Genomic DNA, 57,671 nt, shown 5'->3' on the forward strand with positions numbered 1-57,671 from the left:
AAAAGTCGTCTCAGTTCGGATTGTTCTCTGCAACTCGAGAGCATGAAGGCGGAATCGCTAGTAATCGCGGATCAGCATGCCGCGGTGAATACGTTCCCAGGCCTTGTACACACCGCCCGTCACACCATGGGAGTTGGGTTCACCCGAAGGCGTTGCGCTAACTCGCAAGAGAGGCAGGCGACCACGGTGGGCTTAGCGACTGGGGTGAAGTCGTAACAAGGTAGCCGTAGGGGAACCTGCGGCTGGATCACCTCCTTTCTAAGGATAGCGGCGGAAAGCGCCGGGTCTACGGATCCGGAAGAGCTTCCTCCCATTCCAAAGAACATAGCCGCCGTCCTCATGTCCCTTCATCACTGGATCAGCCCGCGAGAGCATTCTCGTCGGGCTGGATGCCTGAGCTGGCTCACGCCCCTCGCGGCCGCGCCGTTCTCTTTCGAGAATGGAAGTTGGCGCAGGTGTGGCGATGGGTCTGTAGCTCAGTTGGTTAGAGCACACCCCTGATAAGGGTGAGGCCAGTGGTTCGAATCCACTCAGACCCACCATCGCTTTTCAATGGGGCCTTAGCTCAGCTGGGAGAGCGGTTGCTTTGCAAGCATCAGGTCATCGGTTCGATCCCGATAGGCTCCACCATTTTTGCGAATGGGCGTGACATCGACATCCAGTGATGAGGATCATCAGATCCGCTGCGTCATAGCAGCGGTAGCGCGACCATTTCGGTGGTCGCTTGCGTTTTTGACATTGTGAATGGGTTTTTCAAATCGATGCCGTGAGGCGTTGATGGCTTGGCAGACGCTGCCTTGCTTATCGACGTCGAACATCAAGGCTGAGATTAACAACCACACCAAAACAGCCACGCTGCTCTGCTCTGCCGAGTTTCGTGCTGGCGTTAGCCAGCCCAGAGTTGTCGTTGGTGGTGTGGACTCTCAAGCGTGAGGTAAGGGCGTTTGGTGGATGCCTTGGCATGTACAGGCGATGAAGGACGTGGCACGCTGCGATAAGCGTCGGTGAGTTGTGAGCAAACTTTGACCCGACGATTTCCGAATGGGGAAACCCACCTATCCCGATTATTCTTACGATGGTTCGCCATGGTGAGAGTAATTGGGAAACAGGTATCACTTAGCTGAATAAAATAGGCTTCGTGAAGCGAACCCGGAGAACTGAAACATCTCAGTACCCGGAGGAAAAGACATCAACCGAGATTCCGTTAGTAGTGGCGAGCGAACGCGGACCAGGCCAGTGCCTTCATTTCAACTAGCAGAACACTCTGGAAAGTGTGACCATAGCGGGTGACAGTCCCGTATGCGAAAGTGATGATGAAGGACTTGAGTAGGGCGGGGCACGTGAAACCCTGTCTGAACATCGGGGGACCACCCTCGAAGCCTAAATACTCGTACATGACCGATAGCGAACTAGTACCGTGAGGGAAAGGTGAAAAGCACCCCGATGAGGGGAGTGAAACAGTACCTGAAACCGAACGCCTACAAGCAGTGGGAGCATCTTTAGGGTGTGACCGCGTACCTCTTGCATAATGGGTCTGTGACTTAGTGTATCAAGCAAGCTTAAGCCGTTAGGTGTAGGCGCAGCGAAAGCGAGTCTGAATAGGGCGATTGAGTTTGATGCATTAGACCCGAAACCCGGCGATCTAGGCATGACCAGGTTGAAGGTGGGGTAACACTCACTGGAGGACCGAACCGTTTAATGTTGAAAAATTATCGGATGAGTTGTGTTTAGGGGTGAAAGGCCAATCAAGCCGGGAAATAGCTGGTTCTCCGCGAAATCTATTGAGGTAGAGCCTTGGACGAATACCCTAGGGGGTAGAGCACTGGATGGTTGCGGGCGGCGCGAGCTGTACCAATACTAACCAAACTCCGAATACCTAGGAGTACTATCCAGGAGACAGACGGCGGGTGCTAAGGTCCGTCGTCAAAAGGGAAACAGCCCTGACCTACAGCTAAGGTCCCCAAGTCATCACTAAGTGGGAAAGCATGTGGGAATCCCAAAACAGCCAGGAGGTTGGCTTAGAAGCAGCCATCCTTTAAAGAAAGCGTAACAGCTCACTGGTCTAAATAAGGGTTCCTGCGGCGAAAATGTAACGGGGCTAAAGTGATGCACCGAAGCTTAGGGTGTGATCGTTTACGATCACGCGGTAGCGGAGCGTTCCGTAAGCCTGCGAAGCCGAAGGGTAACCGACGGTGGAGGTATCGGAAGTGCGAATGCAGACATGAGTAGCGATAAAGAGGGTGAGATGCCCTCTCGCCGAAAGACCAAGGGTTCCTGCTTAAAGCTAATCTGAGCAGGGTGAGCCGGCCCCTAAGACGAGCCCGAAGGGGGTAGTCGATGGGAACCACGTTAATATTCGTGGGCCTGGTGGTAGTGACGGATGGCGTGTGTTGTATGCTCTTATCGGATTGAGCATGCTTCGAAGTTGTCCCAGGAAATAGCTCCACCGTATAGACCGTACCCGAAACCGACACAGGTGGTCAGGTAGAGTATACCAAGGCGCTTGAGAGAAGTGTCCTGAAGGAACTCGGCAAATTGCCTCCGTACCTTCGGAAGAAGGAGGCCCTGTTATTGCGCAAGCAGTAGCAGGGGGCACAGGCCAGGGGGTAGCGACTGTTTAGCAAAAACACAGGGCTCTGCTAAGTCGGCTTCAAGACGACGTATAGGGCCTGACGCCTGCCCGGTGCCTGAAGGTTAAGTGGAGGAGTGCAAGCTCCGAAACGAAGCCCAGGTAAACGGCGGCCGTAACTATAACGGTCCTAAGGTAGCGAAATTCCTTGTCGGGTAAGTTCCGACCTGCACGAATGGCGTAACGACTTCCCCACTGTCTCCAGGACATGCTCAGCGAAATTGAATTCTCCGTGAAGATGCGGAGTACCCGCGGTTAGACGGAAAGACCCCGTGCACCTTTACTGCAGCTTCAGAGTGGCATTAGGAATTAATTGTGTAGCATAGGTGGGAGGCTTTGAAGCACTGGCGCCAGCTGGTGTGGAGCCTACGGTGAAATACCACCCTGTTGATTTCTGATGTCTAACCTCGTTCCGTTAGCCGGAACAGGGACCCTCTGTGGCGGGTAGTTTGACTGGGGCGGTCGCCTCCTAAAGAGTAACGGAGGCGTGCGAAGGTTGGCTCAGATCGGTTGGAAACCGATCGTTAGAGTGCAATGGCATAAGCCAGCCTGACTGCGAGACTGACGAGTCGAGCAGAGACGAAAGTCGGTCATAGTGATCCGGTGGTCCCTCGTGGAAGGGCCATCGCTCAACGGATAAAAGGTACGCCGGGGATAACAGGCTGATGATTCCCAAGAGCTCATATCGACGGAATCGTTTGGCACCTCGATGTCGGCTCATCACATCCTGGGGCTGGAGCAGGTCCCAAGGGTTTGGCTGTTCGCCAATTAAAGTGGTACGTGAGCTGGGTTCAGAACGTCGCGAGACAGTTTGGTCCCTATCTGCCGTGGGCGTCGAAATTTGAGAGGAGTTGACCCTAGTACGAGAGGACCGGGTTGAACATACCTCTGGTGTACCTGTCGTCGTGCCAACGGCGCAGCAGGGTAGCTATGTATGGACGGGATAACCGCTGAAAGCATCTAAGCGGGAAGCCTCCCTCAAGATAAGATTTCTTAGGACGGTGGTAGACCACCACCTTGATAGACTGGATGTGGAAGCGCGGTAACGTGTGGAGCTAACCAGTACTAATTGTCCTATTCGCGCTTGATGAGTCCCACCATCAATGACAGCTTTGGCTGCTCATTGCGGTTGTAACCTCAAGCCTTGGTGCACATCGATTTGAAACCCCACTTACACCTGCTTCATTGCTTGGTGACCATAGCGTCAGTGACCCACCCGATCCCATCCCGAACTCGGCCGTGAAACCTGACTGCGCCGATGGTACTATTGCTCAAGCACTGGAAGAGTAGGTCGTCGCCAGGCATTGCAGCCGGTGTAAGTGGAAAACCCATTCACAATGTCAGAAACGCAGCACGCGTCGCGCTAACCGGCGCGGCGCGTTTTTGCTTTTGGGGCCTTGCGCCCCGTGATGGCGCGGGGTGGAGCAGCCCGGTAGCTCGTCAGGCTCATAACCTGAAGGTCGTTGGTTCAAATCCAACCCCCGCAACCATCCACATCACGCAAAATGGCCGCCTTTGGGCGGCTTTTTTGTGTCCAGCGTAGATCGCCATCCGTCCCGGCTGTGCCGCACCGATGACTGGGCCACGCTGGTTGGATGATCATTCCGCGTCGCACCTTGTTGATCGCAGAATGGTGCGCCGTGTGCATCGACTAGCTTAGTCACCCGTCCTAAAGCCGCGTGATGCGCCACGACGACAATCTCACAACCGAACGCCCGACATTCGTCACCCATCTCGAATGCGGGATGACGGGGGAGCGCTACGACGCTGACCAGATCCACGGCTTGTCCCGTGTCGGGCGACCGCTGCTGGTCCGCTACGATCTGAAAGCGTTGGGTGCCGCGGTGACTCCCGCCGATCTCGCGCAGCGCCCCGCCGACCTGTGGCGCTATCGTGAGCTGCTTCCGGTACGGCGCGCCGAAAACATCGTCAGCCTGGGTGAGAGCACCACGCCGATCGTTGCGCTGCGGAAGGTCGGTGCAGGAGAGGGCGCGAGGAACCTGCTCGTCAAGGACGAGGGTCGGCTACCCACGGGATCGTTCAAGGCGCGCGGGTTGGTCATGGCGATCAGCATGGCAAAAGAATTGGGCGTCACGACGATCGCGATGCCAACCAACGGCAATGCCGGTGCCGCCGCGGCCGCCTATGCCGCGCAGGCGGGGATCGATGCGGTGATCTTCTGCCCCGACGATACGCCGGAGATCAACGTGCGCGAGATCGCGGCGCAGGGCGCGCGCGTATATCGTGTCAATGGCCTGATCGACGATTGCGGCAAGCTCGTCGCTGCCGGCAAGGAGGCCAATGGCTGGTTCGATCTGTCCACGCTCAAGGAGCCATACCGGATCGAGGGCAAGAAGACGATGGGCCTGGAACTGGCCGAGGAGCTCGGCTGGGAGCTCCCCGACGTGATCTTCTACCCCACCGGCGGCGGTACCGGGCTGATCGGCATGTGGAAGGCGTTTGCCGAGCTGGAGGCGCTGGGTTGGATCGGATCGAAGCGGCCGCGCATGGTGGCGGTGCAGGCCGAGGGGTGCGCGCCGATCGTACGCGCCTGGGAGCAGGGCGAGCGCCATGCCACGCGTTGGGAGGATGCGCACACTGTCGCTGCGGGGATACGTGTGCCGCAGGCGGTGGGGGATTTTTTGATACTCGACGCGGTACGGGACTCTAATGGCTTTGCGATCGCGGTAAGCGACGCGGCGATCTTGGAGGCGGTCGAGGATGCGGCGCGGCTCGACGGGTTGTTGCTGTGCCCCGAGGGTGGCGCCACGCTCGCCGCATGGCGCGCGGCGATTGCGGACGGGCGGGTGTCGCCCGATGAGACCGTACTGCTGTTCAACTGCGCGACCGGCCTCAAATATCCGATGGAGGATCGCTCTGCCACGCTCGACCGGCATGGCCCGATCGATTTCTCGGCGCTCTAGCTCTCGTTCACCCGCATCATGGCCACGGCCGCGATGCACAGCGTTCCGGCGGCGAACGCCATCGTCCAGATCGGCTGCCCGGGGAAGAACGCTTTCATGATCGACCCCATCACCGTCGCGACCAGCAACTGGGGCACGACGACGAAGACGTTGAACAGGCCCATGAAGATCCCGAGCTTCGCTTGCGGCAGGTTCGACGCCAGGATCGCGTAGGGCATGGCGAGGATCGAGGCCCAGGCAATGCCGATCCCGATTTCGCTGGCGATCAGCCAGTGCGGATCGCGGATGACGAAGAAGCTGGCAAAGCCGGCCGCGCCGCACAGCAGGCCGATGATGTGCGTGCGCACCTTGCCGAAGCGCGATGCGAGCAGCGGGAGCAGGGTCAATGCGGCGATCGCCGCGACACCGTTATAGACGGTGAACAACACCCCGACCCAGTTCGCGCCTTCCTGATAGCCCGGATCGGCGGCGTCGGGCGCGCCGTAGAACGCGCCCGCGACCACCGGAGTGGTGTTGATCCACATAATGAACAGGGCCGACCAGCTGAAGAACTGCACCACCGCGAGCCGCTTCATGAGCGCCGGCATCCCCGCGAAATCGCCGACGATACTGGCCAGCATGTTGGTGCCGCGCCCTGCCCTGGCGAGCCGGGCCGCGATCAGGCTGGCGATGCCATAGGCGGCGAGCAGCGCGCCGAGCAGATAGACCTCCTTTTCGAGATCGAACCAGCCGACCGCCAGTGCGACGATGGCGCCGGCGGCGATCCAGACGATGCTGGCAAGCGGACCACGGGCCGCGAGCGCGTGCACGGCATCATCGGCGGCTTCGGCACGTGCGCCCTCGAACGCGGCCAGTTGCTGCGGGCTGAACTCGCGCGTGGTCAGCACCGTCCAGAGCACCGCCAGGAACAGTGCGCCGCCCCCGAACCAGAAGGCATAGGTCACGGTGTCGGGAATGCTGCCGAGCGGCGCATCGTTCGAGACGCCGAGATGCTCGAGCGCCCAGGGGAAGATCGATCCGGCCACCGCTCCCGCGCCGATAAAGGCGGTCTGTACGGCATAGCCCGCGCTGTGCTGATCCTTGCGCAGCATATCGCCGACGAACGCGCGAAACGGCTCCATCGAGATGTTGAGCGACGCGTCGAGCACCCACAGCATCACCGCGGCAGCCAGCAGCGCCGGCGCCAGCGGCATGAAGAACAGCGACAGCGCGGCTAGGATCGCGCCGGTGAGGAAATAGGGCCGCCGCCGGCCGAGGCGACCGAGCCAGGTGCGGTCGCTCAGATGGCCGATGATCGGCTGCACCAGCAGTCCGGTAAGCGGCGCCGCGATCCATAAGGCGGGCAGATTGTCGATCTCTGCGCCCAGCGACTGAAAGACGCGGCTCATATTCGCATTCTGCAGCGCGAAGCCGATCTGGATCCCGAAGAATCCGAACGAGATGTTCCACAGGCCCCAAAAGCCCTGGCGCGGTTTTTCCATCATGAATCCTTGAAGCGGGTCAGGCCGGTGCACCGCACGAGCGGCGAACGACGAGTTTGGCGGGGAGCAGGACGTCATGGACGCGATCGTCGCGGATACAGCCGAGCAGCGTTTCGACCAGCATCCGCCCGGCGGCGCGGGTATCCTGCATGACGGTGGTGAGTGGCGGGTTGGTGAAGCTCGCCGCCGCGATATCGTCGAAACCGACCACCGCGACATCCTCGGGGACGCGCAGGCCATGCTCGCCCAGCGTACGCATGGCGCCGATCGCGATCAGGTCGCTCGCGGTGAGGATGGCGTCGAAGGGCGTGCCGCGCGAAAGCAACGCCTCCGCCGCCGCCGCGCCCGCTTCCTCTGATGTCAGGGCATCGACCTGCAACTCCGGGCGCGGAACCAGCCCGGCCTCCCGCAACGCCGCGGCATAGCCGCGGTAGCGATCATGGAACTCGGGATAGTGGCTCGATGCCGTGCCGAGAAAGGCGATCTCCCGTCGCCCCAGATCGATCAGATGCCGCGTCGCCGCGCGTCCGCCGCCGTGATTGTCGCATCCGACGGTCAGCCCCGCGCCGCCGCCCTCGACCGAACCCCAGCGCACGAAATGCGTCCCCTGCGCGATCAGCTCGCTCAGCTTGGTCCGATACAGTTCATAGTCGCCATAGCCGAGCAGGATCAGCCCGTCGGCGCGGCGCGAATCCTCGAAATCCTGATGCCAGTCGCTGCCCAGCTGCTGGAACGAGACGAGCATGTCCTGCCCATGGTCGGCGCAGGCGCGCATGATCGATCCCAGCATGGAGAGGAAGAAGGGATTGATCGCGCTGTCGTCCGCGCTCTCGTCCTGGAAGATCAGCACGGCCAGTGTTTCGGCATGGCGGCTGCGCAGGTTCGACGCGGCCTTGTCGACGCGATAGTTCAGCCGCTGCGCGATCGCCTCGATCCGCTTGCGGGTCGCCTCGTTGACGCCGCGGCTGCCGCGCAGCGCGCGCGAGACGGTCGGCTGCGACACGCCCGCGAGGTGCGCGATGTCGAACGATGTCGGCTTGCGTTGCATAGGCCCGGCACGCTTCCCCTAAGCATCCACGGATGTGCCCTCCGTGTGATGCGGTGACGTTGGGCGCCTTTCTCGGAGCCGTCAATGTTGCGCAGCGGCCACGCAGCACGATCCCCTATGCTGAATACGTATGCCACGCTCTGGCATGATGCGCGGGTTGAGCAGACAAGGCGATCCAACGCACCGGACGGGTGTGGCCCGGCCAGTCGAAGGCCGGTTTAGGGGAGGAATTCATGCGCAATCTCGCAGGCGGCCGCGTGGCTGCTCGACTTTCCATCGGTACCAGCGGAAGCGCGATCGCCGCCGCGCTGCTCGTCGCGGGTCTGTCCGCGCCAGCCTATGCCCAGGACGCGGCGCCCGCCGAACCGACGGGCGAGGAAATCGTCATCACCGGCTTCAAGGCGGCGCTGGAAAGCGCGGTCGCAGCGAAGAAGGATTCCGAGCAGATCGTCGAATCGGTCTCGGCCGAAGACATCGGCAAGCTGCCCGACGCCTCGATCGCGGAATCGATCGCGCGCCTGCCGGGCCTGACGTCGCAGCGCATCTCGGGCCGCAGCTCGTTCATCTCGATCCGTGGCTTCGGCCCCGATTTCTCGTCGACCCTGCTCAACGGGCGCCCGCAGACCTCGACCAACGACAATCGCGGCATCGAGTTCGACCAATATCCCTCCGAGGTCGTCAGCGCGGTCAACGTCTACAAGACGCCGAACGCGTCGCTGACCAGCCAGGGCCTGGTCGGCACGGTCGACATCCGCACGATCCGTCCGCTGGACTATGGCAAGGAAGTCTTCGCGGTCGGCGCGCGCGGCATCTATACCGACATGGGCAAGCTCAACAGCGGGTCGAAGGAATGGGGCTACCGCCTCAACGCGACCTATGTCGGCAAGTTCATGGACGACCGGCTCGGCATCGCGCTCGCCGCGGCCTATGTCGACGAACCCTATCAGATCGAGGAATTCGAGGCGTGGGGCTACGCGACCGACCCCAGCGGCGACAATGTCGTCGGCGGTGTCAAGCCGTTCGTCACCACCTCGCAGCTCAAGCGGCTGGGCATTTCGGGCTCGATCCAGGCCGATTTCGGCAGCAACTGGATGCTGACGCTCGACGGCTTCTATTCGAATTTCGACGATACCCAGATCAAGCGCGGGATCGAACTGCCGCTGGCGTGGAGCGGGGCGGTGCTGTCGCCGACCGGGCGCGAGGTTCAGGACGGGGTGATCACCGCCGGCACCTTCTCGAACGTCGAGGGGGTGGTGAACAACCACAATTATCTGCGTCAGGCCGATCTCTATTCGGGCGGCATCAACCTCAACCACAAGGGCGATGACGGCTGGAACGTCAATTTCGACTTCGGCTGGTCGCGCACCGATCGCCGCGAGCTGACCCTCGAATCGAATGCCGGCACCGGCCCGGGCGGCGGCGTCGGCGCGGTCGACACGCTGAGCTTCCGCACCACGCCGCAGGGCACCTATTTCACCTCGCACCAGCTCGACTACAGCGATCCGAACCTGATCGTGCTGACCGATCCGCTCGGTTGGGGTGGTGGCGCGCCGGGCGGGCGCCAGCATGGCTATTACAACGACCGCATCGTCGACGACGAGCTGTTCAGCTACCTCGCCGAGATCGAGCGTGAATTCGACGGCGGGTTCATCAAGAGCGTGAAGCTCGGCGCCAACTATGTCGATCGCGAGAAGTCGCTGGTTCCGGACGAATATTATCTTCAACTGGCTGGCGGCGCGCTGCAGGCCCAGGTGCCCGCGGAATATCGGCTGGAGCCCACCAACCTCGACTATCTCGGCCTCGGTCCGATGCTGAGCTACAACCCGCTCGATCTGCTCAATGGCGGGGTCTACACCCTCGTAGCCAACAATGGGCAGGACGTGCTGTTCAAGAGCTTCAGCGTCGAGGAAGAGGTGTTGAGCGCCTATGCCATGGCCAACATCTCCGCCGAATTCGGCGGTGCGCGGCTGACCGGCAATTTCGGCGTGCTGGCGCAGAGCACCAACCAGAACTCGACCGGCTATATCATGACCCCGACCGGCCCGCAGCTGCGCACGCTGGGCGACGATTACTGGGACGTGCTGCCGAGCATGAGCCTGTCGCTGCGCTTCGACAGCGACTTCGTGATCCGCTTCGGCGCGGCCCGCGAAATCCAGCGGCCCCGGCTCGACGACATGCGCGTCAACATCTCCTATGGCCCGAACCTGGCCGAGGGGATCGTGACGGGCGAGGGCGGCAACCCGTTGTTGCGCCCGTATCGGGCGACCGCGTTCGACCTGACGTTCGAGAAATATTTCGGGCGCAGCGGCTATGTCGCGCTGCAGCTGTTTCACAAGACGCTGCACAACTACATCTACACCGCCGAACGCCCCTTCGATTTCTCGAGCTTCCCGGTCGTCCAGCCGACGCCGCCCGTCGACACGCAAGGCCGCATCAAACAGCCGTTCAACGGCGACGGCGGCAAGATCTATGGCGTCGAATTCGCCGGGACCGTTCCGTTCGAGACGTTCACGTCGGCGCTGTCCGGCTTCGGCGTGACCGGTGGCGTATCCTATACCAAGTCGGAGATCGTGCCCGATCCGACCGATCCCAATTCCACGCCGCAGAACATCCCCGGCTATTCGGACTGGGTCGCGAACGGCACCGCCTATTTCGAGAAATGGGGCTTCAATATCCGCGGCAGCGTTCGCTATCGCTCGACCTTCCTGGGCGACTTCTCGGGGCTGGGCGCAAACCGCACCCGTCGCCGTGCGCTGGACGAGACGATCGTCGACGCGCAGGTCGGTTACGATTTCCAGCCGGGCAGCGCGCTCGAAGGGCTGTCGCTGTTCCTCCAGGGGTCGAACCTGACCGACGAGCCCTTCGTCGCGATCAACCCCGGTCGCCCGCTCGAGGTGCTGAACCATCAGCGCTTCGGCCGGCGGTTCCAGGCGGGCTTCACCTACAAGTTCTGATCTCTACCGTGTCCCCCGGCGGGTCCCGCCGGGGGGAAAGGCGATACGATGTCTGAAATGGTGCGCAGCATCGTCATCGTGGGCGGCGGCACCGCGGGCTGGATGACCGCGGCGGCGCTGGCGCGCTTCTGCGGCAAGGGCTGGCGGATCACGCTGGTCGAATCCGACGAGATCGGCACCGTCGGGGTGGGCGAGGCGACCATCCCGATGATCCGCAATTTCAACCAGGCGCTCGGCATCGACGAGGCCGATTTCCTGCGCGCGACGCAGGGGACGTACAAGCTCGGCATCGAATTCGCCGGATGGGGCGGGCGCGACGATCGCTACATGCATGCGTTCGGGCTGGTCGGTCGCGGGCTGGGGCTGCTGCCCTTCCACCATTACTGGCTGCGCGCGCGGGCGGCGGGCAAGGCGGGGCCGCTCGGCGACTATGTGCTCAACAACGTTGCGGCGTATCGCAATCGCTTCGCGCATGTGCAGCGCGCGGCGGACAGCATGCTGCCGCCCTTGCCCTATGCCTTTCATTTCGATGCGGGGCTCTATGCCGCCTATTTGCGGCGCTATGCGGAAGCGCGCGGCGTGGTGCGGGTCGAGGGGCGCGTCGTCGATGTCGAGCGGGATGGCGGGAGCGGCGATGTCGCGGCGCTGACGCTGGCGGACGGCGAGCGGATCGCGGGCGACCTGTTCGTCGACTGCTCGGGCTTTCGCGGGCTGTTGATCGAGGGCGCGCTGGCGACGGGGTATGAGGACTGGAGCCACTGGTTGCCGTGCGACCGCGCTGTTGCAGTGCCGTGCGCGAGCGTGCGGCCGCTCACGCCCTACACCCGCGCGACCGCGCGCAAGGCAGGCTGGCAATGGCGCATCCCGCTCCAGCACCGCACCGGCAACGGCCATGTGTTTTCCTCCGCGCATATGAGCGAGGACGCGGCGACCGCTACCCTGCTCGGCAATCTCGACGGCGAGGCGCTGGCGGAACCACGCATGCTGCGCTTCACGACCGGCAGGCGGACGCGCGCATGGAACCGCAATGTGGTCGCGATCGGCCTGTCGGCGGGGTTCATCGAGCCGCTTGAATCGACGAGCATCCACCTGATCCAGACCGGCATCAACCGGCTGCTCGACTTCCTGCCGAACGGCTCGGTGGCGGATGCCGATCGAGACGCGTTCAACCGGCTGACCGCCTTCGAGATCGAGCGCATCCGCGACTTCGTGATCCTCCATTATGCCGCGAACGGCCGCACCGGCGAACCGTTCTGGGATGCGCTGCGGACGATGGAGCTGCCGGAGCCGCTGGCGAACCGCATCGCGATGTTCCGCGCCAATGGCCGGATCGTGCGCGAGCATGACGAGCTGTTCGATGTCGCGGGGTGGGTGCAGGTGATGGTCGGGCAGAATATCCTGCCCGAACGCTGGCACCCGCTCGCCGACCAGATCGACGATGCGCAGCTCGACCAGTTTCTCACCACCGTCGCCACCGCCTTTGCCCGCGATGCGGAGCGGATGCCCGACCATGATGCCTTTGTCGCGCGCTGCGTCGCGACGCCCCAACCCCAGGAAGTGACCCGCCTATGAAGCTGCTCCCGCTGATCCTCGCCACCGCGATCGCCGGCCCGGCGCTGGCGCAGACCGCGCCGTCGCTGCGCGACCGCGCAGCGGAGCAGGAGGTGCTCTACTTCATGCTCCCCGACCGGTTCGAAAATGGCGACCCCGGCAACGACCGGGGCGGGATCAAGGGCGATCGGCTGACGCACGGCTTCGATCCCAGCCACAAGGGCTTCTTCCATGGCGGCGACCTGAGGGGGCTGATCGCGCGGCTCGACTATATCCAGGGGCTGGGCGCGACCGCGATCTGGTTGGGGCCGATCTACAAGAACAAGCCGGTGCAGGGCGGGCCGGGGCAGGAGAGCGCGGGCTATCACGGCTATTGGATCACCGACTTCACTAGGGTCGATCCGCATTTCGGCACCAATGAAGAGATGAAGGCGTTCGTCGATGCGGCGCATGCGCGCGGGATCAAGGTCTATCTCGACATCATCACCAATCACACCGCCGACGTGATCCAGTATCGCGAGTGTCCGGAAAGCGCGTGCGAGTATCGCAACCGCGCCGACTATCCCTATCAGCGCAAGGGCGGCGTGACGGGCGCGGCGATCAACCCCGGCTTCATGGGCGATTCCGTCCAGACCGCGGAGAATTTCGCGAAACTGACCGACCCGAACTACGCCTACACCCCGTTCGTGCCCGAGGCGGAGAAATCGGTGAAGGTCCCGGCATGGCTCAACGACCCGATCTTCTACCATAATCGCGGCAACACGACCTTCCGCAACGAAAGCTCGACCATGGGCGATTTCGTAGGGCTCGACGATCTGATGACCGAGAATCCGCGTGTGGTTCAGGGATTCATCGATATTTATGGCGGCTGGATCGACCAGTTCGGGATCGACGGCTTCCGTATCGATACCGCGCGGCACGTGAATCCGGAGTTCTGGCAGGTGTTCGCGAAAGCGATGCAGGAGCGCGCCGCGGCCAAAGGCATCCCGAACTTCCACATCTTCGGTGAAGTCGCGAACGAAGGCGATGCTGGCGATCTCGCGCTGCACACCCGCGTCCACCAGCTGCCGAGCGTGCTCGACTTCGGCTTCCGCGCTGCGGTGCAGGCGACGGTTGCCGGAACAAAGGGGACCGACACGCTGGCGGCGCTGTTCGACCGCGACGCGCTTTACGAGGGCGGCGCGGCGACCGCGCTCAAGCTGCCGACCTTCATCTCCAACCACGATCACGGCCGCTTCTCGACCGATGTGCGCACGGCGTTCCCGAAGGCGGACGATGCCGAGCTGCTGGCGCGCGTAAGGCTCGGCCATGCGATGCTGTTGCTGTTGCGCGGCGTGCCGACCGTCTATTCGGGCGACGAGCAGGGGTTCATCGGCGACGGCAACGACCAGGATGCGCGCGAGGACATGTTTGCGAGCAAGGTCGCCGTCTACAACGACAACAGGCTGATCGGGACGACCCGGACGACAGCGGAATCGAACTTCGACACCGCGCATCCGCTCTATGCCGAGATCGCGAAACTTTCCGCCGTGCGGCGGGCGAACCCCGCGCTCGCGCAGGGGCGGCAGGTCACCCGCAACTATGACGACACCCCGGGGTTGTTCGCGGTATCGCGGATCGACCCGGTGTCCGGCACCGAAGTGGTAGTCGCGTTCAACACCAGCGGCACGCCGATCACCCGGCAGGTGGAGGTCGGCGTCGGATCGAGCCGCTTCACGTCGCTGGTCGGCACCTGCGCCGCCACCGTCGCCGCGCCGGGCAGCCTGACCGTCAGCCTGCCTGCCTTCGGCTATGTCGCCTGCGCCGCGGCCGGAGAGGCCAAGTGAACCAGCACGCGGCAATGCCCCTCACAAGAACCGATGGCGACTGGTGGCGCGGCGCGGTCATCTACCAGATTTATCCGCGCAGCTTTGCCGATAGCAACGGCGACGGGATCGGCGACCTGCCGGGCGTGACCGCGCATCTCGATCATGTCGCGGCGCTCGGCGCCGACGCGATCTGGCTTTCGCCCTTCTTCACCTCGCCGATGCGCGATTTCGGCTATGACATCTCCGATTATTGCGGCGTCGATCCGATCTTCGGCACGCTGGCCGATTTCGATGCGCTGATCGCCCGCGCGCATGCGCTGGGGCTCAAGGTCATCATCGATCAGGTCTATTCGCACACCTCCGACCAGCATGAATGGTTCAAGGAAAGCCGGTCGAGCCGGGACAACCCGCGGGCCGACTGGTATGTCTGGGCCGACGCCAAGGCGGATGGGTCACCGCCGACCAACTGGCAGTCGGTCTTCGGCGGTCCGGCCTGGACCTGGGACGCGCGACGCGGCCAATATTATCTGCACAATTTCCTCAGCTCACAGCCCGATCTCAACCTGCACAATCCGCAGGTACAGGATGCCGCGCTGACAGCAGCGGAATTCTGGCTGAAGCGCGGCGTCGACGGATTTCGCGTCGATGCGATCAACTTCGCGATGCACGATCCCCAACTGCGCGATAATCCGCCCGCGCCGAACGACGGCAGTCCGCGCACCCGCCCGTTCGATTTTCAGCAGCATATCTACAACCAGAGCCATCCCGATATCGTGCGCTTTCTCGAACGGCATCGCGCGCTGACCGATGCCTATGGCGGCGCATTCACCGTTGCCGAAGTCGGCGGACCGACGCCCCAGGCAGAGATGCACGCCTTCACCGCCGGGACCACGCGGCTCAACAGCGCCTATGGCTTCGACTTCCTCTATGCCTCCGCGCTCACCCCCGCGCTGGTCAAACAGGCGGTGGAAACCTGGCCCGATACGCCGGGAACCGGCTGGCCGAGCTGGGCATTCGAAAATCACGACGCGCCCCGCGCGATCTCGCGCTGGGTCGAGCCGGAGCATCGCGACGCCTTTGCCGCGATGAAGATGCTGCTGCTGCTGTGCCTGCGCGGCAACGCGATCCTGTTCCAGGGCGAGGAGCTGGGGCTGACCCAGGTCGATATCCCGTTCGAGAAGCTGCAGGACCCGGAAGCGATCGCCAACTGGCCGATGACATTGAGCCGCGACGGCGTGCGCACGCCGATGCCGTGGCAGGCGGAGGCATGCAATCTCGGCTTCGGCGAGGGCGAGCCCTGGCTTCCCGTCGGCGCGGACCATGCGACGATGGCGGTGGATCGCCAGACGCGCGACAACGGCTCGCTGCTCAACCTCACACGCGGGCTGATCGCGACCCGTGCGGCCAGCCCGGCGCTGCGGCAGGGCGCGATGCAGGTGATCGAGGCCGGCGACGCGCTGCTCGTGTTTACCCGCAGCCATGGCGATCAGCGGCTGACCTGCGCGTTCAATCTGGGCAAGGAGGCGCTGACATGGCATCCTGCGGGTCCGGATCGCGTTCGGGTGCTGACGGCCGTCAACGGCGCGCAGCCCGGCAGCCTGCCCCCCTATTCGGGCATGGTCCTCGAGACGATAGACTGACGCCCGTGAGGCGCCAACGACAGGAGAGTATGATGCGTGGACTAATGGCTCTGACAGCGTTGACGCTTGCGAGCGCGGCGCCGGCGTTTGCGCAGGACGTGGCACAGGGGACCGCACAGCGCGACGGCGGCATCTCCGTCGCCTCGCCCGACGGGACGCTTCGGGTCACCGTCACCGTCGATGGCGACGGGCGGCCGCATTATGCGGTGACGCGCGGTGGCAAGCCGCTGGTCGAGCCCTCCAGGCTCGGCTTCCTGCTGACCGACGCGCCCAAGCTCGAGCGCAATTTCGCGATTGCGAGCCATACGACCTCCAGCGCGGACACGACCTGGCAGCAGCCGTGGGGCGAATGGCAGACGGTGCGCGACCGGCACACCGAGCTGCGCGTGCAGCTCAAGGAAACCACCGCGCTCGCGCGCGTGATGGACGTGGTGTTCCGCGTGTTCGATGACGGGTTCGGCTTCCGCTACGAATTTCCGGGGCAGGACAATCTCAAGACGCTCAACATCGCCGACGAACTGACCGAGTTCGCGCTGGCGAGTGACGGCACCGCCTGGTGGACCCCGGCGGGCGAGTGGAACCGCTACGAATATCTCTACAACAAGACGCCGGTGAGCGCGGTGACGCAGGCGCATACCCCGGTCACGATGAAGCTGGCCGACGGCACGCATCTGGCGTTCCACGAAGCGGCGCTGGTCGACTTCGCCGGCATGTGGCTGCGCCGGGTGGAGGGAACGCGGTTCCGCGCGACGCTGTCTCCATCGTCGCAGGCCGCGCGCGTTTCGCGCGACGCGCCCTTTACCACGCCGTGGCGCACCGTGCGCGTCGCCGACAGCGCACCGCAGCTCTACATGTCGCAGCTCGAGCTCAACCTCAACGAACCCAACAAGCTGGGCGATGTCAGCTGGTTCACCCCCAGCAAATATGTCGGCGTGTGGTGGGAGATGCACCTCGACAAGGCGACCTGGGCGACCGGTGACAAGCTCGGCGCCAAGACCGCGAACGTGAAGCGCTATATCGATTTCGCGGCGAAAAACGGCTTCCGCGGCGTGCTGGTCGAGGGGTGGAATGTCGGCTGGGACGGCGGCTGGTTCGACAATGGCGACGCGTTCGACTTCGACAAGCCGGTCGCGCAGTTCGATATGGCCGCGCTGTCGGCCTATGCGAAGAAGAAGGGCGTCCACCTGATCGGTCACCACGAGACCGCCGGCGGCGCGAGCCAGTATGAGGCGCAGCTCGACGACGCCTATCGTTTTGCTGCGGCGAACGGGATCGAGGTGGTGAAGACCGGCTATGTCACCGATGCCGGACAGGTCGACCGCGACTGGCCCGACGGCAAGCGAACGCAGGAATGGCACGACGGCCAGTTCATGGCGCGCCATCACCTGAAGGTCGTCGAAACCGCCGCGAAGTACAAGATCGCCGTCAATCCGCACGAGCCGATCAAGGACACGGGCCTGCGCCGCACCTATCCCAACTGGGTAAGCCGCGAGGGCGCGCGCGGACAGGAATACAACGCCTGGGGCGTGCCCAAGAACCCGCCCGAGCATGAGGCGAACCTGTTCTTCACCCGCATGCTGGCGGGGCCGTTCGACTTCACGCCCGGCGTGCTGAGCCTTGAGGGCAAGAATGGCGAGCCGATCCACTCGACGCTCGCCAAACAGCTCGCGCAATATATCGTGCTCTATTCGCCGATCCAGATGGCGGCCGACCTGCCCGAAAATTACGCGAAATATCCGGGCGCGTTCCAGTTCATCAAGGATGTCGCGGTCGACTGGACCGACACGCGCGTGCTCAACGGCGAGGTCGGCGATTATGTCACCGTGGTCCGCAAGGCGAAGGGCAGCGGTGAGTGGTTCCTGGGCGCGGTCACCGACGAGGAGGCGCGGACGGTCGAGGTGAAGCTCGATTTCCTTGAGCCCGGCAAGACGTTCGAGGCGCAGATCTATCGCGATGGCGAGGGCGCGGATTATCGCACTGCCAAGCGCCACGCGATCGTGATCGAGAAGAAAACCGTGAAGCGCGGCGACACGCTGCCGCTGTGGATGGGGCCGGGCGGCGGCGCGGCGATTCGCTTCGTGGCGCGGTGATGCGAACGGCGGGGGCGGGGGTGTGCAGCGTGATCGCTTTATCGCAGCGCCGTCCCGTCCCCCGTTGACGGCGCGCGCGTCCCGTCGCACCCCTTGGCGACAAGACAGGGGGACTTCATGGGCAATGGACTGTTTCGGACGCGCGCGGTCAAGGACGTGGCGGATCATGCGCCCGAGCATCGGCTCGCCGCGACGCTGAGCTGGCCGCATCTGATCGCGCTCGGCGTCGGCGCGATCGTCGGCACGGGGATCTTGACGCTGATCGGCGTGGGCGCGGGCAAGGCGGGACCGGCCGTCATCCTGTCCTTCGTGATCGCGGGCGGCATCTGCGCCTGCGCGGCGCTCGCCTATGCCGAGATGTCGACGATGATGCCCGCCTCGGGCAGCGCCTATACTTATAGCTATGCGGTGCTCGGCGAAATCATCGCCTGGGCGGTCGGCTGGTCGCTTATCCTCGAATATTCGCTCGTCGTCAGCGCGGTGGCGGTCGGCTGGTCGGGCTATGCCGCCCCGCTGCTCGGCGCTTGGCTCGGCATGCCGATGGAGTTCATGCAGGGGCCACATGCCGGCGGGATCGTCAACATCCCCGCCATTGCGATCATCGCGGTGGTCGCGGCGCTGCTGTCCTTCGGCACGCGGGAAAGCGCAACGCTCAATGCCGGGCTGGTGATCGTCAAGATCGTGGCACTCGCCGTCTTCGTGTCGGTCGCGCTGCCCTATCTCGACGCGGCGAATTTCGAACCCTTCGTACCTTACGGCTTTGCCAAGAGCGTGTCGCCCGACGGCGTCGAGCGCGGGGTGATGGCGGCGGCGGCGATCATCTTCTTCGCATTCTACGGCTTCGACGCGATCTCGACCGCGGCGGAGGAGACCAAGAATCCCGGCCGCGATCTTGCCATCGGCATCGTCGGATCGATGATCGCCTGTGTCGCCATCTACATGCTCGTCGCGGTCGCGGCGGTCGGCGCGGCGTCCTATACCAGCTTCGCTAACAGCCCCGAACCGCTCGCGCTGATCCTGCGCGAACTGGGTCAGCCGGGCTTCGCGACCTTCCTCGCCGTATCGGCGGTCATCGCGCTGCCCACGGTGCTGCTCGGCTTCCTGTTCGGGCAGAGCCGCATCTTCTTCACCATGGCGCGCGACGGCATGCTGCCGATCGCGCTCGCCAAGGTGTCGCGGCGCGGCGCCCCGGTGCGCATCACCATCTTCACCGCGATCATCGTCTCGATCATCGCCGGGCTGCTGCCGATCGACGAGATCGCGGCGCTCGCCAATGCCGGGACGCTCGTGGCGTTCGCCGCGGTCGCGATCTGCATGATGGTCCTGCGCCGCCGCGCGCCCGATGCGCCGCGCACCTTCCGCACGCCGCTGTGGTGGCTGGTCGGCGCAATCGCCGTGCTCGGCTGCGCCTATCTGTTCATCAGCCTGCCCGCCAAGACGCAGCTCTATTTCCTGCTCTGGAACCTCCTCGGCGTTGTCATCTATTTCACCTATGCCCGGCCGAAAGTGAGCAGACAGGGCATGGCATGAGCGGCTGGCATATCGGGATCATCGGCGGGTCGGGGCTGTATGATGTCGAGGGGATCGAGGACGGGAAGTGGATCGCGGTCGCTTCACCCTGGGGCGATTCGTCCGACGCGATCTTCACCGGGCGGCTGGGCGATGTGCGGGTCTCGTTCCTCCCGCGCCACGGTCGCGGCCATCGCGTCAGCCCGTCGGAGCTGAACAGTCGCGCCAATATCGATTGTCTCAAGCGGCTGGGTGTGACCGATATCCTGTCGGTCTCGTCGGTCGGCGGACTGCAGGAGGAGCGCGCGCCGGGCACCTTCACGATCGTCGATCAGTTCATCGACCGGACCAAGGGTCGCCCGTCGAGCTTCTTCGGCACCGGCATGGTCGCGCATATCTCGATGGCCGATCCGGTCTGCCCGCGCTTGTCCGCGCTGGCCGCCGATGCGGCGGCGGCGGCGGGCGCGGAGGTCCATCGCGGCGGCACCTGTCTGGTGATGGAAGGGCCGCAATTCTCGACCCGCGCCGAAAGCCATCTCTATCGCAGTTGGGGGTGCCACGTGATCGGCATGACCGCGATGCCGGAAGCCAAGCTTGCGCGCGAGGCCGAACTTCCCTTCGCGATGGTCGGGATGGTCACCGACTATGATTGCTGGCGCGAGGAAGAAGCTGCGGTCGATGTCGCGCAGGTGATCGCGCAACTGTCCGACAATGCTCAAAAGGCGCGCGCGATGGTGCTGGGCCTGCTCCGCGCGCTGCCTGCGGAGCGCATGCCCTCGCCGATCGACACCTGCCTCGACACCGCGCTGATCACCGCGCCCGCTGCCCGCGACCCCGCGCTGCTGGCGAAGCTCGACGCGGTGGCCGGGCGGGCTTTGCGCGGTTAGCTGAGCATTTCTGCCAGCGCGCGTGCGATATTCTCTATCGTATAGGGCTTTTGCACCACGGTTCGCCCGCGATGCTGGTCCGGGAATTGCGCCTGCTCGCCATAACCGGTCGCGAACAGATACGGGATGTTGCGCTCGAGCAGCGCGTCGGCGATCGCGAAGCTGGTCGTGCTGCCAAGGTTGATGTCGAGGATCGCGATCGTCGGCGGGCCGGCGGCAATCAGGTCCAGCGCCGCATCGACCGATGCCGCCGTAATCACTTCCGATGCGCCCAGCCGCGTGGCGATATCCTCCGCGTCGAGCGCGATGATGAGGCTGTCCTCGACCAGCAACAGGCGTTGGCCGGTCAGCAGATCCGTGGGTGGCTCCTCGCGATGACCGTGCGCGGTGCGCGGAAAGCGGATTGTCGGCGCCCCACCCGGGCGCGGCTTGGATACGTGGCGTCCAGGAATGCAGAAATCGGCTTCGAACCCGCTTTCGGCGTAGCGCATCTCGGCTTCGCCTCCCAGGTCATAGGGCACCGAACGCTCGATGATCGTCGTTCCGAATCCTTTGCGCGACGGCGCAGTCACCGGAGGGCCGCCCTGCTCGCGCCACCGCAACAGCAAGTCGCCCTGCTCCGAACATTCCCAGCTCATCGTGACGGTCCCGCCATCGACAGACAGGGCGCCATATTTATTGGAGTTGGTAACCAGTTCGTGCACCACCAGTGCCAGCGTCGAGAACGCCTGGGGATTGAGCAGGACCGGCTCCCCTTCGCTCAGGATACGGTCTTCAGCCTCGACAAAGGCGGCCGCTTCGGCGTCGATTAGCGCCTGAAGCGGCGCGGGCCCCCAATGATCCTCGGTAATCTGGTTGTGCGCGCGCGCCAGCGCGTGAATGCGACCGTCGACCACCTTTACGAAGCCGCGCACCGCCTCGTCGTCGGGCTGCGCCTGACGGATCAGCCCGCGAATAAGGCCCAGAATGTTGCGCACGCGGTGATTGAGTTCGGCAATCAACAGCTCCTGCCGCGCGCCGGCGCGCTGGCGCTCGGCCGAGGCCTCGTCCGCCAGCCGCAGCACCACCTCGATCAGCGTCGCGCGCAGCGTTTCGGCGACGCGCAGCTCCGATGCAGTGAAGGGGCGTGAGCGGCCGCTCACCAGTTCCTTCCATTCGTCGAAACTGGCGCGCGGGGTCAGGCGTGGCCCGTTGGGGCCGTATTCGACCGGCTTGTGCGGATCGCCCGCCCAGCGGATCGAGCGAACCATTTCCGCCCTGAACAGTACGACGTAATCGCGCGGCGACCGCGAGATCGGAATGGCGAGCAGGCCGGCGGCCAGGCTCGTGAAAGCTTCCGCCCCGGTGACGAGCGAGCCGATATGATCGGTCGCGAACACCTTGCCCGCGGCGGTCGCGTTGAGCGCGCGGACGATCCGCCGGAAATCGTCGGTCGGCGGCGTCACGCCCGAAAAGGCATAGCTTCCGCCGAGCCAGACTCCGACGCCATCGGCAGGAATAGCGTTGGTGAGGATATCCGCGAGCCAGTCGGGATCGCGCAACAGCGTTTCGTCCGACGCGACCGCTCCCAGCAGTTGATCGGAGATGTCGCGCGCGCGGCGTTCGAACTCCACCGTCTGCTGCCGCTCACGGCTTTCGAGCCGCATGGAGAACATCTGCGCGAACAGCTCGGAAATCGAGCGGCGCTCGAAGCTGGGGTGGCGGGGCGAATAATGGTGGCAGGCGAACAGGCCCCATAATTTGCCGTCGACCAGGATCGAGATCGACATGGAGGCATCGACCCCCATATTCTTGAGATACTCGATATGAATCGGCGATACCGAGCGCAGCAGCGAAAGCGAGAGGTCGAGCGGTTCGCCGCGCTCGTCCAGCTCGGGCACAATCGCCACCGGCTTCGCGTTCACGTCCGCGATTACGCGCAACAGATTGCGGGTGTAAAGGACGCGCGCCTGAACCGGGATGTCGCTGGCAGGATAATGGAGACCGAGGAAGCGGCCGATTCCGGGCTTGCACGCTTCGGCGACGACCTCGCCCGATCCGTCGGCCGCGAAGCGATAGACCATCACCCGGTCATAGCCGGTCAACGCCTTTACCTGGCGCGCACCCTCGCGAAAGAAGGAGGTGGTGTCGCCGCACTGGTCCAGGCGTGCGATCATCGACCGCACCATGCCGGTCACGTCGCCGACTTCGCCGGTCGAACGCTCGCCCTCGATCACGATCTGCCCGCCCGACATATGGATGGCGAGGTCGAACCGGTCGCTTCCGGGAACCAGGTCGATCCCGAACAGCCGTTCGACCGCATCGGGGCCGCGCAGCATCGCGGTACGGTTGCGCAGCTCATGCATCGCATGCGACGGGAGGACATCGGCCAGCGGCTGGCCGATCAGGCGGCCGGTCTCGGTCTGCAGATAATCCTGAAGATTGGCCGAGGTGCGCGCGACGATCCAGTCGGCGGTCAGCGCGATCAGGAAACCGATCGGCTGGATCGTGCCGAGGATATGGATGGGTTCACGATCGCAATTGGTGAGATCGACCGGATTGGGATCATTCAACGTCGTGCGTCCTTCTTTCTCGTTCCGCGCTGTCGGCGAACAGGGCGAACACCTCGCGTGCGGCGCTCACCGCCATCTCGCGCTGGCACGCCGTCATCAGATATACGTCCAGCAGTCCCACCAGGTCGCGCCAACGTTTCGGCGCGGGCGCAGAACGGATGAACCGGCCCGGCAGGTCCTCCGGTACCGACCGCGCCAGCATCGCGCCACCCAGCCGCGACCCTTCCAGCACATAGATCGCGCCGAGCGCGCGCTCGTGGGTGCTGATGCTCATGTCGGCGAGATCGGGTTCGGGGTCGCCAAGCTCGGCCAGATCCGCGCGCAACAGGCCCCCGCGCCGCCGTTCGGGCCAGTCGCCGACCACTGCGGAGGGATCGAACCGGTCGATCGCGGCCTCGACTGTCAGGAACGGCTCGGCCTGCGCGCGCAGAAAGGCGCGGTATCCGCCGCGGCTTCGCAGATCGAAGGTGGCATAGGCGCGGTCGACACGGTCATGATCGGCCGCGGTCTGCAGTCGCAATGCATGCCGGGCCGAGGAGGGGACGATCATCGTTCAGAACCTTGGCCGAGGGCGATGATCACCACAAGTGATTGTTTCCCGCCCGGAATGTGTTTGCACCGGCTAATCGGCCGCGATCCGCGCGAGAATCGCGCGGCGCCGCTCGTCACTGGCGGTCGACCATTCTGCGATTTCGTCCAGCGTGCGGCGGCACCCCTCGCACACATCGTCCGCGCCGATGCGGCAGACGTTGATGCATGGGCTCGCCACCGCCGGGATGGAGGTGAAGGCGAGGAAGTCGTCCTCGTCTTCCTTCATGGTCAGGCGGGAATGGTGAAATTCAGGAAATCGGGGACCGGGCCGTTCCAGCCGCCATCATCCTTGCCGTCCGGACCCTCGTCCTGCGCCTCGAACCGGCGATCGCGGCGGGCAGGGCGCTCGTCGCGCCGCCGGTCGTCGCGCGGCCGCTCCTGGCGGGCACGCTCTTCACGCGGCGGGGCAGGACGCGCCGCTTCCCCGCGCGGGGTGTCGGCGACGGCCGCCGCCTCGGGCTTTTCGGCCTTCGGCTTGCGGCCGCGGCCCTTCTTCTCGGCGGGCGCGGTCTCGTTGGTCTCGCCGCCCGGAACCTCGCCCAGCCGCTCGATCTTCTGGCCCTGCAGCTTCTCGATATTCTCGATCGCCTCGGCGTCCGCGGACGTCACCAGCGTATAGGCGGTGCCGGTCGCGCCTGCGCGGCCGGTGCGGCCGATGCGATGGACATAATCGTCGGGATGCCAAGGCGCGTCGAAGTTGAACACATGGCTGACGCCCTTGATGTCCAGCCCGCGCGCCGCGACGTCCGAGGCGACCAGGATATTGACGTCGCCCGCCTTGAACCGGTCGAGCTCGGCAATGCGCGACGACTGGTCCATGTCGCCATGGATCTCGGCCGAGCGGAAGCCGTGTTTCTTCAGGCTCTTGTTGAGCTCGCGCACGGTCGTCTTGCGGTTGCAGAAGATGATCGCAGTGCGCACGTCCTCGGCATTGAGCAGGCGGCGCAGCAGATCGCGCTTGGCGAACGCGCTCGACGGCGCCGGGACCAGCCGCTGGGTGATGTTGAGGTTGGTCGACGCGGGACGTGCGACCTCGATCGTCTTGGGGTTCGACAGGAACTTGTCGGCCAGCTTCTTGATCGGCGGCGGCATCGTCGCGGAAAACAGCAGCGTCTGGCGGTTCGGCGGCAGCTTGGTGCAGATATTCTCGATATCGGGGATGAACCCCATGTCGAGCATGCGGTCCGCCTCATCGATCACCAGCAGGTTGCAGCCGGTGAGCAGGATCTTGCCGCGTTCGAACAGGTCCATCAGTCGGCCGGGCGTCGCGATCAGGACGTCGACGCCCTTTTCCAGCGCCTTGACCTGGTCGCCCATCTGCACGCCGCCGATCAGCAGCGCCATGCTAAGCTTGTGGTTCTTGCCGTATTTCTCGAAATTCTCCGCGACCTGCGCGGCGAGTTCGCGCGTCGGCTCGAGGATCAGGCTGCGCGGCATCCGCGCGCGGCTGCGCCCTTCGGCCAGGATATCGATCATCGGCAGCACGAAGCTGGCGGTCTTGCCGGTGCCGGTCTGGGCGATGCCGATCAGGTCGCGCATCATCAGCACCGACGGAATCGCCTGCTTCTGAATCGGAGTCGGATCGGTATAGCCCGCCGCCTCGACGGTCTTCAGCAATTCGTCAGAGAGGCCGAGTTCGGCAAAGCTCATTCAGATGTCCGGAAAAACGGGGCGCGCCCCTGTAAGTAAGCTCACGGGCGCTTTGAGGAAATGGTACGAAAAGTCAAGGTAAACGCGGTTCAGCGCCCCGGTATCAATGCGCGGAAAGCCTTGATCCGGCATTCCCCGCCGGCGCGCGAGCGAAACGAGTCGCGCTTGGCGCACACTTTTCCGTCCTTGTTCGGCTTGACGTAGAAGCCAGAATAGAAATCGAGCGCGGGGCACTCATTGCCCAGTTTGGCGCGCACGCGACGCCCGCCGGACAGGACCAGATCGACACTGTCCGACCGGATGATGGCCGCGCCTGACAGCGAATCGGTGCTGACGCAATCGTCGGCGCGCTTCTCGACCCAGTCGATCGGCGGCAGCGGCGCGGGCATCGGCGCCGACATGCGCCGGACCGGATCGGGGCGCGGCACGCGGATCACGATATGCTGCTGGATTCGCACTTGCGCCAGGCGGGTGGGGCCGCGCGGCACGGACGCGCCAGCCTTGCCCTCTACGGGGACACCCGCGGGCAGCAGCAGCGCGGCAGTGGCGGCAAGCAGCAGATTCACCATGACACTGTGCCTCATAACCGGGCGGGTTGAACAGCCGATGAATTGCCCGCTGCTGTCCCATCGTGATAGCGGCAGGGCATGACCGCATCACCCTCCCACGACCCCGTTCAGTCGCTTGCCCGACAGGCGCTCGCCCGCTTCGGGCCGAAGGTCGCGATCACCGATGGCGACGCGATCGCGCCCTGGCTGACCGACTGGCGCGGGCGGTATCACGGCGCCGCGTCGCTGCTGCTCCAGCCCGGCACGACGGCAGAGGTCGCCGAACTGGTGACGCTGGCGGCCGCGCTGCGCGTTCCGCTGGTGCCGCAGGGCGGCAATACCTCGATGGTCGGCGGCGCCACGCCGCCTGCGGACGGCCGCGCGGCGATCCTGTCGCTGCGGCGAATGAACCGGGTGCGCACGATCGATCCCGCGGCGGGAATCGCGGTGGCCGAAGCCGGGGTGATCCTGTCGGACCTGCACGATGCCGCGCTGGCACGGGGGCGGCGCTTTCCGCTGACGCTGGGGGCGAAGGGGAGCGCGACGCTGGGCGGGCTGGTCTCGACCAATGCCGGCGGCACGCAGGTGCTGCGCTTCGGCACGATGCGCGGGCTGGTGCTGGGGCTGGAGGCGGTTCTGCCGGACGGCAGCGTCCATGACGGGCTCGCGCCACTCAAGAAGGACAATCGCGGCTATGACCTCAATCAACTGCTGATCGGTGCGGAGGGGACGCTCGGCATCGTCACCGCCGCGACGCTGCGGCTGGTTCCCGCCTTGTACAGCCGCGCCGTCGCCTGGGTCGGGGTCGAGTCGCCGCATGCCGCGCTCGCATTGCTGCGCCTGTTCGAAGCCGCCACTGATCGCGTCGAGAGCTTCGAGATCGTGCCCGCCCATTCGCTGGGACTGGTGCTGGAGCACATTCCCGAGACGCGCGCGCCGCTGTCGGGGGCGCATCCCTGGCATGTGCTGATCGAGGCAGGGGCGAGCGACGCCGATCAGGAAGCCCCCGCCGCGCTGATCGAGCGTCTGCTGGCGAGCGGCCTCGAACAGGGCCTGGTGGGCGACGCGACGATCGCGGCGAGCGAGACCCAGGCCGAGGCCTTCTGGAAGCTGCGCGATTCGATCTCGGAGGCGGAGCGGGCGAGCGGCCCGGCGCTCCAGCACGACATTTCGGTGCCGGTCGCGGCGATGCCGGACTTCATGATCGACGGCGCGCGCGCGGTGGAGGCGGCGTTTCCCGGAACCAGTGCGGGGGCGTTCGGCCATCTCGGCGACGGCAACGTCCATTTTCACGTCCGCGCGCCCGCTCGAGCGGGTGCCGACTGGGCGGTCGCGCAGTCGGCGATCATCAGCCCGTTCGTCCATGACCTCGTCGTCGCGGCGGGGGGATCGATTTCAGCCGAGCATGGCATCGGACAGATGAAGCGCGACGAACTGGCGCGCCTTTCCGCTCCCGCGCGGCTGCATGCGCTCGCCGCGATCAAAAGGGGACTGGATCCCCATAATCTGCTCAATCCCGGGAAACTTGTTACCCTTGCGCCCGAGCGCGCGGATCAATAGACCGCGCACACCAAAATCCCAGGAGAATTTCATGGCCAGCGCGCCGCAAGCACAGGGTCTTCCGCTCTTCTACAACGATCTGCAGCCGCTTTCGAGCGATCTGCACGGCAATTACCGCGTCCGCGCCGCTGAAACTGCGCCCTTCCTTGCGCGCACCCATGCCGTGCCGGTCACGGTCGAGGAGTTTCCGCTGATCCAGCGCCATATGCCGATCGTGTTCTCGGCGGGGGACGAGCCGGTGCCGCTCGCGCTGATGGGCCTGAACGAAGGCGTCAACGTGTTCTTCGATGCGGACGGCAAGCTGCTCGGGAGCGAGCCGGTCTACATCCCCGCCTATATCCGCCGCTATCCCTATCTGCTCGCGCGCCTGCGCCCGGATTCGGAAGAGCTCTCGCTGTGCTTCGATCCGACGTCGGATACGATCGGCGCGTTCGACGAGGGCCAGGCCCTGTTCGCCGACGGCAAGCCGACCGAGCTGGTCCAGCAGATCCTGAAGTTCAACGAGGAATTCGAGGTCGCCGGACAGCGCACCGGTGCGTTCGTCAAGGAACTGGCCGAGATGAACCTGCTGATGGACGGTGAAGTCGCGATCCAGCCGGATGGCGCGGAGCAGCCCTATATCTATCGCGGCTTCCGCATGGTCGATGAGGCGAAGCTCAACGAACTGCGCGGCGACCAGCTGCGCAAGATGCAGCAGAGCGGCATGCTGCCGCTCGTCTATGCGCATCTCTTCTCGCTCAGCCTGATGCGCGAGATTTTCTCGCGTCAGATGCAGCAGGGCAACGTCGTCGCGCAGCCCGCGCCGGCCGCCTGAACCTCGATCCCGCGGCGCATTCGTGCCGCGGGACCCGACCGCACGGCGCATGGCGGGATCGATTGAGCGGACGACTTTGCTCCGTTCGTCGCATTTCCGATTGTGACCTTGAAGCCACGGTCAAGCATAACTATACTGTTTTTAGCGCGGTTTCGTGTCCCCCCTTTCGCGGACCCGCGCGGCACGCCCTCGGGCGTGTCTCCTCCCTGAACCTTGGCCGCCCGGTGGCAACACCGGGCGGTTTTTTTGTGCGCGCCGGGGCTGTGATGTGCGGGGGCGGGCGGCGCGACGTCGCCATGCCCGCGCGAAGGCTACTGGGCAGCATCCGCGAGCGGCAACGCCTCGTCCGAGACCGCGTCGATCATCTGGCGGAGCAGCGTGGCGGCCGCCTCGAGTCCCGGGCCGGTGCCATCGCGGCGTCGGTCGAGATACAGGCTGCGGTCGAACTCGATCTGGATCGCGTGGATGTTCAGCGCGGGATCGCCGTGGCGGTCGAGGACATGGCCGCCCGCATAGGGGGTGTTCACGGCGCTGCGGATGTGCGCGGCATGCACGACCCCCTCGATTCGGGAGACGAATCGTGCGGCGCTCGATCGGCCGAAGCGGTCGCCGATCACCACCCGCGCGGCGCCCGGCGCAAGCGGCGGCATCGAGTGGATGTCGAGCAAGACCGCCACGCCGAACCGCGCGCGCGCGGCGGCCAGCGCGGTCGCCAGTGCGGCATGATAGGGGCGGTGGTCCTGCACGATGCGCGCGCGCACCTCCTCCGCGGCAAAGCGGCGGCGCCACAGGTCGATCCCGCCTGCGCGACGGGGCACCAGGCCAAGGCCGCTGCGCAATTTCAGGGACTGCGCGCTTTCGGGCATCGATTGCGCGCCCTCGTCGATGCGGGGATCGCGCTCATGCTCGGCGCGGTTGAGGTCGATCCAGGCGCGCGGGCGGGTGGCGACGAAGAGCGTTTCGATCCCCCGGGCCGCCAGCGCCAGCGTATCGGCATGGCGATCCTCCAGTGCGATCAGGCTGCTCGCCGGGGCGCGCAGCGCCGCGCGCAGCGGCAAAGGATAGTCGCGTCCGGCATGCGGGACCGACAAGACCACCGGCGAGGCGGGGGATTCGGGACCGTGAAGGTCGAAGGGCGGCGTCGCGCGCACAGGACCAGTTTATGCAGGACAGGGGCGCTCTGCAACGGACCAGCGCGGTTCGCCCTGTCGCGCGTAGTCCGGATCGCGCATGGGCTGGAAAATCTTAAGCCCTTTGCGCATAACGTCCGCATCCGCGACGGCGCGGTGCCGGAGCGGCGGGCGAGGGGCGAATGACCAGAATATTGTTGGCCGAAGACGATCAGGTGATGCGCGAATATCTGACGCGTGCGCTCGAAAAGTCCGGCTATGCGGTCGTCGCGGTCGACCGCGGAACCGCCGCGCTCCCGCTGATCGAGGCCGAGCGCTTCGATCTGCTGCTCAGCGATATCGTGATGCCGGAGATGGACGGGATCGAGCTCGCCCAGCGCGCGAGCGAGATCGCCCCCGATATGCGCATCATGTTCATCACCGGCTTCGCGGCCGTCACGCTGAAGGCGGGGAAGCAGGTACCGCAGGCGCGGGTGCTGTCTAAGCCGTTCCATCTGCGCGACCTGGTGCTCGAAGTGGACCGTCTGTTCGAGATGGAGCAGGTCCCCAGCCGGAATTGACATCGGGCGCTTGCAAGGGGCACCCGCCCCCGCTAAAGCGCCGCTTCCCGAGATTCGCCGCAAGGCGAGTGGGCGTGTAGCTCAGTGGTAGAGCACTGTGTTGACATCGCAGGGGTCGCAAGTTCAATCCTTGCCACGCCCACCATGATTAAGCCCGCCAGCTCGACGAGCTGGCGGGCTTTTCAATAGGCCTTCCGGCATTCGAGCTTTTTTTGCGGTTCCTCGCTCCTCGCGCGTCTAGTCGGTGAACAGTCGTGAGAACCGCGATCAGCTATGCGAGACCGATCGACCCCGATTGAGACGAATGCGGCGCGGCGGTCGGTCGAAAGCCTGTCGATACGCTATGGAAGCGTGCTGCTGCGCTATTTCACGCGGCGCGGCATCTCGGCGCCGGATGCACAGGATCTCGTTCAGGAGGTGTTCGCACGGCTGCTGCAAAAGGATGATCTCGATCATGTCCAGAGTGCCGATCGCTACCTGTTCGTCACCGCCGCCAATCTTGCCCGCGATTATTTCCGCTATCAGAAGGTTCGCGTCGCGCATCCCGTCACCGGGTTCGCGGATGAACTCCATCGCATGGACGATTTCGACCCCGAGCGCATCCTGGGCGGGCGCCAGGAACTGGACATTCTGATCGCCGCATTGAACGAGATGCCCGAGCGCATGCGAAACATCTTCATCCTGGCCAGGCTCGAAAACCTGTCGCGACTCGAGATCGCCCAGCGTCTGGGCGTCTCGAAGCGGACGGTAGAGGCACAGATCACGCTCGCCACCGCCTGCCTTGCCGAACGTCGGAGGCGCGTGACGTGAGCCCGTACCCGACATCCCCATTGCGCGCGCCCTGGCAGCCCGACGCAGTGCATCAGAGTGCTGCGGCATGGGCCCTGCGGCAGGAGCAGGGCGACCTGACCGAAGGCGAGCAGCAACGTTTCGCGCAATGGCTGGCCGAAGACGATGCGCATGCCGATGCCTATGCCGATGCGGTCTGGGCGCTCAACGCAACCGCGCGACATGCCGGCGACCCCGCCCTGCTCGAGCTGCGGCGGTCGGCGCTGGGCGCGCGGGCCAGCCGCAAGCGGTTGTGGAGCTGGACCGGCGCGGCCGTCGCGGCGGCGGCCGCGCTGGTCACGGCGATGATCTGGACGACCGGCCCGGAGCGCACGCTGGTACCGACGGTCCAGCCGCCTTCGCTGGCCGGCGCCGCGGGAGAACCCGCGACACAGCGCTATCGGACCGGGGTGGGGGAGCGCGCGGCGATCGACCTGCCCGACGGTTCGGTCGCGACGCTCGATACCGATAGCCAGATCCGCGTGGACTATTCGCAGGGCGAACGGGCGGTGCACCTGATCAAGGGGCAGGCACTGTTCGAAGTCGCGCACGGCCAGCCGCGGCCGTTCCGCGTCTATGCGCGGGGGCAAGAGATCACTGCGGTCGGCACCATATTCAACGTGCGGCTAGAGGGCGAACGCGTCCGCATCGCGATGGTCCAGGGCGTGGTCAAGGTGCGTGCTGCACCGCGCGCGGGAGCCACAGCGGGCGCTCCCCGGCGCGAGATTACGCTGACGGCGGGCGACGGCGCCATTGCCGCGCCGGCAGCGCCGCTTGAGGTCAGGCCGGTCGAGCCGCGCGACGTGACGGCCTGGCGCGGTGGACAAATCGTGTTCAACGACGTGCCGCTGGCAGAGGCGGTGGCAGAGATTAATCGCTACACCGTGCGTCCGATCGCGCTGGCCGATGCCGCAGTGGGCAGATATCGCGTCAGCGGGGTGTTCAAGGCGAACGATCCCGAAGCCTTTGCGCGCGCGGCGACCGAAGTCCTGCCGGTGCGCATCACGCAGGCGGGTGAGGGCCCGCTGACCCTCCGCGCCCAGGGCGACTGACGCTTTTGTGAAAGTTTTTTTGCGGACCCGTCGCTTCGGCCCGTCTTCAAAGTCGATCGACATATCGACACGGGGGGATTGGAACGATGGGGATGGGAAACCGGACATGGATGCGCGCAGCGGTGATGGCAGCGTCGACGGCGCTCGTCGCCGTGCCGAACATGGCGTCGGCGCAGGACATGACGCGCCGCTACGATATCGCGGCACAGGGTCTGGGCACCGCGCTCACCGAGCTCGCGCGCCAGAGCAACCGGCAACTCCATTTCTCGCCTGATCTCACGCGCGGCAAGCGCGCGCCCCGTCTGACCGGACGCATGAGTTTCGAGCAGGCGCTCGAGCGGTTGCTGCAGGGGTCCGGACTGCGCGCGCGCCAGACTGCGAGCGGCGCGATGGTGATCGAGCGCGCGCTGCAAACGACGTCCGAGGCCGATGGCGCGCCGACGGACGAACCGGGTGCCGGGCGGTCGGAAATCCTCATCATCGGCAACCGGTCGCTCAATGCCGACATCCGTCGTAGCGAGGATGACGACCAGCCCTATGTGGTATTCGGAAAGGAAGAGATCCGCGCGTCTCAGGCTGCGTCGGTCGAGGAGTTTCTAAGCAGCCGGCTGCCACAGAATGCCCGGTTTTCCGGATCGAATGCGCAGGCCGCCGGGGGCGTGGGCTCGCCCTATTCCACGTTCAATCTTCGCGGACTCGGTTCGAACCAGACGCTGATCCTCGTGAACGGCCGGCGCGTTGCGGACCGTTCGGCCGCCAATGGCGGCCCGGCCCAGCCCGATCTCAACGGCGTTCCGGTCGGCGCGATCGAACGCATCGAAGTGCTCCCGTCGTCGGCGGGCGGCATCTATGGCGGGAATGCAGTCGGCGGCGTGATCAACATCGTGCTGCGCAGCGACTATCGCGGGGTCGATGTGACCCTCAGCCACAATTCGACCTTCGATTTTCACGCACCGACGACCCGGCTCGATATCGCCGGCGGGTTCGCGCTGGAAGGCGGGCGGACCACCGTCGCCTTCAGCGGCGCGGTGAGCGATTCAGGCACGCTGCTGGTCAAGGATCGTCGGCGCCTTGTCCAGCAGGGGATCGATCGCGGCTTTGCCAATCAGTCGCCCTATCTCGGAAATGCCACGCCACCGATCGGCAACGGCATCAACATTCGCAGCACGACCGGCGCGAACCTGGTGCTCGACAATGGCGTCGCGCTCAATTCCAATCTCGCCACCGTGCCGCTGGGCTATGCCGGCTATGCGAGCGACGGTGGCGCGGCCTTCGTTGCAGGGGCGGGCCAGCTCAATCTCGACATGCCGGAGGATCTGAACGGCTCCGAACGTGCGCTGGTCACATCGTCGGAGCTCCGGTCGTTCAACGTCAACGTCCGGCGCAAGTTCAACAGCTGGCTCGACCTGTTCGGCGACTATTCGCACTTCGTGAACAAGGGCAACAGCGTCGGCGTCACCCAGCTTCCCAACACGGCGACGCTGGCGGCCAATGCGCCGACCAATCCGTTTCAGCAGCAGGTGACGGTCTCGTTCCCGGTTCCGGACTATGCCTTCCCCTATGAGTTCGAATCGACCAGCCGGCGCCTCAGCACCGGCGCGATCGTGCGCCTTCCGGGCAAATGGGGCGTCAATGTCGAGTTCAACCGGAGTTGGTCCTCGGCCCGTTCGACGGGCTATGTCTATGTGACCGAACTGGCCGCCACGACCTGCGGGCTCAATGCGTCGACCTCGGCCTCCTGCGCCGGACGCCCCCTGCTCAATCCGTTCCAGGGGCCGATCGACTTCGGATCCTATCTGTTCGACGAGCCGACAGCGGTCACCGGACCCTATAAGTCCACCTTCGACAACCCGGTCATCCGTGCGTCCGGACCGCTGTTCAAGTTGCCCGGTGGTTCGGCCACGCTGACCGCAGCCCTGCAGCGCGAAGCGCGGACGATCGAGAGCACGCGGGACGTGACGTTCAATCAGTCGACCCGCTCGCGCACCTACACCTTCTATTCCCCCCGCTTCCAGCGGACCAATTCGGCCTATGCCGAAGTGACGCTCCCGCTCGTCTCTTCGGCGCGCGACATCCCGATGCTGCGCGAATTCGAATTGCGCGGCGCAGTCCGGCACGACGATTATCTGACGCGCTCGGCGCCGCTGAGCGCCTATCAGCTGGTGACCACCGATCCGGATGCGCCGTTCCCGGATTACACGCCGCTCGAGGCGCGGATCGACAGCACCAACTACACGCTTGCCGGGCGGTATTCGCCGTTCGAAGGCCTCGTTCTGCGGGCAAGCTTCGCCACCGGCTTCCTGCCGCCCAGCGTGATCCAGCTGGCCAACACCACGCTCACGATCCCGCAGTTCAATCCCGATCCCTTTCGCGGCAATCGGGCCGAGGGTTATAGCTACAGCCTGATCACCGGGCTCGGGAACACCGAGCTTCAGCCCGAACGGTCGAAGAGCCTGTCGCTGGGCGCGATTCTGACGCCGTTCCGGGGGCTGCGCTTCTCCGCAGACTATACCCGCATCAAGAAGGATAGCGAGATCGGCGGTGTCCCGATCCCCTATCTGCTGGCAAATCCGGAACAGTTTCCAGGCCGGGTGGTGCGGGAAGACGCGCCGCGGCCGGGCGATCCTGCCGGCTATCTCGGTCGCATCGTCTCGATCGATGCCTCGCCGGTCAATTTCTTCCGGGCGATCTATCAGTCGGTCGACTTCCAGCTCGACTATCTCTGGGAAGACGACGCGCTCGGCAAGGTTCGGCTGTATGCGATCGGCACCTGGCATCCCGACAGCATCCGGCAAACCACGGCGCAGGGGGCCTCGCTCAACTATGCCGGCAATCGCGACGGGCCGTTGCACTGGCAAGGCAATGCCGGGTTCGACTGGCAGGTTGGCAAGCTGAACGTCCAGTGGAATACGCAGGTCTACAGCAGCTACAACATCTACAACACGGCGGACCCGAGCACGACGAGCGGCGCGGCCGCGATCGCCAGTGCGATCGCGCTCCAGGGTGAGCGCAAGGTGCCGGTTCAGTCCTATAGCGATCTGTTCGTCGCCTATGACTTCGGGGATCAGGCTGGCGTCCTGAATGGGCTGCGGCTGTCCGCCGGCATCCAGAATATCTTCGACAAGACCCCGCCGGTCATCGCGATCACCACGTATCGCGCGTCGGGCTACAGTAGCTATGGCGACGCCCGCCTGCGTCGCTTCACGATCAGCCTGCGCAAGTCCTTCGGCAAATAGCCGTGCACGATCGGTGCTCCTGGACCGTGGGGCGGCGCTCCACGGTCTTCCTCCCGCGTATCTGGAGAACGTCATGAAGGTTCGGTCCTCTTCCGCCATTCCCCTTGCCCTGCTGCTCGGGTGGGTCGCCATGGCGGGGGCGTCTGCGCAGCAGAAGACGCCGCGCAAGCCCGCTGCGGTGGTGAAACAGGCGACATCCGCGGCCCCCGAGATGAAGCCGATCCCGATCTCGTTCGAGCGGTTCGTGCTTCCCAACGGCCTGACGGTGATCGTGCATGAGGATCACAAGACCCCGATCGTGGCGGTCGGCGTATGGTATCATGTCGGCAGCGCGAACGAGACGCCCGGACGCACCGGGTTCGCGCATCTGTTCGAGCATCTGATGTTCAACGGCTCGCAGCACGCCGATACCGACTGGTTCGAACAAATGAACGAGGTCGGCGCCAGCGCGAACGGCACGACCGATTTCGACACGACCAAATATTATCAGGTCGTGCCGAGCGTAGCGCTTGATCGCGTCCTGTGGCTCGAGTCCGACCGGATGGCGAACCTGCTTCCGGCGGTTGACCAGGCCAAGCTCGACGAGCAGCGCAAGGTCGTCCAGAACGAAAAGCGCCAGCGCGAGAACCAGCCGCTCGCCAGGATGGGCGAAGTCCTGACGCGGGGCAGCTATCCCGCCGGACACCCCTATAGCTGGGAGCCGATCGGGTCGATGGACGACCTCAACGCCGCGACCCTCGACGATGTCCGCGCGTTCTTCAACACCTGGTACCGTCCCAACAACGCGGTGCTGGTGCTCTCGGGCGACGTCACCGTTGCGCAGGCGCGGGAAAAAGTCGCGCGCTATTTCGGGAACATCCCCGCGGGCCCGCCGATCAACCGGGTCAAGGACTGGCCCGCCAGGCGGACGGGGGACACGCGCGTGCAGATGGATGTGCAGATCGCCAACCCGATCCTGTTCAAATTCTGGAACGTTCCGGGTCGCAACGATCCGCAGATACCGATGCTGAAGATCGCCGCGGAAACGATGGGCGAGGGCCAGAGCAGTTTCCTTCACCGGCGTCTCGTGCTCGAGCGCAAGCTCGCGAGCGAAGTTCGGGCGGGGGTGTCGTCCATGGCGCTCGGTTCGATCTTTCAGGTCAATGCTACCGCCAGGCCGGGTGTCGGCCTCGATCGGCTCGAAGCGGCGCTCGACGAAGAGATCGCCGCCTATCTGCGAACCGGGCCGACCGCCGAAGCGGTGGAGCGCTACAAGCGCAGCCGTTACGCGGGCACGGTACGCGCGCAGGCAGGGGTGCTCGGCCTCGCGTCGCGGCTTGCGGAAAGCGAGCTGTTTGCCGGAGACCCGGGCGACGATGCGGCGCGCCAGCAGCGCACCCTCGCCGTCACGCCCGCTCAGGCGGTTGCGGCCGCGCGCCAGTGGATTTCCGAGGGCGCCCTGATCGTCGAGGCCCGGGCGGTGCCGAAATATGCCGTATCCGGCGCAGCAGTGGATCGCGCGACCAAGCCGGCGATCGGCACGATGGCCGATTTCGCCCTGCCTGCGCTTCAGCGCGCCACCCTGTCCAATGGGCTGAAGATCGCCCTGGCCGAGCGTCACGACGTGCCGACCGTCTCGATGACGATGTATTTCGACGGCGGCGCACTGCCCGACCGCAACCCCGCCTCGGTCGGCCTGTCGGAAGGGTTCTCGCTGACGATCGCAGGCACTGCGACGCGCTCGCGCGACGACATTGCGACCGCGCTCGAACGGCTGGGGGGAAGCGTCTACTGGACGGTCGCGCAGGAGGATACGCGCTATTCGATGGAGGCGCTCAAGGCGAATCTCGACGAGACGCTCGATCTCTACGCCGATGTCCTGCTCAATCCCACCTTCCCGCAGGACGAATGGACGCGCAAGCAGGAGCGGTTCGTCCGCGGCTATGAGGAAAGCAGCCTCACACCCACCGGCAAATTCCGCCGCCTCGCCCCGCGCTATGTCGTGGGCGAGGACCATCCCTATGCCGCGCGCCTGACGCCCGAAACGATCCAGAAGCTGACCACCGCCGACTTGCGTGGCTTCTATGAACGCTGGGTGCGTCCCGACAATGCGACGCTGCTCGTCGTCGGCGACACCACGCTTGCGGAACTCGTTCCCGAGCTGGAGCGCCGACTGCGGGAGTGGAAGGCGCCGTCTGCACCGCTGCCCACGAAGCCGGCACTGGCGCCGCCCGAACGCCCTGCCGGCCCGCGCGTCGTCCTGATCGATCAGCCCGGAGCGAAGTCCAGCATCATCAAGGTCCTGCAGGCCGGTGGCCCGCGCACCGATCCCGATTTCGAAGTGCGCAGGGTGGCGAACACCGTGCTGGGCGGTCACTTCCTATCGCGGCTCAATATGAACCTGCGCGAGCAAAAGGGGTGGTCCTATGGCGCGTCGTCGAGCATCGAGTCCGCCCCACTGATCGGAATGATCGAGGCGGGCGGCTCGGTGCAAGCCGACAAGACCGTCGACGCGATGCGCGAGATCGATCGTGAGATCCGCGAGATCGCGACCACGCGCCCGCCCACCGACGAAGAGATCGCCGCCGCCAAGAATTCGCTTTTGCTGGGGCTGCCCGCGCAACTCGAAGGACCTGGCGGGATGAAGGGCTTCTACGCCGACAGCTTCGAATATGGTCTGCCCGACGACTATTGGAACGGCTATGTCGGCCGGGTGCAGGCGTTGACGCCCGATCAGGTCCGGTCGGCCGCGCGCGGCCTGTTCCGACCGAAGGAACTGACCTGGATCGTGATCGGCGACCTGTCGACGATCGAGGCGGATATCCGAAAGCTCGGACTGGGGGAGGTCGAGGTGGTCGACGCTTATGGAAAGCGCCTGCGCTAACGGATATCAGTCCGCGCGCTCCGGCTTGCGGGGCTATTCGGGGTGACGACAGCGATGACTCTCCACGGCGAAACCACGCGTCCCTCCGCACGCCCGGGCGCGCGCACGGCGCTCGGGCCCTCGCAGCGGGCATGGCGGATGGAGGCGATCCGGCGCATCGAGGCGGACTATCACCGGTCCGCCGACACGCACCTGATCCGAGTCGATTTGCCGCGCCATCCCGGGATCACGCTGTATCTCAAGGACGAAAGCAGCCACCCGACCGGCAGCCTCAAGCACCGCCTGGCGCGTTCGCTGTTCCTCTATGCGCTCTGCAACGGCTGGATCGGGCCGGACACGTGCGTGATCGAATCCTCGTCGGGCTCGACCGCCGTCAGCGAAGCTTATTTCGCGAAAATGCTGGGCCTGCGCTTCATCGCCGTCGTTCCGGCGAGCACCGCGGCGCCGAAGCTCGATGCGATCCGCTTTCACGGCGGCGAGATCCATGCCGTCGAGGACCCGCGCACGCTCGACACCGTCGCGCATCGGCTCGCCCGTGATACCGGGGGGCATTATCTCGACCAGTTCACCTATGCCGAGCGGGCGACGGACTGGCGCGGAAACAACAACATCGCCGAGAGCATCTTTACCCAGATGGCGACGGAAGAAGCGCCGGTGCCGGCGTGGATCGTATGCGGCGCGGGGACCGGCGGTACTTCGGCCACGATCGGCCGCTATATCGGATATCAGCGTCACGCGACGCGGCTGTGCGTCGCCGATCCGATCGGGTCGGTGTTTCACCGCCATTATGCCGAGCCGGACGTGCTCGAGCTGTCGGACGGCTGCACGAGCTGCATCGAAGGCATCGGGCGCGCGCGGGTGGAGCCAAGTTTCATGCCGTGCGTGATCGATCGCATGGTCGCGGTGGAGGACGCGGACAGCATCGGCGCCATGCGCGCGCTGTCCGAACATCTCGGGCGGCGCGTCGGCGGATCGACCGGCACCAACATGGTGGCGTGCGCAACGTTGATCGAGGAGATGGCCGCGGCTGGCGAACGCGGGTCGGTCGTCACGCTGCTGTGCGACAGCGGCGAACGCTATGGCTGCACCTATTATGACGATGCGTGGCTCGCCGCGCGCGATCTGGACTGGGCACCATCCGCAGCCCGGATCCGGCAGACCTTGCAAAGCCGCTGAGGCTTCGACACCGGCGCGTGCGGCGCAGTCGCCGGGCTGCAACGGCGCACCGGTACCGATTCAGCGCGCAACCGGCTCGCCGCGTCGGCTTGGGTGGGTGCCAGGCGTCCGCGCCGGTGTCGCGCGTTCATATGTCGAGTACTGAAGTGACGGGTTCGCGCCAAATTCGACAGGCCCAGCTCCGGCCCGGCACTCAAGCCAGAAGCGAGCGGTAGCTTCCCACCTGGCGGCGGCGGGCGAAGCACTTCAGCGTCTCCTCGATACTGGACAAGATCGAAGCCTTGGTGACGTCGCCCGGATGCACGGCGACACGCACGCTGCGCAGCGGATGCAACGCCTGACGGGCGAGCGCCGCGACGGCGAGCGAGGCTGCCGTTCTGGCGGTCGACCTGCTGGCCCAGGTGATCACCGGCCCGCGTGCGAGCACCTCGCCGGTCTGCGGTATCCACACCTTCATATGATCCTCGGCAAGATCGAAGCTGCTGTCACGCAAGGCGGCCATCGCTCCCGATCCATACAGCCAGGCCGGCGCGATGAACCCGCAAGCCTTGCGACCGATGATATCCTCGACCAGCGCGCGCCCGTCTTCCATTCTGCGGGCTGCCTCGTCGCGCGACAGGCCGAGAAACTCGCCCTCGCTCGCCGTCATGTATCTGGCCTTCAGACGCGCTAGGCCCCGATGCTCCGCCATATCCTTGTGATACCAACCGTGGACGAACATCTCGATCCCGCTGTCGGACCATGTTCTGAGGCGGTTCGCGAACGCAGTGCCCGAACGGATCGGGTATCCCGCCCAGTGGTCGGGTACGACAAGCATGGCAAATCGCGCGCCGTCGAGCGCGTCCGTGAGCAGTCCGGCCAGCCGGTCCACCTGGCGTTCCGCTCCCGGACCCACGTCGTGAATGGATGCGAGCAGCGAGCGCGCGTCAGAAGCCGGCATTGATCCCGATCCTTACCGTTCTGGGCCTCAGCGGGGTGCGTTGGTTCCCTTCGGCGACCGAGAAGGGATTGCCGTAGGAAAAGCGGTTGGCCCGGCTGTCCATCAGGTTCTCGACGTCCACGGAAAGGCCCCAGCGCCCGAAGTCGGCCCGTGCTCCGATCGCGGCGTCCAGATAGTCTCCCTGCGCAAGGTCGAACGGAGCCCTCACGCCCAGATACGATGTGCCGGTATACCCCACTGACCCCTCGAGGGTGAGTTTCCGGTTGGCGATCCAGGGTTCGAAACGCGCGGTCAGTCGTCCACCGCTATCGGCGACATTGGGCAGATTGCCTTCGGCGTCGGCCTGATCTTCACCGATGGACCGGTCGAGCTTGCTGGTCGTGTTGAACGCGGAGAGCTCGAGGCTGAAGTTCGATGCTGCCAGCCAGACGAGATTGGCGGACACATAGTGGATCTGCGCCGTACCCAGATTGGCGACATAGGGGAATCCGGCATCCGTTACGAGATCTGCCTGCACCCGGTCCCATCGCGAATAGGCATATGACAGGCCGCCCGACAGGCGCGCGTTGGCGGCGTTGCCGAAGCGCATGCCAATCTCCGCCGTGCGGACGCCGTCCGGCCGGAAGCTGGTCACCTCGGTCTGATCGCCGCTTCCGGTCAGTTGCTGCGCCCCCGGCCGGAAGCCTTCCTGATAACGGAGATAGCCGATCATGCCCTTGCGGGGTTTGAACGACAGCGCGGCGGTGGGCAGGAACCGTATCAGCGGGCGGGCCGGTTCCGCTGCAGCTTCGCCCCGTGCGGTCGCGAAATCGTCGAATCGCTCGAACAGGGACAGCCGCCCCCCGCCGGTGATCGAAACCGTATGCCAGAGCGGCAGCGTTGCTTCGCCGAACACCGCCGCGTCCAGCGTTTCCGACCGGACCTTGGAGATCGCGGCGAGCGCATCTACCGGGCCGAGAACGCGGTCTATGCGCGTGACATTATGGGCGATCGAGAGGCCCGACACCCAGTTCGAGATCCAGCGCGTCGATCCGGAAATTCGCGTTTCGTGCGACAGCAGCCGCACTTCCATATCCTCATGAAACAGGATCGGAACCGGCGCGGTCGCGGGTGTCGCATCGAAAACCGTATTGATCGAATGATAGATATAGCTCGTGTTCGACACGAGCTTGCCGAATCCGAGATCGGACCGGACGGTTGCGAAGCCCAGGCGATAGTCATTGTCGAATGGCTGCGCGAGCGCGGATCGACGGGTGAGGGCTGAGGCATGCGGGGCGTCGGTATATTGGCCGTCGCTGCTGCCGGTGTCCTGCGACACGATCCCCGCCTCGATGCTCAGCCCATCGCTGAACGCCATCCGAACGGTCGTCCGCACGCCGACCACGCTCGTGCGATTGACGTCGGAGAGGCCACGTTCGGCATCGTCGATATAGCCGGGCCGGATGATGCGATATCCGACTATTCGGGCGGCGGCGCGCGCGCCGATCGGGATATTGGCGACGAGCGCGGCGTCTCCGCCCCATTTTCCGTCGGTCACTGCAAGCGCGGCCGTTCCCCGGGCCTGAAACGCGCCAAGTACGGGCGCCCGGGGCACGATATGGATGACGCCGCCCAGCGATCCTGCGCCATAGAGCGTCCCTTGCGGACCTTCGACGACCTCGACCTTTCTGATGTCGTACAGCGCCAGGTCAGGATCGGGAGCGCTGTAGGTGAGCCGGCTCTCCCCGAAATACTGGCTGATTGTGGACTGCAGCTGGCCGTTGAAACTGCTGTCGGCAATGCCCCGGACGAAGATCTTGTTACGCCCCGATCCGAGATTGGTCGAAGCGAGGTTCGGAAGGTCGCGCAGCAAGAGTTCACTGCCCCGGCTGCCCGAATGAAGGCTCTCGGCCTCATCGAACGGCGCCGAATGAAACGCCCCGGGATAGTCCTCGCGTGTGATGTCCTGCTTGCTTGCCGTGACGATGACCTCCTCGGGTGGGAGCTCGGCCTGGGGGGGAAGCGCCTCAGGCTGCGGAGGCTTGCGCCGGCCCGGCGTCGCGCGTCGGGCGGGCTCGCGAAACAGTTTCACGACATCCCCGCGCGAAATCCGAAAGCCGAACCCGGTTCCCCGCAACAGTCGGCGCAACCCTTCGCGCACCGTGAACCGTCCCCGCAGCCCGCTCGACTGGACCGTCCTCAATGCGGGGTCGCTGGTATCGACGGAGACGCCCGCCTGGACGGCGAACGACACCAGCGCCACGTTCAACGGCCCTGGACGGACGTCCAACGCGATCTTCTGGGCAGCCTGCGCCGGGACGACGGCAGCCGCGCAGACGATCGGCGCACCGACCAAAGACAATCGGCCGATCACCGCGCTTCGACGGACCAGCGCGTTCCGTCGGCGACGATGGTCTCGCCCATCAGCTCTTCCAGCCTGTCGCGCAGCGCTTCCCGCTTTCCGCCGATGTGAATCACCCCGGAAAAGCGCCTGGCACGCATCGCCTGCGGAAGCTCGAGCGAGATGCCGACCGACCGCGACAGGTCGTCCGCGACCTCACCCAGCGGGGCCTGGTCATAAACCAGCTTTCCGTCTGCCCAGCTGCCGATCGCCGCAATCGGCTTTTGTGAGACCTCGACCTTTCCGAGGCCGTCCGTCGCAAGGCTATCCCCGGGCCGGAGATCGACCGATCGGACCGCGCCTTCGTACCGCACCGCGCCTTCCGATACCGCGACGCGAAGCTGTCGATCGGTGCGGATCACGTTGAACACGGTTCCCAGATCGATCAGACGCTGTTCGCCCGCGACCACCACGAACGGATCGGACTCGTCGTGTCTCACGATCAGTCGCACCTCGCCATGGGCGAGCTCCACCGATCGGGCATCCTTCCTGTCGAGCACGATCCGGGTGCCGCCGTTGAGCTGGATTTCGCTCCCGTCTGCAAGGGACAGGCGGCGCGTCTCGCCAGCCGGAGTCTCGACGGCATAGCGCCTGTCCTCCTCGGACAGCATCTGAACGCCGAACAGGCCGGCAACCGCTATCGATGCGGCCACCGCACCCCAGCGCCATCCGGATCGACGAACCGAAGCGTCGCCGCCTTCCTCGAACAATGCGTCGGCGCTGCCGACTGGCCCGCCCTGGTCGTGGCCGGTGGGAAAGCTTGCGCGCGCGAGCAGCCCGGACACGCGCGCATCGTCGTCAACCACCGCTTCATATGCCTGATTGTGCGCCGGATCCGCTTCCAGCCACTCCGTGAATTCGATCCAGGCGTCCGCGTCGCCGTCCTGCAGGCGCAGGTGCCAGGCGATTGCCTGCTCGATCACGGCACGATCAAGACGCGCTGACATCGTCGGCCTCCTTCCGCGGCGCCTGCGTCTGAAACCCGTCGTCCAGTTCCCCGCGCACGAGGATAAGCTTGTGATATGCGCGCTGCAGATGCTTCTCGACGGCGCTCAGGCTCAGGTTCAGGCTGGTGGCGATGGCTTTTTGGGACATCCCGTCGAGCCGATACATCTTCAGAATCTGCGCCGTCCGATCCGGCATCGATGCGATGGCGGCGTTCACCCGCGCGAGTTCGTCGCGCGCGATCGCACGCTGTTCGGGTGAAGGCGTCTGGTCGGTCTCGAGATCCTGGCCGATCCGGCTGCGCGTCCAGTGATCCTCTCGTTCCTGCTGCCGACGTCGTCCGCGGCGATGGTCGTGGAGCAGGTTGTTCGCCATCCGATAGAGATAGGCCCGCGGATGGCCAATCGGGCCGGTCCGCGCGCCGGTCACCTTGACGTACAGCTCCTGCAACAGATCGTCGACTTCGGCCGGCTCGCATTGGCGCGCGACCAGGAAGCGCGACAAGTCGGCGCGAATCTCGCCCAGCAATTGCGCAAGGCCCGTATCGGTCGCGAAAGAAGATTCGTCACGACGTGACATAGCACTCCCATAAAGCCCCCCCCGCCACCCGGGCAACGGGGATGTCGCGGTCGAAGACAGGATGCATTGCGACACTGCCATTCTCACGCCGCAGCCACATGACTGCGCTGGAGCATGCCCTTGTAGATCTCGAACAGCGCCGAAAAATGATCGTCCATCACGCGCACCGTGCGATCGCCGGAATGTGGAGCGAAGCGGTCCGGCAGGGTCAGGATCGCGCGCATCAGCGCGTCGTGATCCGCCGCTCGGTACGATCGCCCCATATCGGCCTTGGCAAAATCTGCGGCACCGCCGCGATCGGGAACGATTACAGGGACCCCGCTGGCGCGGGCCTCCGCTGCGGTCATGCAAAATGTTTCCGCTTCACAGCCATGCAGAAGCGCATCGGCGCTTGCCAGGATACGGGCAAATTTTTCTCGATCCCGTTCGGGGTGAAACAGCCGCACATGAGGATTGCCGCCGATCGACCGCAGAATATTTGTCTTGTCCCGGCCTTCGCCGAAGATCGCGAGGCCGAACGGACGCTGCCGACCTGCGATCGTCACCGCCTCCACCAGCATTGGCACACGCTTTTCCGGGGCGAGTCGGCCAGCCGCGACGAGCAGTGTCGCGTCGGGGCCGAGATCGCATTGTGCGAGAAGTCGCGCGCGCAGGTTCTCGTCTCGCTTGCGTGCCGAGAAACGGTGCGGCTCGACCCCCATCGGCACCGTGACGACATTGGCGACACCGCCCGCCTTCATGCGCGAAGCCAAATCCTCACTCGCGCAGACGACGGCATCGTACAGGCGCCCGAGACGACGCAGATGATGCCAATAGCGCGCGAACCGCCGGTCGATCGTCTCGCGACTGACGAGCGGTTCCAGCCATCGATATGCATAGGCCGACAGCGGGTCGGCATGCAGGATGAGCGCCTTGGGGATATCTGGCCGCCAGGTCGCTGCCAGGAGCGGGCTTCGCCATGGCGAGGACGCTTCGACGAAATCCGGCGCCAGGCGGTCCAGCGCTGCATGGAGAGTTCGTTCCGCGTTGAAGTACCAATATTTCCGATCGAGCGGGAAACGTGGGGAGGCGATTGTCTGGATACGGGCATGCGGACCGAACTCCACCACCGTGTCTTCGTCGGCGGGCGCCAGGATCGTGATGTCCTGTCCCAGGCGTTCCGCGACGGACAGCTTCTGGCTGACATAAGTCTTAACGCCTCCACCACGGGGGGAGTAGAACGCGCAGACATCAACGATTTTCATCGACAGTCTCCGGTCCTTTTATCGGGCGCATGCCGAAGCCGCGCTGATAGTTCATCACGATCTCGATGCGTGTCGGGCCGCTGAGCGCGTCGGCGCTGGCCTGGACAGCATCAGGCTTGCTCCATCCGAGCCTTGGATTGCCCGCAAACCCTATTCCATCGACACGCCAGCCGAATTTCCGGTTGCTGTCCCGGTCGTGCAGCAGGCTAACCGCATAACGTCCCGCGGAGGGGACGCGGACACAAAGCCGCACCGGTCCCGAAGCAGGTGTCGGCAGTTCGACCCTGCGGAATGTCTTGCCCGCCGAGACCAGGATATTGTCGTCAGCCAGGAAATCGGCATCGTTTTCCGGATAGACTTCCAGCTTCAACCTGCCGCGACGATCCCTGAGGCCGATCACGTCGACCAGAAATGACGGACCGAATTCATGGGGACGGCATTTGCCTTCCGCTGTCCCGAGGTCCGGCGATGAGGGGACGGGGGTATCAGCCGGTAAGCTGGCGATGAGGCTAGCGAGCAGCCAAGTCATTGCGGCTCCCCTTCGAAAGCAGATCTGCCACCACGAAACCCGTCCCGACCAGCACATGTGCGGAGAGGACGAGAACCGCCATGAGTGCCATTAACGCGGAAATCTCCACGTCACCGCCGAGCACAAGCACCGCTAGTCCGGCGAACGCGACTTCCTTGTTTGGCACGAAGGGAAGCCGAAAGACCAAGAGTCGCGCCGTCGACAAGATGAGCCACCAGCCCAGCGCGACGTCGGGGAGTACGAGGTGCCACAGAACCGCGGACAGGAAGGTGGCGGTCAGGATCCGAATGAGATGGACGGATAGCACGGACTTGAGCTCTTCCCGGCTGAGCGAGAAGAGCGAGCGGCGCAGCAGCATGACCGCGAGCGACGTGCCGACTGCAAAGGCGAGAGACCAGCCGAGGGCGGTGGCATGATCGTGGATCGGCAACAGCCTTAGGAAGGGAAAGGTGAGGCAGAGGAAGAATAGCGTTGCGACATTGCCCGCGACGGCGGAGAGGAGGGCGACATCCTTGACTGCCCCGAAGGGCGCCGTCGCGAATCTGAGGTTACGCCGCGCCCACCCATAGAAATAGACTTCTCCCAAGTAGTTGAGGAGCAGCTCGTTGTAGAGCAGCTTGCGGATCAGAGCGCCCAGGGCGTCGGCGCCAACGCCCCAAAGGCGTCGAAATATCAGCCAGTCCGCTGCCGGACCGAGCAGATAGCTGATAACGAACAGGCTCCAGAAGACCGGCGATGTCGGCACCAGCCCGGATATCTGCGCAAGGTCGAAATCACGCGCCTGGTAGATGGCCGCGCTCACGATCATTGCGGTCAGGATTGTGCCGAAAACGCCCGCCCAGGCCGGCATCGCTGCGCGATCCTGTGGTTCGAATGAACATGGTCCGGGGGGTGCCAGCGAAAGCGTCTGATCGGTCATTCCGGGGCCTTGTCGGTTGCTAAGACCCTTTAGACGCCGCCGTCATATGGTACCCGCACATCGCTGCGCGTCTTCGGCTGCCCGCCCTTGCATCGATGAACGAAGGGGCGCCGGCATGGACGACCGAAATCGTGCGGCACCGCCGACCCTAGCCTTCATCTTTTGTCGCTCGACGGTCAGCGCTAGCAGCACGCCTCTAACCCCCGGGCGGCCATCAGGCCCAGCGCAGCGGCGCCAGTATCGCCGATGCTGACGATCGTTGCAGACACGAAAGGGGCGGCCGCTGTCGCCCCCTTTTTGGGGGAAGGGCGGCGCCTTTTGGAATTCCGTGCGTTGGGCGGGCATGGAGCGATTGTGGTTTATCACCAACCCCGGATCGGGATCGGCCACCGCGGCGAAATGCACGGCGCTGGAAGCCGTGTTCGACGAACGCGGGCTGCATCTCGCCGGTCGGACGGCTTTTCCCGAGGAGCCCATCCCGGATGGCGCGACGCTCGCTGCCGAAGGTGTCGACACCGTGGTCCTATTCGCGGGTGACGGGACGATCAACGCTGCACTGTGCGCGCTGGCGGATTGGGACGGGGCCTTCCTGATCCTGCCGGGCGGCACGATGAACCTTCTCGCCAAGGCCCTGCATGACGAGGCCGATCCCGCGGCGATCGTCCATGCCGCGCACGAACGGGCACGCCGCGTCGCGATGAACTTTGTCGAGGCAGGCCCGCACCGCGCCTTTGTCGGGCTGATCCTCGGTCCGGCCGCGCAATGGGGCAGGGCACGCGAAGCGGCACGCGCCGGCCGCCTTTCGCGGACCTGGGGCGCGACTCGCAACGCGTGGCGGCGCAGCTTTGGCCGCGGGATCGGTGTGCGCGGGGTTCCCGGGATGGATGATCGCTATCAGGCGGTGTTCGTCGCGCCGGCGGCGGAGGGGCTGCAGGTCGATGCGATCGATGCGCGCGACTGGTCGACAATTGCCGAGCTCGGCTGGAACTGGCTGACTGGCGACTGGATCGCGGCACGCGCCGTGACGCATCGTCGGGCGGCGCGGCTGGAACCAGTGAGCGGGCGCCCGGTGCTCGCGCTGTTCGACGGCGAGCCGGTGACGCTCGATCCGGGCGTCGCCGTCACCGGCGGAACGACCGCGCCCATGTTTCTGTCAACGCGGAGCGATGCGCGATGAAGCGACTCTTTCATGTCAGCGACATTCATTTCGGTGCCGAGGACCGCGCGGCGCTCGACTGGTTCGCCGGACGCGTGGCGGCAGAGCAGCCCGACGCGGTGATCGTGACCGGCGACCTGACGATGCGCGCGCGTGCCGCCGAGTTCGCCGCGGCCCAGGCGTGGCTGGAGGGGCTGGAGCGGCCGATAACCGTGGAGGTCGGTAATCACGACCTGCCCTATTTCAATCTCTGGGCTCGCTTCGTCACGCCCTATCGCCGGTACCGCGCGCTCGAACGGATGATCGAGCGCCCGCTCGACCTGCCGGGCCTGTCGATCGTCCCGCTCAAGACCACGGCACGGTTCCAGATGCGGCTGAACTGGTCGAAGGGCAATGTGACGCGGCGCGCGCTATCCGCGACGCTGGCGCAAGTGGAGGCCTCGCCGGACGGGCACCGGGTCCTCATCGCCTGCCACCATCCACTGGTCGACACGGGGACGCGCAGCACGTCGCGCACGCGCGGCGGCCGGCGCGCGCTTGAGGCGCTTGCCGCGGCGGGCGCGCATGCCGTGCTGACCGGGCATGTCCACGACCCGTTCGATATCATGCATCCGACCACTGCCGGCCCGGTTCGCCTGATCGGGGCCGGAACGCTGTCGGAGCGGGTGCGGGACACGCGGCCGTCGTTCAACGAGATCCGCCTGGTCGACGAGGCCATCGACATTCGGGTGCGCGAGATGGGGGCCGACTGAGCGCATGGAAAAGGCCGCCCCCGCTAGGGGACGACCTCTCCTCGTTGCAATCGCGGGTCAGAAGCGGAAGGTGACCGATCCGCGATAGGTCTGTGCCGACAGATCGTCGCGCGCGATCGTCGTATCCGCCGAGACCGACAGATCCACCGCACCGGTGCGGAAGCTCAGTCCGCCCGACACCTCGGCCCAATCCTTGTCCTGACCGTTGAGCGCGAAGGCGACGCCATTGCCCAGTCCGCCGACCAGATTGGCGTTCACGCTGGTCGCGCGGTCGTTGAATTCATGGACATAGGTGGCGGTGACGAACGGCCGGACCGTCTCCGACTTCGCGGCGAAAGTGACCCCGGCGCGTGCCTGATAGCTCTCATAGCTGTCGCGCTGATAGTCGAGCGCCATCGGGCCGCCTTCCTCCAGCGCGCTGCCGAAGCCGATATGGGTGACGCGGCCGGCGATGCGCGGCGCGACCTCGAACGAGTCGGTGCCGAGATCGAAGCCGAGCCCCAGTTCGCCACCGACGATCAGCGCGCTGTCCTTGGCCCGCAGGGTGTAGGGCGTGCCGAGGAACGACACGGCGCGCTTCGTGGTGGTGCCGAGTGCACCGGCGGTGACCTGCGCGTCCAGCGTCGCGCCGCCGGCGTTCAGCTTGCCGTAGAGCGTGCCCTGCACCGCCTCACCCTTTGCCGACTGGCCTGCGAAGGATGCGGTGCCGTCGGTATCGGTGTAGGTCAGCGCGAATCCGATCATCGCGCTGTCGTTGACGGCAGCTTCGATACCGCCCCCGATATACCAGCCATCGAACTGGTCGCGCCCGCCCATGCCGCTCATCGGGCGACCGTCGCCGTTGAGATAGCCGCCGGACACGAATGCGCTCATCGTCTCGGGAAGCGCGCCCTCCTGGACCTGCATCGGCGCTGCTGCATCGCTGCGGACCGGATTTGCGCCCATCGGATTGATGTTGAGCGCCGCGACCTGCACCGGCTGGCCGTAGCGCGCCAGCGTGCCGCCCAGATTGGCCGGGTCGAGGCCGGTCAGGCGGTTGCGGATGAAGGTCGCGTTGGTGTCCGTGCTGACGATCCCGAGCGTCAGCGCGGTCGTCTCGCTGGCGGGGGCGAGGCTGCTGAGCGTGCCGACGATCGTCGTCGCATCCTGAAGATCGAGCGGGCCGTAGAAGCCGTCATAGCGTTCCGCCTGGCTGCGATTGGCATCGAGCAGCTGGGCATAGGCATAGGCGACCGAATTGGACGGCGCGACCACATCGGTATACGCGCCCGCCTCGATCGACAGCTCGACCGAAGTGTCGGTGTAGCTGAGCGTCGGGGTCAGGATCGCGCTGATTGCCGACGGATCGGCAAAGGCGCCGGTCACCCCGCCCTCCGCGGTCAGGATCGTGTAGGTCTGGCTGGCGCGCAGCGCCTCGGTGAAGCGCAGCGACAGCGATCCACCGACATTCGCGATACCGTTCTCACCATCGACCTGGTTGACCGCGATCAGATCCGATCCACCATTGGCGAGGTTGACGATATAGCTGGTGCCCGACGCCAGGATCAGGTTGCCGTTGAACGTCAGCGTGCCGACGGTCGTGGCGGTGCCGGGCGCGATCACGCCGGCGACGCTGGTCGTGAACGGCGCGTTGATCTGACCGGTGCCCGACAGGCCGCCGGTCATGATCAGGAAGTCGCTCGGCGCGCTGAGCACGCCGTCGACGTTCAGCGTGCCGATCATCTGCGTCACGTCCATCAGCGACGTGAGCGATCCGGTCGAGGTGATGTTCAGCCCCGCCTGCACGCCTGCGAGGGTGAAGCGGTCGACGGTCACTGCGGTGTTCAGCGTCGTGGTGCCGGCCGCCGCCAGCGTCACGTCGAAATAGCGCGGCAGGACACCGTTTTCGCGATCGCCGTCGCTGTTGTTCGGCACGAAATCGGTCGCGCCGGGCAGGCCGTTGTCGATCGTCGCCGCCGGAGTCGGCAGCGCGTCCGCCTGAGGAGCGGGGTCGGTCCCGTCGATAAAGCCGGTGGCGGACCCGTCGCGCAGGTCGGCGATCGTCGCGGAACCGGCGCCATTGCTCAGCCGTCCGGCATCGCCGGTACCGATCGGGCGGAAATCGAGCGTGTAGGTGTCGGTCGCGTAGTTATAGCATTCGCTGACGCCCCCGGATTCGAAGCATGCTTCGCCGAAGCTGCCATCCGTCCCGCTATTTTGTTCGCCGGTCAGACCCGGAACGCCGTTGATCAGCTCGCCATTGGGCCCGATGATCTGGTAATTCGGATCGACGGTAGAAACCCAGTTGGCGCTGTCGGTCCAGTTACGGTCGCCCGCGATGTTGGTGACGTAGCGATAGGGATTGTTCGCCGCGATCCAGTCCCAATAGAGATAGAGCGGCTGGTAAAAGCTGGCGGTGCCGTAGCCGTTGGCGGGCGCGCCGTTGAAGAAGCGGGTATAGCCGCCCGACAGGACGCCGATCACGACCTGGCGCGCGAACGTGTTGTCGAGGATCAGCGGGCCGCCCGAATCGCCGCTCGCGGTGATGCCTTCGTTCGGGGTCGCATTGTCGCGCCAGGCGTTGAAATCGCGCGGGTCGGCATCGGCGGTGCCGCGGCGGGGATCGTCGAAATCGATCCAGTAGAGATTTTGCGGGAGCGTGCCCGACGCGCCGCCGAAGATGAACCCTTCGAAATCGTCGATCGATGCGAGCGCGCCGAGCATGTTCTCCGCCGCGCGGCGACGATAATCGCTGCCGATCGAACCGGTGTCGCCGGTGCCGTTGCGGCCATAGCCGGTGATATCGACATGATAGCCGGTGCCCTCGGCCCCGCCCGGCGTCGCGGGAAGCGGGGAGAAGAGCAGCGCCCAGGTCGGAATACCCTCGGCCGGAGTATCGAGCGAGGCGATCGCCACATCGCCATAGAGGAAGCTGTTCGCCTCGGGCTCGAGCGAGAGCGGATTATAGGCGACCGCGTTGGCGTTGTAGAAGGCCTGCGCGGTGTTGGTCTGGTACCGGCCTGCGCCGCCCGGGCCGCCGAGCAGCCAGCGCACCAGCTCGTCGGTCTCACCCGGTGCGTTGGCGCGGGTATTGGCTTCGAATCCGAAGCCGATCGCGATGCCGCCCGAATTCGCACCATAATCGGTCGCGGCAGCGTCGTTGACGCAGTGCGCCGCGAAGATCACCGCACGCGGGTTGATCAGCGTCGCGGTGCACAGGCCGATGAAGCCACCACCCTGATCGACGATCATCTGCCCGACGCCGGTGATGTTGACCGGATCGCGCGCCGTGGTCGGAGTGCCCGGATAGCCGATCACGATGGCAGGATCGGGCGCGACCGGATCGATGCGGACGGTCTGCGGCGCAGGCTGCGCGACCAGGCTGCCGGTCTGGACTCCGACCGTCGCCGAACTCGTTTGTGGCTCGAGCAGAGCTTCGTCCGCATCCAAGATGGGCAGGGGAGCGGACGGGAAGTCGCCCTGTGCCCCTTGGGCAGGCGCGGCGAGTGCGCACAGGCTCAGTCCAGCCGCCGAGAGCAGCAGCGATGCGCGCGTCTTGCGAGCGAAGATCATGATATTCCCCATTTTTTGCGCGGCTCAGCAGGCGCGCTTCGATGGGGGCAGGCTAGGTCGCTGACGACGCGGGTCAACCCCGAACGCCAAGGAGCGGAGTGAGGCTTGCCCCACCTGCGACAAGCCGAGGTAAAACAGGGGTCGAAACGAAAAAGGGCGACCCGCAGGCCGCCCTTCTCGTTTCGCCGTGGCGAATCCGAACCCGATCAGCGCTTCGAGAACTGGAAGCTGCGACGGGCCTTCGCCTTGCCGTACTTCTTACGCTCGACGGCGCGCGGGTCGCGGGTCAGGAAGCCAGCGGCCTTGACCGGGGCGCGCAGCACCGGCTCGTACTTGGTCAGCGCCTGGGCGATGCCGTGCTTAACCGCGCCGGCTTGGCCCGAAAGCCCGCCGCCCTTGACGGTGCAGACGACGTCATACTGGCCATCGCGCTCGGCGACGCCGAACGGCTGGTTGATGACGAGGCGCAGCGTGGGGCGCGCGAAATAGATTTCCTGATCGCGACCGTTGATCGTGATCTTGCCCGAGCCGGGCTTCAGCCACACGCGGGCGACGGCGTCCTTGCGGCGACCGGTCGCATAAGCGCGGCCCTGCTTGTCCAGCTCCTGCTGGCGCAGCGGCATGGTCGAGGCGGCGGGCGTCTGCAGCGTGGTTTCGGTGCCTGCTTCGCCGGCAGGTGCTTCGGTCGCACCGGCGGCAACCGCGCCGAGATCGGAAAGGGACTGGCGGTTATCGGACATTATGCGCCCACCTTGTTCTTGCGGCTCATGCCGGCGATGTCGAGGACCTCAGGGTTCTGCGCTTCGTGCGGATGCTCGGCGCCCTTGTAGATGCGCAGGTTGCGCATCTGCTGGCGACCCAGCGGGCCGCGCGGGATCATGCGCTCGACGGCCTTTTCCAGAACGCGCTCCGGGAAGCGACCTTCGAGAACCTTCTGCGCGGTGATTTCCTTGATGCCGCCGGCGTAGCCGGTGTGCTTGTAATAGACCTTGTCGGCCAGCTTCTTGCCGGTGAAGCGCACCTTGTCCGCGTTGATGACGATGACATTGTCACCGCAATCGACATGCGGGGTGAAGCTCGTCTTGTGCTTGCCGCGCAGGACGTTGGCGATGACGACCGCAGCGCGGCCGACCACCAGACCTTCGGCATCGACGATATGCCACTTCTTTTCCACTTCGGCCGGCTTTACCGACTTGGTGGTCTTCATGAGCGCCTTCATGGGGCCTGACCTCTTGGGTTAAAATGAAGTACGCCGCCCAGGCCGATAAGGCGCGAGACGGCGCGAATGGCGGCCATTTGTCGCAGAAGGCCGCAGAAGTCAAGCAAATGTGCGGGTCACTCGACGGGTATCTGGATACCTTGGGGCTCGATCCGTGTCACGCTCGTCCGGTCGGAAGCCAGCGATCCGTCCGGTGCCAGCGTCTGCACATGCTCGCGACTTTCGGTCACCAGACCGGTGGTGGGATCGATGCGGCGGAGCGTCTCGTAGCTGATGGTGCCCGCGGCCTCACCCCCTGGCGCGGCGACGGCGACCTGCCCGGTCGCGCTCACGCGCACCTCCACCCCGTCGCGCCCCGTGCGCACGACGCGCAATCCGTCCAGTTCCGTCTTTCCATAGATAGAGGAGGCGGGAACGCGGACCGTTTGGGGCGGGGCGGTGCCGGCGCGGCCCTCGGCGGCAAGTTCCGGGGCGATCAGCGGCGCGACCAGCGAGGCGAGCATCGCGCGCCGCCGCTCCGGCGGCTGGCTTCCCAACGCCGCCGCGATCGCACGGACGCGCGCCGCATGCGCTTGCTCGGACGGGTCCTTCCCGCGCGGCGCCAGCGCGGCCATGCCATCCACGAACGCCTGCCAGACCAGCGCCTCGTCCTCGATCTGCGTTACGGTGCCGAGGCGATCGAGGTGCAGGATCACCGTGCGTCCGGCAAGACCGGCAAATCCCGCGCGAAACAGGCCTGCGGGATCATCCGCCTCTGCGGCGGCGCCCGCGGCGGTCATCGTCACCGCGACGCGATACCCCTCGGGGGCCGCGGTAAAGCGCACCGTGCGCGTCGATTCGAAGCGTCGGGTGACCCCCTCTTCGGTGCGCTCCGCCATCGTGATCGCCACGATCGTCCGCTCGAGCGGCGGCGCGAACACCGGTGCCGAGCTTTGCGCGGCGGCGACGATCAATGCGGCGATCATCGAGTCTCGCGTCGCACCCAGTCCAGCACCGCGTCGCCCGCGGCGACCGGCCAGATCTCGATCACCGGCTGGTCATAGCTGTGCAGGGCGGCGATCCGGTCGGCCAGTTCGCGCGCCAGTTCGGGCGTCGTCTTGAACAGCGCGCGATATTCGTCGCTTTGCTCGACCGCGCCCTGCCAGCGATAGATGGAGGTGCACGGCCCGATCAGGTTGACGCAGGCGGCCAGTTGCTGGTCGACCATCGCGCGCCCGATCCGTGCGGCTTCCGCCGCGTCGGCGAACGTCGCGTGGAGCAGGGCGATGTCGCTCACCCGCGAAATCCCCGCGGCCGCTGTCCCACTGCGTGCATGCCCCAGACGGTGGCGATCACCAGCAGCGCCCCGACGAGTTGATGCAGCACGCCCAGCACCAGTTCGACCCCCGACATCACCGTCGCGATCCCGAGCAGGATCTGGACACCGAACGCGCAGTGGATGGCGACCGACGCGGCGCGGCTCCCGGCGGCGCGGGCGCGGCGCGCGAGCAGAATCAGCGCTGCGACGGTGACCCACGCCCACCAGCGATGGATCCAGTGGATCATCGCCGGATCATTGACCACGGCGTCGAAAAACGGCCGTACCGCCAGCACCTCGGACGCGAAGAACTTCCCGTTCATCAGCGGCCATTCATTGGTGACCAGCCCGGCATTGAGGCCGGCCGTGAAGGCGCCGAACAACAGCTGGACGAACAGGATCAGCGCGGTCGTGAAACTGAGGACGGACAAGCGCGCGGGTCGCGAACCCGCATCGCGGGCCAGCCCGCGCAGGTCGAGGATCGTCCAGGTCAGCGCGCCGAGGATGAACAGTGCGAGCAACAGATGCGTTGCCAGCCGGAAATGACTGACATCGGTCCGCTCGGCGAGTCCCGAACTCACCATCCACCAGCCGATGACACCCTGCAGCCCGCCCAGCACGAGCAGCCCCACCAGCCGCCAGCCATAGCCGGGCGGGATCGCGCGGCGCCACGCGAACCAGACCAGCGGCGCGGCAAAGGCAAAGCCGATCAGCCGCGCCAGCAGCCGATGGATATATTCCCAGAAATAGATGAATTTGAACGCTGCCAGGCTCATTCCCTGATTGATCTGCTGATATTCGGGAATCTGCTTGTACTTGGTGAATTCGGACTGCCACGCCGCGTCGGACAGCGGCGGGAGGATGCCGGTCACCAATTTCCATTCGGTGATCGACAGCCCGGATTCGGTCAGGCGCGTAATCCCCCCCACCACGACGATCAGAACGATCAGCGCGGCGACGAAGGTCAGCCAGTTGGCGATGGCGCGCGGGCGAATGGGATGGGTGAAGACAGACACGCGAGCGATGTATTCGCCGGCAACCATAAATGCCAGCCTTGCGCTTGGATGTTATGTTGTAACTTTCCTGGCCGCTGTCTATATCGCGCGCATGGACCAGGTCCTTGCGGCACGATTCTCGGCCCCCCGATTCTGGGAGCAGGTCGATCTGCGCTTCGATCGCGTCGCGATCGGGCTGTCGAGCCTGTGTCTGGCACATTGCCTCGCGACCACGGTGCTGCTCGCACTCGCTTCGGCCGCGGGCGCGCTGATGCACCCGCTGATCCATGAAGTGGGGCTGATGCTGGCGATCCTGTTCGGCATCGTCGCGCTGGGGCGCGGGATCATGAAGCATGGCTATATGATGCCGGCGGCGGTGGGCGCGTTCGGCCTCGGCATGATGGCGGGCGCGCTGACGCTGCCGCATGGCGGGCAGGAGATCATGTGGACGGTGGTCGGCGTCGCCATCCTCGCGCTCGGTCACGACCTGAATCGCCGCGCGACCTACTGAGCCGGCCGCTTGCCGCTGACCGTGGTCGGGCTTACATCTGCACTATGCACGCGCACGATCATCACGAACATAAGGGCGCCGATCTTGCCGTCGCCGCCCAGACCACGCTGGAAAAGGCCGGCGAGCAATGGACCGCGATGCGCGCTTCGATCTTCGAAGTGCTCGCGGGGTTCGACAAGCCTGCCTCTGCCTACGACATCGCCGAAGCGGTGTCGAAGCGTGAGGGACGGCGCGTCGCCGCGAACAGCGTCTATCGCATTCTCGACCTGTTCGTGACCGCGAATCTCGCGCGACGGGTCGAAAGCGCGAATGCATATGTCGCCAATGCGCATCCCGATTGCCTGCACGACTGTATCTTCCTGGTGTGCGATTCGTGCGGCAACACCACGCATCTCGACGACGATTCGATTACCCGCACGGTCCGCTCGGCGGCGAAGGGCGCGGGCTTCTCGCCCGAACGTCCGGTGATCGAAGTGCGCGGCAAATGCGCCGATTGCGACTGAAGCCACTGCGTTGAACCCGGTCGAGCTTGCCGCGGCGGCGCTGGGGCTGGTCAATGTCGCGCTGGTGGCCCGGCGCAGCCTGTGGAACTACCCCTTCGGCGTAGCGATGGTCGCGCTCTATTTCTTCGTGTTCGCCGATGCGAAGCTGTACAGCGACGCGCTGCTCCAGATCTTCTTCCTCGTGATCCAGCTTTACGGCTGGTGGAACTGGAGCCGCAGCGATCGGGTCGATCATGGCGTGGCGGTCGGCCGATTGTCCAATCGGGCGCGGGTATTCTGGCTTGTCGGCACCGCCCTGGCGAGCGCGTGCTGGGGAACAGGGATGGCCAGCTTCACCGACGCCGCGGCGCCCTATACCGATGCGACGGTGGCGGGGATGAGCATCGCCGCGCAGATCCTGCAATCGCAGCGCCGGTTCGAAAGCTGGGTGCTGTGGATCGCGGTCGACTGCCTCGCCATCGGCCTGTTCTGGAGCCGGGGGCTCCATCCGACGGCAATCCTCTATGCGATCTTCCTCGGCATGGCGATCTGGGGTCTGTTCGCCTGGCGCGCGAAGCTGGGTGCGGCGCGGTGACGCGCGGGTTCCTGCTCGGCAAGTTCATGCCGCCGCATGCTGGCCATCTGACGCTCGCGCGCGCGGCGCGGGCGATGGTCGACCGGCTGACCGTGCTGGTCTGCTGGCTTCCCGACGATCCGATCCCCGGTGCGCTGCGGCTCGCGTGGATGCGTGAACTGCTGCCCGATTGCGATGTGATCGGGCATGGCGCGCCGGTGCCGCAGGCGCCTGAAGACAGCATCGATTTCTGGCCGATCTGGCGCGATATCGTCCGCGCGGCGCATCCCGACCCGATCGACCTGCTCTTTGCCGGGGAGGGCTATGGCAAGAAGCTGGCCGAGGAGGTAGGGGGCACGTTCGTGCCGCTGGGCGGCCGCATCATGGCGGCGGACCCGTGCGGGATCGGCGGCCTGTCGGGCAGCGCCGTGCGCGCCGACCCGTGGGCGTACACTGGCTTCCTGCCCGGCCCGGTGCGCGCGCATTATACGCGCACGGTCGTGCTTCACGGGGTCG

Annotated in this window: 43 protein-coding genes, 4 tRNA genes and 3 rRNA genes (2 of these 50 cut by a window edge); 29 read left to right on the forward strand and 21 right to left on the reverse strand. The window is 65.4% G+C overall.

Translation table 11 applies throughout. The features are described from left to right. The 7 genes from ABS767_RS06495 to ABS767_RS06525 form a co-directional block, all read left to right on the forward strand. Nucleotides 1-258: ribosomal RNA gene (locus ABS767_RS06495) — 16S ribosomal RNA — on the forward strand (it extends 1,229 nt beyond the left edge of the window). Between the two features lie 207 nt (nucleotides 259-465). Then, nucleotides 466-542, forward strand: a tRNA-Ile gene (locus tag ABS767_RS06500). 12 nt (nucleotides 543-554) lie between these two features. Then, nucleotides 555-630 (forward strand) — tRNA-Ala (locus ABS767_RS06505). A gap of 294 nt (nucleotides 631-924) precedes the next feature. After that, nucleotides 925-3,718: ribosomal RNA gene (locus ABS767_RS06510) — 23S ribosomal RNA — on the forward strand. A gap of 99 nt (nucleotides 3,719-3,817) precedes the next feature. Beyond that, nucleotides 3,818-3,932, forward strand: a 5S ribosomal RNA gene (gene rrf / locus ABS767_RS06515). Together the 16S, 23S and 5S rRNA genes with 3 tRNA genes alongside form the textbook arrangement of a ribosomal RNA operon. 110 nt (nucleotides 3,933-4,042) lie before the next feature. Then, nucleotides 4,043-4,119: transfer RNA gene (locus ABS767_RS06520), tRNA-Met, on the forward strand. Nucleotides 4,120-4,311: 192 nt separating this feature from the next. Beyond that, nucleotides 4,312-5,553 (forward strand): threonine synthase, encoded by a 1,242-nt coding sequence (locus ABS767_RS06525; RefSeq protein ID WP_408077542.1) that lies wholly within the window; start codon nucleotides 4,312-4,314, stop codon nucleotides 5,551-5,553. Here ABS767_RS06525 and ABS767_RS06530 read toward each other — a convergent pair. Continuing rightward, on the reverse strand, nucleotides 5,550-7,034 hold the full coding sequence (locus ABS767_RS06530; protein ID WP_408077543.1) for an MFS transporter: 1,485 nt from the start codon (nucleotides 7,032-7,034) through the stop codon (nucleotides 5,550-5,552). The two genes, ABS767_RS06525 and ABS767_RS06530, sit on opposite strands and share 4 nt — an antisense overlap. A 19-nt stretch (nucleotides 7,035-7,053) precedes the next feature. Beyond that, complete coding sequence (locus tag ABS767_RS06535; protein WP_408077544.1) at nucleotides 7,054-8,082, reverse strand: LacI family DNA-binding transcriptional regulator; 1,029 nt, start codon at nucleotides 8,080-8,082, stop codon at nucleotides 7,054-7,056. Between the two features lie 233 nt (nucleotides 8,083-8,315). Here ABS767_RS06535 and ABS767_RS06540 point away from each other — a divergent pair, with 233 nt between their 5' ends. The 7 genes from ABS767_RS06540 to ABS767_RS06570 all read left to right on the forward strand — a co-directional run bounded on the left by ABS767_RS06540 (nucleotide 8,316) and on the right by ABS767_RS06570 (nucleotide 20,521). Further along, entirely contained in the window at nucleotides 8,316-11,036 is a 2,721-nt protein-coding gene (locus ABS767_RS06540; protein ID WP_408077545.1) for a TonB-dependent receptor, read from the forward strand. A gap of 48 nt (nucleotides 11,037-11,084) precedes the next feature. After that, nucleotides 11,085-12,608, forward strand: a complete 1,524-nt coding sequence (locus ABS767_RS06545) for a tryptophan halogenase family protein (protein ID WP_408077546.1) — start codon at nucleotides 11,085-11,087, stop codon at nucleotides 12,606-12,608. Next, nucleotides 12,605-14,413, forward strand: a complete 1,809-nt coding sequence (locus ABS767_RS06550; RefSeq protein ID WP_408077547.1) for an alpha-amylase family glycosyl hydrolase — start codon at nucleotides 12,605-12,607, stop codon at nucleotides 14,411-14,413. The genes ABS767_RS06545 and ABS767_RS06550 overlap by 4 nt, the downstream gene beginning before the upstream one ends. 14 nt (nucleotides 14,414-14,427) lie before the next feature. After that, nucleotides 14,428-16,035 carry an alpha-amylase family glycosyl hydrolase gene (locus ABS767_RS06555; RefSeq protein WP_408077548.1) on the forward strand — a complete coding sequence of 536 codons (1,608 nt, stop codon included), beginning with the start codon at nucleotides 14,428-14,430 and terminating at the stop codon, nucleotides 16,033-16,035. 32 nt (nucleotides 16,036-16,067) lie between these two features. Further along, complete coding sequence (locus ABS767_RS06560; RefSeq protein ID WP_408077549.1) at nucleotides 16,068-18,125, forward strand: glycoside hydrolase family 97 protein; 2,058 nt, start codon at nucleotides 16,068-16,070, stop codon at nucleotides 18,123-18,125. 117 nt (nucleotides 18,126-18,242) lie between these two features. Further along, nucleotides 18,243-19,655, forward strand: coding sequence for an amino acid permease (locus ABS767_RS06565; protein WP_408077550.1), 1,413 nt, complete (start codon nucleotides 18,243-18,245; stop codon nucleotides 19,653-19,655). Next, a complete protein-coding gene (locus tag ABS767_RS06570) occupies nucleotides 19,652-20,521 on the forward strand; it encodes an S-methyl-5'-thioadenosine phosphorylase (RefSeq protein ID WP_408077551.1) in 870 nt (289 codons plus the stop codon). The genes ABS767_RS06565 and ABS767_RS06570 overlap by 4 nt, the downstream gene beginning before the upstream one ends. On the opposite strand, the gene ABS767_RS06575 is transcribed toward ABS767_RS06570, so the two are convergent. The 5 genes from ABS767_RS06575 to ABS767_RS06595 form a co-directional block, all read right to left on the reverse strand. Next, nucleotides 20,518-23,073, reverse strand: coding sequence for an HWE histidine kinase domain-containing protein (locus ABS767_RS06575; RefSeq protein WP_408077552.1), 2,556 nt, complete (start codon nucleotides 23,071-23,073; stop codon nucleotides 20,518-20,520). The genes ABS767_RS06570 and ABS767_RS06575 overlap by 4 nt on opposite strands. After that, the gene (locus tag ABS767_RS06580; RefSeq protein ID WP_408077553.1) at nucleotides 23,066-23,623 is read right to left on the reverse strand and encodes a biliverdin-producing heme oxygenase; all 558 of its coding nucleotides are present in this window, start codon (nucleotides 23,621-23,623) and stop codon (nucleotides 23,066-23,068) included. The genes ABS767_RS06575 and ABS767_RS06580 overlap by 8 nt, the downstream gene beginning before the upstream one ends. A 72-nt stretch (nucleotides 23,624-23,695) precedes the next feature. Then, nucleotides 23,696-23,890: a DUF1289 domain-containing protein gene (locus ABS767_RS06585; RefSeq protein WP_408077554.1), complete on the reverse strand. Its 195-nt coding sequence runs from the start codon at nucleotides 23,888-23,890 to the stop codon at nucleotides 23,696-23,698. 2 nt (nucleotides 23,891-23,892) lie between these two features. Continuing rightward, the gene (locus tag ABS767_RS06590) at nucleotides 23,893-25,314 is read right to left on the reverse strand and encodes a DEAD/DEAH box helicase (RefSeq protein WP_408077555.1); all 1,422 of its coding nucleotides are present in this window, start codon (nucleotides 25,312-25,314) and stop codon (nucleotides 23,893-23,895) included. 89 nt (nucleotides 25,315-25,403) lie between these two features. Further along, nucleotides 25,404-25,883: a hypothetical protein gene (locus tag ABS767_RS06595; protein ID WP_408077556.1), complete on the reverse strand. Its 480-nt coding sequence runs from the start codon at nucleotides 25,881-25,883 to the stop codon at nucleotides 25,404-25,406. A gap of 78 nt (nucleotides 25,884-25,961) precedes the next feature. On the opposite strand from ABS767_RS06595, the gene ABS767_RS06600 reads away from it, so the two are divergent. Further along, the gene (locus ABS767_RS06600; RefSeq protein WP_408077557.1) at nucleotides 25,962-27,422 is read left to right on the forward strand and encodes an FAD-binding oxidoreductase; all 1,461 of its coding nucleotides are present in this window, start codon (nucleotides 25,962-25,964) and stop codon (nucleotides 27,420-27,422) included. A 31-nt stretch (nucleotides 27,423-27,453) separates the two neighbouring features. After that, complete coding sequence (locus tag ABS767_RS06605) at nucleotides 27,454-28,236, forward strand: SapC family protein (protein ID WP_408077558.1); 783 nt, start codon at nucleotides 27,454-27,456, stop codon at nucleotides 28,234-28,236. A gap of 311 nt (nucleotides 28,237-28,547) precedes the next feature. Here ABS767_RS06605 and ABS767_RS06610 read toward each other — a convergent pair whose 3' ends face one another. Then, nucleotides 28,548-29,387, reverse strand: a complete 840-nt coding sequence (locus ABS767_RS06610; RefSeq protein WP_408077559.1) for an N-formylglutamate amidohydrolase — start codon at nucleotides 29,385-29,387, stop codon at nucleotides 28,548-28,550. Nucleotides 29,388-29,548: 161 nt separating this feature from the next. Between ABS767_RS06610 and cpdR the strand changes: the two genes are divergently transcribed. The 7 genes from cpdR to ABS767_RS06645 all read left to right on the forward strand — a co-directional run bounded on the left by cpdR (nucleotide 29,549) and on the right by ABS767_RS06645 (nucleotide 39,081). After that, complete coding sequence (gene cpdR, locus ABS767_RS06615) at nucleotides 29,549-29,926, forward strand: cell cycle two-component system response regulator CpdR (RefSeq protein WP_408077560.1); 378 nt, start codon at nucleotides 29,549-29,551, stop codon at nucleotides 29,924-29,926. Nucleotides 29,927-29,996: 70 nt separating this feature from the next. Further along, nucleotides 29,997-30,071, forward strand: a tRNA-Val gene (locus ABS767_RS06620). Nucleotides 30,072-30,199: 128 nt separating this feature from the next. Next, nucleotides 30,200-30,736 carry a sigma-70 family RNA polymerase sigma factor gene (locus tag ABS767_RS06625; protein ID WP_408077561.1) on the forward strand — a complete coding sequence of 179 codons (537 nt, stop codon included), beginning with the start codon at nucleotides 30,200-30,202 and terminating at the stop codon, nucleotides 30,734-30,736. Then, nucleotides 30,733-31,806, forward strand: a complete 1,074-nt coding sequence (locus ABS767_RS06630; RefSeq protein WP_408077562.1) for a FecR family protein — start codon at nucleotides 30,733-30,735, stop codon at nucleotides 31,804-31,806. The genes ABS767_RS06625 and ABS767_RS06630 overlap by 4 nt, the downstream gene beginning before the upstream one ends. Nucleotides 31,807-31,931: 125 nt before the next feature. Next, entirely contained in the window at nucleotides 31,932-35,042 is a 3,111-nt protein-coding gene (locus ABS767_RS06635) for a TonB-dependent receptor (protein ID WP_408077563.1), read from the forward strand. Nucleotides 35,043-35,115: 73 nt separating this feature from the next. Next, nucleotides 35,116-37,905, forward strand: a complete 2,790-nt coding sequence (locus ABS767_RS06640; protein WP_408077564.1) for a M16 family metallopeptidase — start codon at nucleotides 35,116-35,118, stop codon at nucleotides 37,903-37,905. A gap of 138 nt (nucleotides 37,906-38,043) precedes the next feature. Further along, a complete protein-coding gene (locus ABS767_RS06645; RefSeq protein ID WP_408078660.1) occupies nucleotides 38,044-39,081 on the forward strand; it encodes a PLP-dependent cysteine synthase family protein in 1,038 nt (345 codons plus the stop codon). A gap of 193 nt (nucleotides 39,082-39,274) precedes the next feature. Here ABS767_RS06645 and ABS767_RS06650 read toward each other — a convergent pair whose 3' ends face one another. The 7 genes from ABS767_RS06650 to ABS767_RS06680 all read right to left on the reverse strand — a co-directional run bounded on the left by ABS767_RS06650 (nucleotide 39,275) and on the right by ABS767_RS06680 (nucleotide 46,617). After that, nucleotides 39,275-40,021, reverse strand: a complete 747-nt coding sequence (locus tag ABS767_RS06650) for a DUF2334 domain-containing protein (protein ID WP_408077565.1) — start codon at nucleotides 40,019-40,021, stop codon at nucleotides 39,275-39,277. Beyond that, the gene (locus tag ABS767_RS06655; RefSeq protein ID WP_408077566.1) at nucleotides 40,008-42,374 is read right to left on the reverse strand and encodes a secretin and TonB N-terminal domain-containing protein; all 2,367 of its coding nucleotides are present in this window, start codon (nucleotides 42,372-42,374) and stop codon (nucleotides 40,008-40,010) included. Before ABS767_RS06655 ends, ABS767_RS06650 begins: the two co-directional genes overlap by 14 nt. After that, nucleotides 42,371-43,348: a FecR family protein gene (locus ABS767_RS06660; protein ID WP_408077567.1), complete on the reverse strand. Its 978-nt coding sequence runs from the start codon at nucleotides 43,346-43,348 to the stop codon at nucleotides 42,371-42,373. The genes ABS767_RS06655 and ABS767_RS06660 overlap by 4 nt, the downstream gene beginning before the upstream one ends. Beyond that, on the reverse strand, nucleotides 43,332-43,925 hold the full coding sequence (locus tag ABS767_RS06665) for an RNA polymerase sigma factor (RefSeq protein WP_408077568.1): 594 nt from the start codon (nucleotides 43,923-43,925) through the stop codon (nucleotides 43,332-43,334). Before ABS767_RS06665 ends, ABS767_RS06660 begins: the two co-directional genes overlap by 17 nt. Before the next feature lie 83 nt (nucleotides 43,926-44,008). Then, nucleotides 44,009-45,169 (reverse strand): glycosyltransferase, encoded by a 1,161-nt coding sequence (locus ABS767_RS06670; RefSeq protein WP_408077569.1) that lies wholly within the window; start codon nucleotides 45,167-45,169, stop codon nucleotides 44,009-44,011. Continuing rightward, nucleotides 45,156-45,698, reverse strand: coding sequence for a DUF2141 domain-containing protein (locus ABS767_RS06675; RefSeq protein ID WP_408077570.1), 543 nt, complete (start codon nucleotides 45,696-45,698; stop codon nucleotides 45,156-45,158). The genes ABS767_RS06670 and ABS767_RS06675 overlap by 14 nt, the downstream gene beginning before the upstream one ends. Then, nucleotides 45,679-46,617, reverse strand: coding sequence for a hypothetical protein (locus tag ABS767_RS06680; RefSeq protein ID WP_408077571.1), 939 nt, complete (start codon nucleotides 46,615-46,617; stop codon nucleotides 45,679-45,681). Before ABS767_RS06680 ends, ABS767_RS06675 begins: the two co-directional genes overlap by 20 nt. Before the next feature lie 343 nt (nucleotides 46,618-46,960). On the opposite strand from ABS767_RS06680, the gene ABS767_RS06685 reads away from it, so the two are divergent. Both ABS767_RS06685 and ABS767_RS06690 read left to right on the forward strand, forming a co-directional pair. Beyond that, entirely contained in the window at nucleotides 46,961-47,794 is an 834-nt protein-coding gene (locus ABS767_RS06685) for a diacylglycerol/lipid kinase family protein (protein ID WP_408078661.1), read from the forward strand. Beyond that, a complete protein-coding gene (locus tag ABS767_RS06690) occupies nucleotides 47,791-48,525 on the forward strand; it encodes a metallophosphoesterase family protein (RefSeq protein WP_408077572.1) in 735 nt (244 codons plus the stop codon). The genes ABS767_RS06685 and ABS767_RS06690 overlap by 4 nt, the downstream gene beginning before the upstream one ends. A gap of 57 nt (nucleotides 48,526-48,582) precedes the next feature. Here ABS767_RS06690 and ABS767_RS06695 read toward each other — a convergent pair whose 3' ends face one another. The 6 genes from ABS767_RS06695 to ABS767_RS06720 form a co-directional block, all read right to left on the reverse strand. Beyond that, nucleotides 48,583-52,077, reverse strand: coding sequence for an autotransporter domain-containing protein (locus tag ABS767_RS06695; protein ID WP_408077573.1), 3,495 nt, complete (start codon nucleotides 52,075-52,077; stop codon nucleotides 48,583-48,585). Nucleotides 52,078-52,283: 206 nt separating this feature from the next. Then, the gene (gene rpsI, locus ABS767_RS06700; RefSeq protein ID WP_408077574.1) at nucleotides 52,284-52,817 is read right to left on the reverse strand and encodes a 30S ribosomal protein S9; all 534 of its coding nucleotides are present in this window, start codon (nucleotides 52,815-52,817) and stop codon (nucleotides 52,284-52,286) included. Further along, the gene (gene rplM, locus ABS767_RS06705) at nucleotides 52,817-53,296 is read right to left on the reverse strand and encodes a 50S ribosomal protein L13 (protein ID WP_408077575.1); all 480 of its coding nucleotides are present in this window, start codon (nucleotides 53,294-53,296) and stop codon (nucleotides 52,817-52,819) included. The genes rpsI and rplM overlap by 1 nt, the downstream gene beginning before the upstream one ends. 116 nt (nucleotides 53,297-53,412) lie before the next feature. Continuing rightward, nucleotides 53,413-54,261, reverse strand: coding sequence for a hypothetical protein (locus tag ABS767_RS06710; RefSeq protein ID WP_408077576.1), 849 nt, complete (start codon nucleotides 54,259-54,261; stop codon nucleotides 53,413-53,415). Continuing rightward, nucleotides 54,258-54,572: a divalent-cation tolerance protein CutA gene (gene cutA, locus ABS767_RS06715; RefSeq protein ID WP_408077577.1), complete on the reverse strand. Its 315-nt coding sequence runs from the start codon at nucleotides 54,570-54,572 to the stop codon at nucleotides 54,258-54,260. Before cutA ends, ABS767_RS06710 begins: the two co-directional genes overlap by 4 nt. Beyond that, the gene (locus tag ABS767_RS06720; RefSeq protein WP_408077578.1) at nucleotides 54,569-55,609 is read right to left on the reverse strand and encodes a COX15/CtaA family protein; all 1,041 of its coding nucleotides are present in this window, start codon (nucleotides 55,607-55,609) and stop codon (nucleotides 54,569-54,571) included. The genes cutA and ABS767_RS06720 overlap by 4 nt, the downstream gene beginning before the upstream one ends. Nucleotides 55,610-55,700: 91 nt before the next feature. Between ABS767_RS06720 and ABS767_RS06725 the strand changes: the two genes are divergently transcribed. The 4 genes in view from ABS767_RS06725 to ABS767_RS06740 are tightly spaced (at most 44 nt apart) and all read left to right on the forward strand, a layout consistent with a single transcriptional unit that may run on beyond the window. Beyond that, nucleotides 55,701-56,099 carry a MerC domain-containing protein gene (locus ABS767_RS06725; RefSeq protein ID WP_408077579.1) on the forward strand — a complete coding sequence of 133 codons (399 nt, stop codon included), beginning with the start codon at nucleotides 55,701-55,703 and terminating at the stop codon, nucleotides 56,097-56,099. A 44-nt stretch (nucleotides 56,100-56,143) separates the two neighbouring features. Next, the gene (locus ABS767_RS06730) at nucleotides 56,144-56,602 is read left to right on the forward strand and encodes a Fur family transcriptional regulator (protein ID WP_408077580.1); all 459 of its coding nucleotides are present in this window, start codon (nucleotides 56,144-56,146) and stop codon (nucleotides 56,600-56,602) included. A gap of 10 nt (nucleotides 56,603-56,612) precedes the next feature. Then, nucleotides 56,613-57,176 (forward strand): nicotinamide riboside transporter PnuC, encoded by a 564-nt coding sequence (gene pnuC / locus ABS767_RS06735; protein ID WP_408077581.1) that lies wholly within the window; start codon nucleotides 56,613-56,615, stop codon nucleotides 57,174-57,176. Next, nucleotides 57,173-57,671 carry the 5' portion of an AAA family ATPase gene (locus tag ABS767_RS06740; RefSeq protein ID WP_408077582.1) on the forward strand. It continues 485 nt past the right edge of the window, so only the first 499 of its 984 coding nucleotides appear in the window; its start codon is at nucleotides 57,173-57,175; its stop codon lies beyond the right edge, outside the window. The genes pnuC and ABS767_RS06740 overlap by 4 nt, the downstream gene beginning before the upstream one ends.

This window comes from Sphingomonas plantiphila (genome assembly GCF_046000505.1).
GTDB classification, from domain to species: Bacteria; Pseudomonadota; Alphaproteobacteria; order Sphingomonadales; family Sphingomonadaceae; genus Sphingomonas; species Sphingomonas plantiphila.

What these genes read in the sequence shown, in the direction of transcription:
- ABS767_RS06525 (WP_408077542.1), top strand. Translation starts at nt 4,312, where the DNA reads ATGCGCCACGACGACAATCTCACAACCGAACGCCCGACATTCGTCACC.
- ABS767_RS06530 (WP_408077543.1), bottom strand. Translation starts at nt 7,034, where the DNA reads ATGGAAAAACCGCGCCAGGGCTTTTGGGGCCTGTGGAACATCTCGTTC.
- ABS767_RS06535 (WP_408077544.1), bottom strand. Translation starts at nt 8,082, where the DNA reads ATGCAACGCAAGCCGACATCGTTCGACATCGCGCACCTCGCGGGCGTG.
- ABS767_RS06540 (WP_408077545.1), top strand. Translation starts at nt 8,316, where the DNA reads ATGCGCAATCTCGCAGGCGGCCGCGTGGCTGCTCGACTTTCCATCGGT.
- ABS767_RS06545 (WP_408077546.1), top strand. Translation starts at nt 11,085, where the DNA reads ATGTCTGAAATGGTGCGCAGCATCGTCATCGTGGGCGGCGGCACCGCG.
- ABS767_RS06550 (WP_408077547.1), top strand. Translation starts at nt 12,605, where the DNA reads ATGAAGCTGCTCCCGCTGATCCTCGCCACCGCGATCGCCGGCCCGGCG.
- ABS767_RS06555 (WP_408077548.1), top strand. Translation starts at nt 14,428, where the DNA reads ATGCCCCTCACAAGAACCGATGGCGACTGGTGGCGCGGCGCGGTCATC.
- ABS767_RS06560 (WP_408077549.1), top strand. Translation starts at nt 16,068, where the DNA reads ATGCGTGGACTAATGGCTCTGACAGCGTTGACGCTTGCGAGCGCGGCG.
- ABS767_RS06565 (WP_408077550.1), top strand. Translation starts at nt 18,243, where the DNA reads ATGGGCAATGGACTGTTTCGGACGCGCGCGGTCAAGGACGTGGCGGAT.
- ABS767_RS06570 (WP_408077551.1), top strand. Translation starts at nt 19,652, where the DNA reads ATGAGCGGCTGGCATATCGGGATCATCGGCGGGTCGGGGCTGTATGAT.
- ABS767_RS06580 (WP_408077553.1), bottom strand. Translation starts at nt 23,623, where the DNA reads ATGATCGTCCCCTCCTCGGCCCGGCATGCATTGCGACTGCAGACCGCG.
- ABS767_RS06585 (WP_408077554.1), bottom strand. Translation starts at nt 23,890, where the DNA reads ATGAAGGAAGACGAGGACGACTTCCTCGCCTTCACCTCCATCCCGGCG.
- ABS767_RS06590 (WP_408077555.1), bottom strand. Translation starts at nt 25,314, where the DNA reads ATGAGCTTTGCCGAACTCGGCCTCTCTGACGAATTGCTGAAGACCGTC.
- ABS767_RS06595 (WP_408077556.1), bottom strand. Translation starts at nt 25,883, where the DNA reads ATGGTGAATCTGCTGCTTGCCGCCACTGCCGCGCTGCTGCTGCCCGCG.
- ABS767_RS06600 (WP_408077557.1), top strand. Translation starts at nt 25,962, where the DNA reads ATGACCGCATCACCCTCCCACGACCCCGTTCAGTCGCTTGCCCGACAG.
- ABS767_RS06605 (WP_408077558.1), top strand. Translation starts at nt 27,454, where the DNA reads ATGGCCAGCGCGCCGCAAGCACAGGGTCTTCCGCTCTTCTACAACGAT.
- cpdR (WP_408077560.1), top strand. Translation starts at nt 29,549, where the DNA reads ATGACCAGAATATTGTTGGCCGAAGACGATCAGGTGATGCGCGAATAT.
- ABS767_RS06625 (WP_408077561.1), top strand. Translation starts at nt 30,200, where the DNA reads ATGCGAGACCGATCGACCCCGATTGAGACGAATGCGGCGCGGCGGTCG.
- ABS767_RS06635 (WP_408077563.1), top strand. Translation starts at nt 31,932, where the DNA reads ATGGCAGCGTCGACGGCGCTCGTCGCCGTGCCGAACATGGCGTCGGCG.
- ABS767_RS06640 (WP_408077564.1), top strand. Translation starts at nt 35,116, where the DNA reads ATGAAGGTTCGGTCCTCTTCCGCCATTCCCCTTGCCCTGCTGCTCGGG.
- ABS767_RS06645 (WP_408078660.1), top strand. Translation starts at nt 38,044, where the DNA reads ATGGAGGCGATCCGGCGCATCGAGGCGGACTATCACCGGTCCGCCGAC.
- ABS767_RS06650 (WP_408077565.1), bottom strand. Translation starts at nt 40,021, where the DNA reads ATGCCGGCTTCTGACGCGCGCTCGCTGCTCGCATCCATTCACGACGTG.
- ABS767_RS06660 (WP_408077567.1), bottom strand. Translation starts at nt 43,348, where the DNA reads ATGTCAGCGCGTCTTGATCGTGCCGTGATCGAGCAGGCAATCGCCTGG.
- ABS767_RS06665 (WP_408077568.1), bottom strand. Translation starts at nt 43,925, where the DNA reads ATGTCACGTCGTGACGAATCTTCTTTCGCGACCGATACGGGCCTTGCG.
- ABS767_RS06670 (WP_408077569.1), bottom strand. Translation starts at nt 45,169, where the DNA reads ATGAAAATCGTTGATGTCTGCGCGTTCTACTCCCCCCGTGGTGGAGGC.
- ABS767_RS06675 (WP_408077570.1), bottom strand. Translation starts at nt 45,698, where the DNA reads ATGACTTGGCTGCTCGCTAGCCTCATCGCCAGCTTACCGGCTGATACC.
- ABS767_RS06680 (WP_408077571.1), bottom strand. Translation starts at nt 46,617, where the DNA reads ATGACCGATCAGACGCTTTCGCTGGCACCCCCCGGACCATGTTCATTC.
- ABS767_RS06685 (WP_408078661.1), top strand. Translation starts at nt 46,961, where the DNA reads ATGGAGCGATTGTGGTTTATCACCAACCCCGGATCGGGATCGGCCACC.
- ABS767_RS06690 (WP_408077572.1), top strand. Translation starts at nt 47,791, where the DNA reads ATGAAGCGACTCTTTCATGTCAGCGACATTCATTTCGGTGCCGAGGAC.
- ABS767_RS06695 (WP_408077573.1), bottom strand. Translation starts at nt 52,077, where the DNA reads ATGATCTTCGCTCGCAAGACGCGCGCATCGCTGCTGCTCTCGGCGGCT.
- rpsI (WP_408077574.1), bottom strand. Translation starts at nt 52,817, where the DNA reads ATGTCCGATAACCGCCAGTCCCTTTCCGATCTCGGCGCGGTTGCCGCC.
- rplM (WP_408077575.1), bottom strand. Translation starts at nt 53,296, where the DNA reads ATGAAGGCGCTCATGAAGACCACCAAGTCGGTAAAGCCGGCCGAAGTG.
- ABS767_RS06710 (WP_408077576.1), bottom strand. Translation starts at nt 54,261, where the DNA reads ATGATCGCCGCATTGATCGTCGCCGCCGCGCAAAGCTCGGCACCGGTG.
- ABS767_RS06725 (WP_408077579.1), top strand. Translation starts at nt 55,701, where the DNA reads ATGGACCAGGTCCTTGCGGCACGATTCTCGGCCCCCCGATTCTGGGAG.
- ABS767_RS06730 (WP_408077580.1), top strand. Translation starts at nt 56,144, where the DNA reads ATGCACGCGCACGATCATCACGAACATAAGGGCGCCGATCTTGCCGTC.